Genomic DNA, 56161 nt, shown 5'->3' with positions numbered 1-56161 from the left:
GGGTCCCGTGACGGCCGCCTTTCCCATCGGGATCACCGTGCTGACCTTCGCGACCGCCTGCTTCCTCTGGCAGCTCGCGCTCGCCCCAACCGACGCCGAGGCCGTCGGCTGGGCCCTGCTCTCCGCGATCGCCGGGCTTGCCATGATCGAACACTGGCTGATGCTCGTCCCACTCGCCGAAGCGAAACTCTGGCGCTGGATGCTGCCTGCGCCGCTTACCAATTCCGCCACTGAAGAAAGACCAGGACAATGAATTACGACGCCCTGTTTCAGAACCAGCTCGACGCCCTGAAGGCGGAGGGGAACTATCGCTACTTCGCGGATCTGGAGCGCGCTTGCGGAAAGTTCCCGCGGGCAGCGAACCACCATTCCGATGGAGTCCGGGAAGTGACTGTCTGGTGTTCGAACGATTACCTTGGGATGGGTCAGCACCCCTCGGTGATCGCGGCGATGTGCGAGGCGGTGCAGCGGTGTGGGACGGGCGCGGGCGGAACGCGCAATATCTCGGGCACGAACCACGATCACCTCCTGCTTGAGGCGGAACTGGCGGATCTGCACCGGAAGGAAGCGGCGCTTCTTTTCACCTCGGGGTACGTCTCAAACTGGGCCGCGCTCTCGACGCTCGGCAGCCGGCTGAAGGATTGCGTGATCCTGAGCGATGCGGGCAACCACGCCTCGATGATCGAGGGGATCCGACATTCGCGGGCCGCCAAGGTCATCTGGAAGCACAACGATGTGGAGGACCTAGAGCGGAACCTGCGGATGCTGCCCGCGGATGTGCCAAAGATCGTCGCGTTCGAAAGCGTCTACTCGATGGACGGTGATATCGCGCCCATTGCGGAGATCGTTGAGGTGGCCGAGCGTTATGGCGCGATGACCTATCTGGACGAAGTCCACGCCGTCGGTCTCTACGGTCCGCGCGGGGGCGGCATCTCGGAACAGGAGGGGCTCGCCGATCGGATCACGCTGATCGAAGGGACACTGGGCAAGGCATTCGGCGTGGTCGGCGGTTACATTACCGGCTCTGCCGCGCTTTGCGATTTCATCCGCAGCTTTGCGAGCGGCTTCATCTTCACGACTGCGCTGCCGCCCGCCGTGGCTGCGGCCGCCAGGACCTCCATCGCGCATCTCAAGGTCAGCCATTCGGAACGGGCAAGGCAACGCCGACAGGTGGCGAGACTTCGCGCGGCGCTTGATGCCCAGGGCATCCCCCATCTGCAGAACGACAGCCACATCGTACCAGTGATGATCAAGGACCCGGTGAAGTGCCGCATGATCTCGGATTTCCTGATGGATCAATGGGGTATCTATGTGCAGCCCATCAATTATCCTACCGTGCCGAAGGGAACGGAGAGGTTGCGTTTCACGCCTTCGCCGCTCCATTCCGACGCGGATATCGACCATCTTGTCACCGCTCTATCCGAGCTTTGGAAGCAGTGCGCTCTGTCACATGCGGTTGCTTGATATTGCATGACAATCTGACAGAAGATTGCACTGGACCGCACCCTAAGCGGGACTACGTGCGCAAAAAGACGTGGCTGACCTAGCCGCAGAAAAAGCAAGGGAGAGACCATGAAACACTTTGCGATTGCCGCTGCAGCGGCCCTTTTCGCTGGGCCTGCTTTCGCCCAAGGTGATGTCGACCTATCCGGCCTCCAGGGTGATCCGGCAGCCGGAGAAGAGCAGTTCAACCGCCAATGTGTCGCGTGCCACGTGATCGTGGACGAAGAGGGCGAGACTATCGCCGGGCGCAATGCCCGCACCGGCCCGAACCAGTACGGCGTTGCTTACGAGCTGATCGGACAGGAAGAGGATTTCCGCTACTCCGATGGTCTTCTCGCGCTGAACGAGCAAGGCACGCGCTGGACCGAAGAGGCGTTCGTCGCCTACGTCCAGGATCCGACCGGCTGGATTCGGGAGGCGCTGGACGACCGTCGTGCCCGTGGCAAGATGAGCTACCGCGTACGGGACGAGCAGGAGGCCTATGACCTCTTTGCCTACCTTGTGTCCGTCGGCCCCGCGATGGAAGGCGAGAAGCTGGAAGCGTTTGAGGCGGATGCCGCCGGCGACGGCAGCTGAACTTTCCAAAAGAGCTATAAGGAAAGCCGCCCGTCGGGCGGCTTTTTCGTTTTTACAGAACGCTGCTCTGCCGCATTGCGATGATGAAGGCCGGGTGCTAGGGCAGGCCCGACCCCAGACCGGAGGACGCCATGCCCAAGGACTTTATCGTCAAGGATCTTTCGCTTGCCGCCTATGGCCGCAAGGAACTCGACATCGCCGAGACCGAAATGCCAGGCCTGATGGCGCTGCGCGAAGAGTATGGCGAGAGCAAGCCATTGAAAGGTGCTCGGATCGCCGGATCTCTGCACATGACGGTGCAGACCGCGGTGCTGATAGAGACATTGACAGCCCTCGGCGCCGATGTCCGCTGGGCATCCTGCAACATCTTCTCCACCCAGGATCATGCTGCCGCCGCGATTGCCGAGGCGGGCGTGCCGGTCTTCGCGATCAAGGGCGAGACGTTGGAGGAATACTGGGACTACGCCGACAAGATCTTCGATTTCGGCGATGAACCGGCGAACATGATCCTCGACGACGGGGGCGATGCGACGCTCTACATCCTGCTTGGCGCGCGGGTAGAGGCGGGCGAGGAGGACCTGATCGCCGTTCCAAAATCCGAGGAGGAAGAGGCGCTTTTTGCCCAGATCCGGAAGCGCTTGGCATCCTCTCCTGGCTGGTTCACCCGCCAGCGCGACGCGATCCAAGGGGTCACGGAGGAGACGACCACCGGGGTCAACCGCTTGTATCAGTTGAAAAAAGACGGCGGGCTGCCCTTCCCGGCGATCAACGTGAACGACAGCGTCACGAAGTCGAAATTCGACAACAAGTATGGCTGCCGCGAAAGCCTTGTCGACGGGATCCGCCGCGCGACCGACACAATGATGGCCGGCAAGGTTGCCGTGGTCTGCGGTTATGGCGACGTGGGCAAGGGCTCTGCCGCGAGCCTGCGTGGGGCGGGGGCGCGGGTGAAGGTGACCGAGGTCGATCCGATCTGTGCGCTGCAGGCGGCGATGGACGGGTTCGAGGTGGTTCTGCTTGAGGATGTCGTTGATACGGCTGACATTTTCATCACCACGACCGGCAACAAGGACGTGATCCGCATCGAGCACATGCGTGAGATGAAGGACATGGCGATTGTCGGAAACATTGGTCATTTCGACAACGAGATCCAGGTCGCGAACCTCAAGAACCACAAGTGGACCAACATCAAGGATCAGGTGGATATGATCGAGATGCCTTCGGGCAACCGGATCATCCTGCTGTCCGAAGGGCGCCTTCTGAACCTCGGCAACGCGACCGGGCATCCGTCCTTTGTGATGTCCGCGAGTTTTACAAATCAGGTACTTGCGCAGATCGAGCTCTGGTCCAAGGGAGACGAGTATGACAACGACGTCTACATCCTTCCCAAGCATCTCGACGAAAAGGTTGCGCGCCTGCATCTCGACCGGATCGGTGTCAAGCTGACGCCGCTCGACCCCGACCAGGCGGCCTATATCGGGGTGAAGCCCGAGGGACCGTTCAAGCCCGAGCACTACCGCTACTAGGGCGATGCGCCATTTCCGTGTGATCGTCCTCGCGACGGTCTGCCTGCTTCTGCTGGTGGTGGGGGTGGAGCGGGTGTTGCACCATCCCGCAACGCCGCTGCCGCCTGCCTGGAACCCGGCGGCGCCGCTTGATGTGCAGGATCCCGTGACCGCCGCGACCCGCTGGAAACTTCAGCGCACCATCCGGGACCGGGAGGCCTGCCTCACTGCGCTTGCCACGAGCGGCGCCGCGTTCGAGCCCCTTCCCGATGTCGAAGCCTATCAGGAAGGCTGCGGCATCCCCAACAACGTGCGCCTGCAGAGCATCGGCGCGCGTCTCAGCCAACCTCTTGATACGCAATGCGAAACTGCGCTGCGCCTCGCGATGTGGGTCCAGCACGGCCTGCCGGACGCCACCTATATCGAACATGTCGGCAGCTATTCCTGCCGCGCCATCCGCACGTCGACCGGCACCGGAAACCGCATGTCGACCCATGCCACAGCGGCCGCCGTGGACGTCCGGAGCATCGGTTTCGCGGATGGCCGCATCTATCGCCTGCCCGGCGACTGGGGACCGGAACTCGCCGCTGCGGGGGAGGCCGCCTGCCGCTGGTTCGGCACTGTTCTGGGGCCCGATTACAACGCGCTTCACGCCGATCACTTCCATCTCCAGAACCGGGGATGGGGGCTATGTCGTTGAGATCGTTTCCTTTGACGCGATGCCGTAAACCGCTTTAGAGTTCCGGCGGGCACCGCCTGAGCGGGCCTGATCTAATGGGGCAACGTCCCCGAACAGGGACCAGACAGGTGGGAGACACCAATGAGCAAGCGTGACGAGCTGATCGAGAAATACGCCGCGGATCTGCGTGAGAAATGTGGCGTGGAACCGGATATGGACCTTCTGACAAAGGTCACGATCGGCGCCGGCCCCTCCATCTATAACGCCGACAGTTCTACCGTCGCTTCCAGCAGCACGGACGAACTGAACACGGTCAAAGAGAATTTCCTGAAGAAAAAGCTGGGCTTACCCGAAAGCGACAGTCTGATGGGCGGGATCCAGAAGGTGATGGACACCTACGGCCATTCCAACCGCAACAAGTACCGCGTGGTGGTCTATTACCTGCTGGTCAAGCACTTCGGCAAGGAAGGCGTCTACGCCTGACCCGGACATATTAGGCCCGGCTTATCCGGGCCTTCTTCGACATCCGGGCGAATCGGCCTTAACCTCCTGATTTCCCGAAAAAACGCCATGTCGGCATTCGGTCGGCTTTTCGTCGGACTCCCCCGGGGCGAAATGCCCCCATTAACCCTCCGTACGCGCAACGCCCCAAGACAATTCCTGGCCGAACCGCAGCTACTGTCTTCAGATCATAGACGATGCCTCCTCCTCACCTTGCCGAAAATACTTCGGGGGATCCAAGGGGGCAGCGCCCCCTTGGGCCTGCGTGGCGAACGCAAGATGTCGCATGCGCCGCAGGCGCGCCGTTTAGACAAAGCGTCCAGACATGAGGACGGCACCGCGAGGTTCGACGATCGCGGTGCCGTCCATTTCCGTCTCCCTCCCCGGAGACGGAAAGCCGTCTAACGAAGGCTGGTGCGGGTATCGGGTAGCCGCAGCCAAAGCTCGACCCGGCGATTGCGGGCGCGGCCTGCATCATCGCCATTGCACGAGAGGGGCAGAAGCTCCCCATAACTGACGGGAACCAGATCGATGCTGCGCAGCGCCCGGCTTGACAGGTTGCGGGCCAGAATCTCGCGCACTGCAAGCGCGCGGTTCATCGCCAGCTGCGTGTTCCGGGCCTGATCGCCGATCGAGTCGGCAAAGCCCACGAGCATCAATTCGAACCCTTCGAACTCTCCCGCTTCGATCCGGTCGCCGATCTCCTGGATATTGCGGATCGATTCCACGTCGAGCACGCTGGAGCCGGAATTGAACCGGAACGACACGCTCAGCCGGTCGGCCCCGCGCAGCTGCTGCATCATGTTGGAATACTGGGCGCCGTTGAAATCGGGTTCTACCGCAGCGGTATGGACCAGCATCATGCCCATATCCTCAAGCCGCATCCGTTCGAGTTCGCGGTCGATGAAGTGTGCTTCCTTGATATAGGGCTGCGCCTCTTTGGTCAGCGTCCAGTCGAGGAAGGCGCGCGCCTCGGGGTGCATCAGGCCCGGGCGGGTATAGGCATAGAGCCGCCGCGACAGGGAATAGCCTTCGATCTTCATGCGGAAGTCGGTGGGTGGGGACAGCAGCCCGCACTCTTCCCGCACGTCGAGCAGGTTCACATCGTTGGTGCGCGCGAGCCACCGGCCCACATAGCCGATGCCACCGCGGTCGGCCATGACGGCATCGACGAGGTCCTGATAGGCGCTCCACCGGATGACGTCCTGCTTTTCGTCGCGGCCCGTGGGCCGCACCAGCGCGTCGAGCAGCACGGCCCGGTCGCCTGAGCCTTCGCCAAAGGAATTGACGGTGATCGGGTAATTGCCGCCGCCGAGTTCCAGCCAGTTGGTGATCTCGCCCGAGAAGATCCTGGCGACCTCGTCCGACGACAGGTTGCGGACGGGATTGTCGGGATGGGTGATCAGCACGATGCCGTCGACGCCCAGGACGGTCTCGCCGCGGGTGTCGCGCAGGTCGGGAATGCCCGCGGCGGCGATCTTGGCGACGTCGCTGTCCTTCATCCGCCGGTCGGCGACGCCGATCGCGGCGACCCCTTCGGCGAGCGCCGGGAAGGCACTGCCCGAGCCGCGGGTCTGCAGGTCGATCTGCGCGCGGAGCGATCCGTCGGGGTTCGTCAGGCGCACCACACGCTCTGCCGGTTCTTCGGTCGGGATGATCTCATAGCTGGCGCCGACGCTCTTGGCGTAGCCGCGCAGCAGGTTCGGGATCAGCGTCGTGCCGACGGTACGCGAGCCGTAGATGCCGAAATTCGGATCGTTGGTCGGGAAGGCGGCGGGGCACAGCACGCCGATGCAGTCGACGCTGCGGGAATCAAGACGCAGCATACCGAGATTGGACCGGACGACATAATAGCCGTCTGCGAATTCCATCAGCTCTCCAGTGACGCTGATAGTGCCATCGGGCGTGCGCAATTCGATCGTCGGCTTGTCCTGGGCGTTTGCTGGAATTGCCGCGCCTGCGGCGACCGCCGTGGCCATGGCCAGCGCGCGGAGGGATGTGTCGAGCCTTTTGGACAGCATACTCGTTACCTCTTTCACTCACGAAAGACCAAGCAACACACGCCGGTCTTGATGTTCAGACTATGCCGAGGAATCGGGCGAAAGGTTGGCGAGAGGTGGTGGTTGAAAAATAATTCTTATTAATCCCTGATCCGGGGTTGATAGGCTGCAGTTGCCGGCAACCATTGTTAGAGTCTTTCAGGCCTTTCGGTCCCTCAAACCTCTCGGCTAAGCTTGCGGCGGGAGGACAGCATGCGGGTTCAGGTCGTGATCATTGGCGGCGGGCCGTCGGGGCTTTTGCTGGGGCAGCTTTTGCATCGCCACGGAATCGAGGCCGTCGTGCTGGAGCGGAAGACGCGGGACTATGTTCTGGGCCGGATCCGGGCCGGGGTGCTGGAACAGGGCTTCGTCCGGCTGATGGAGGAGGCCGGCGTGGCCGACCGCCTGCACCGGGAGGGGATCGTCCATGACGGCACGCTGATCGCCCATGACGGTGGCATGTTCCGCGTGGATTTCACGGAGCATACCGGCGTGCCGGTCGTCGTCTACGGCCAGACCGAGGTGACGCGGGATCTGTATGACGCGCGCGAGGCGGCGGGGGCCGAGACGATTTTCGAGGTCGAAGGGGTCGAGCTGTGCGATCTGGAGGGGGAGCGGCCTTACGTGACCTTTACCGCCCAGGGCGAGGCGCGGCGGATCGACTGCGATTTCGTCGCCGGGTGCGATGGCTTCCACGGGGTCAGCCGCAAGACCATCCCCGAGGATGTGCGGACGGAATACGAGAAGGTCTATCCCTATGGCTGGCTCGGCGTGCTGTCCGAGACGCCGCCGGTGGATGACGAGCTGATCTATGCGAATTCCGCCCGCGGCTTCGCGCTGTGTTCCATGCGCAATCCAGGGCTGAGCCGGTATTACATCCAGTGTTCCCTGTCGGATCATCCCGGCGATTGGTCAGACGATGATTTCTGGACGGAGCTCAAGCGGCGCATTCCGGAGGAGGCGGCGGACAAGCTGGTGACGGGGCCGTCGATCGAGAAGTCGATCGCGCCGCTCCGGTCCTTCGTGACAGAGCCGATGCGGTGGGGGCGGCTGTTCCTCTGCGGGGATGCCGCCCATGTGGTGCCGCCGACCGGGGCCAAGGGGCTGAATACGGCGGCATCGGATGTGCATTACCTCTATCATGCGCTCAGGCAGTTCTATGAGGAGGGCGATGCGGAGGGGATCGATCTTTATTCCGAGCGGGCCCTGGCGCGGGTCTGGAAGGTGGAGCGGTTTTCGTGGTGGTTCAGCGCGCTGATGCACCGGACGGCGGATCAGAGCGCGTTCGATCTGCGGATGCAGCGGGCAGAGCTGGAGTTTCTGGCGGATAGCAAGTCCGCCCAGGCGGCGATGGCGATCAATTATGTGGGGCTTCCCTATTGAGTGAGCGATACGACACGGGCCGCAAGGTGCGGCGGGAGGTTCTGGGGGATGCCCATGTGGACCGGGCCGACGCGGCGCGGACGGAGTTCGATGCGGCGTTTCAGGAGATGATCACCGAGGGCGCCTGGGGCACGCTTTGGGCGCGGGATGCCATCCCGCGGCGGGAGCGGTCGATGCTGACGCTGGCGCTGCTGGCGGCATTGGGGAATTGGGAGGAGCTGGAATTGCATCTTCGCGCGACGGCGCAGACGGGGGCCAGCCGGGAGGATGTGCTGGAGGTGTTCCTGCATGTCGCCGTTTATGCGGGCGTGCCGCGGGCCAACAGCGCGATCCGGATCGCGAAAGAGGTCTTTGCGGAGATGGATCGATGAGCGGGTTTGTCGCGCGGGATCGCTTGTGGCATCCGCCTGCCCTGGCGCATGCCTATCGGTCGAGCCTCGCCCGGTCGCCCCGGGCGGCGCCGGTATCGTTTCCGACGACCCTGTCTGAAGAGACGGGGCCGGTGTTCGGGGACGGGGTTCTGGGCGAGCTCGACAACGATCTGATCCACAATTTCGCGGCGGAGGGGAAATCGGCGATTGGGCCGCGGATCCTTGTGCAGGGGCGGGTGACGGATGAGTTCGGGCGGCCTCAGCCCGGCGTGCTGGTGGAGGTCTGGCAGGCCAATGCGGGCGGGCGCTACCGGCACAAGCGGGAGGGATATCTGGCGCCGCTGGATCCGAATTTCGGCGGCTGCGGGCGGTGCGTGACCGATGCGGAGGGCTTCTATGAGTTCCGGACGGTGCAGCCGGGGCCCTATCCCTGGCCCAACGGCGGGAACGATTGGCGGCCGGCGCATATTCATTTCTCGCTGCTCGGGGGCGCCTTTGCGCAAAGGCTGATCACGCAGATGTATTTCGAGGGGGATCCGCTGATCTGGCGCTGTCCGATCGTGGGCGCGATCCCGTCGACGGAGGCGATCCAGCGGCTGATCGCGCCGTTGGACATGGAGGCAGCCGTGCCCTTCGACGCGCGGGCCTATCGGTTCGACATCGTGTTGCGGGGGCGGCGGCAGACGGTTTTCGAGAACCGGAGGGACGGCTTGTGAAGGAGACGCCATCGCAGACGGCCGGACCGTACGTGCATATCGGGCTGACGCCGAACCTGTCGGGCGTTGGCGGGGTCTATGACGCTGATCTGGGCGCCGAGATGACAACCGGGCCGGTGCGCGGGGAAGAGATCGTGCTGCACGGGGTGATCCGCGACGGGATGGGGGCGATCATCAAGGACGCGGTCGTCGAGGTCTGGCAGGCGGATGCGGATGGGTTGTTCGGGGCGGACGGAGATCCGAACTTCACCGGCTGGGGGCGCTGCGCCTGCGATATGGAGACAGGCGAGTACCGGTTCGAGACGGTGAAGCCGGGGCCCGTGCCCTATCCGGACGGGCGGATGCAGGCGCCGCATGTCACGGTCTGGATCGTGGCGCGGGGGATCAATCTGGGGCTTCAGACGCGGGCCTATTTCGAGGACGAGGAGAACGGGGAGGATCCGGTGCTGAAGCGGATCGAACATCGGGACCGGGTGGAGACTCTGATTGCCCGGCGCGAGGCCGACGGGGTCTATCGCTTCGACATCGTGCTGCAGGGGGATGGAGAGACGGTGTTCTTCGATGTCTAAGCCTTGCATCATCTGCGTGGCTATCACCGGGTCGGTGGCGCGGAAAGAGAACAACCCGGCGGTGCCGATCACCGTCGCCGAGCAGGTCGAGAGCGTGCACGAGGCGTTCGAGGCCGGGGCAACGATCGCTCATTGCCACGTGCGGAACGACGACCAGACGCCGACGAGCGACCCGGAGAAGTTCGGGCGGTTGCTGGAAGGGCTGCGCAAGCATTGCCCTGGAATGATCGTGCAGTTTTCGACCGGGGGGCGGTCCGGCGCCGGGCGCGAGCGTGGGGGGATGCTGCCCTTGCGGCCCGATATGGCGTCGCTGTCGACGGGGTCGGTGAACTTCCCGGCACGGGTTTACGAGAACACGCCGGAGCTGGTGGACTGGCTGGCGTCCGAGATGCGGGACTACGGTGTGATGCCCGAGATCGAGGCGTTCGACCTGAGCCATATCCATACGGCTGTTGCGATGCATCGGGACGGGCGGATTCCCGGCAAGCTGTATGTGCAGTTCGTCTTTGGGGTGAAGAACGCGATGCCCTCCGACCCGGCCGTGTTCGACTATTACGTGAAAACGGTCGAACGGCTGGCGCCCGAGGCCGAGTGGTGCGCGGCGGGGATCGGCCCGGCGCAGCTGACGGTCAACGAGTGGTGCATCGCGGCGGGCGGGCATACACGGACCGGGTTGGAGGACAATGTCCGGCTGAATCGGGACACCTTGGCGCCGTCGAACGCGGCGCTGGTCGAACGGGCGGTTGAGTTGTGCCAGAAATACGAGCGGCCGGTGGCGGATTGGCGGCAGGCGCGGGAGATCTTGGGGTTACCGAGCGCAGCCTAGCGACTGCGAGGTTTGGAGAAGCGCGTCTCCCCGTCGGCCAGTCCCGCCCGGCGATAACGCCGGGCATCGCCACGTCCGGCACGCTGCGCGTTCGCCCCCCAGGTCGGGCGATGCCCTCGTCCCTTAATCGGTCAACTATAAGACGCCTTAGCTGTCCGTATGTTAGGCCCGGCGGCACCGCCGGGCCGCGCCCGACCGTCCCCGCGGGAGGGCGCTTGGCAGTGTTGTTAGAAGCATAACCGACACAGATGCTTTGAAGTGTCCGAGCTGATCCTATCTCTCGAGCGCCCACCCAGGGTCGGGCGCGCCCCTCGTCAAGCAAGATGGCTGTCAGGCCCGGCCCGCGTCGCTTGAGAGGGTCAGCGCGCTGATGCCAAGCGTTTCGAGGGCCGCCTGCCACTTCTCGTCATTGGGCAGGTCGAAGACGAGGCGGGGGCTCGCTTCGCAGGTGAGCCAGTCGTTGCGCGCGATCTCGGCCTCGAGCTGGCCGGGCGCCCATCCCGCGTAGCCGAGTGCGAGCAGCGCTTTGGCCGGGCCGCTCTGCCCCGAGATCGCGGTGAGGATGCCGGTCGAGGACGTCATGGCGAGCGGGCCGCCTTCGTGTAGCGTTGCCCCTTCGTCGCTGTAGTCGCAGGAATGGAGGACGAAACCGCGCGCCATCTCGACCGGGCCGCCGAAATGGATGGGCACGGTGCCGCCGCGATCCTCGATCTTGGTCGCCTCGAGCACGTCGCGGAAGCTGACCTCGTCGGAGGGCTTGTTGATGATGAGCCCCAGCGCACCGCTGTCGGAATGGGCGCAGAGATAGATCACCGAGCGGGCGAAGCGCGGATCGGCCAAGGCGGGCATGGCGATCAGGAGATGTCCGGTCAGGTCGGTGGGCTCTGACATGGTCCGAAGATGGCGGTGTGAGGCGGCGCTTGCAAGGCGGGGCCATCGCCCGATCGTGACTTTGCAGAAATGGTTCGGCATGGCATGGCGGGCAAATGGATGCGCGATGGATTCTTGTGGCCGCCTGTGGCCTTGGGGCGCCTGCGGCGGCGGAGCCTCTGGGCGAGGTGGCGACGCTGGAGGTGCTGGAGGGCTGGCGGATGCCGTCGGGCCAGCACATGGCGGCGGTGCGGGTGCGGCTGGCGCCCGGCTGGAAGACCTATTGGCGCAGCCCCGGCGATGCAGGGATCCCGCCCTATTTCGATTTCCACGCGGCCGAGAATATGGCGGCCGTCGCCTGGCACTGGCCGGTGCCCAAGGTGTTCCACGCCAACGGGATGCGATCAGTCGGCTATTCGGGAGAGCTGGTGCTGCCGGTCGAGGTGACGCCGCGCGGGACCGGAGAGGTGCGCTTCGCCGGGACGGTGCAGATCGGCGTCTGCGAAGAGATCTGCATCCCGGCGATGTTCGAGTTCGATGCGCTGCTGCCCGCGAGTGGGGCGCGCGATCCGGCGATCGTGGCGGCGCTGGTCGACCGGCCGATGACGGCCGAGGAGGCGGGCGTGGGCCGGGTGGCCTGCCGGGTGATGCCGCTCGCCGACGGGCTGCGGCTGTCGGCAGAGATCGAGGTGGGCCGGCTGGGCGCGTCTGAGGCGGCGGTGATCGAGGCGGGGCCGGGCATCTGGGTCTCGGACCCGGAGGTCGAGCGGGCCGGAGACCGATTGGTCGTCACGGCGGACTTGGCAGCGCAGGAGGGGCCGGTGGCGCTCGACCGGAGTGCCGTGCGGGTGACGGTGCTGGCCGAGGGCAAAGGCGTGGATATCCGGGGGTGCCCGGCGGGGTAGGGCGTGTTGCCGAGATAAGGGAACGGCATGGGATGCTTTCGATCCGTTATTGCCTCCAGGTTCGCTTGAGAACACCCACCCAGTTTTTGTAGCAGATCTTTTCGATCAGCTTGGTCCCGAAGCCTGCGTCGGTCATTGCCTGCCGCAGCGCCCCAAGCCCGCTCGCATCACCGATGGGTTTCGGCACGGTCGCGCCGTCGAAGTCAGACCCCAAAGCAACCCCGTCTTCGCCGACGATGCGCACCATGTGCTCCAGGTGCCGGACCATCATGGAAACGGGAACGTCATCCACCATGCGCCCGTCTTCCCGTAAGAGCGCCGTGGCAAAATTCAGTCCGACCACGCCACCGGTTTCGGCAATCGCAGCTAGCTGCTTGTCGGTCAGGTTGCGCGAATGCGGGCAAATGGCATGGACGTTGGAATGGGTGGCGACGATAGGCGCGTCCGTGATCGCGGCGATGTCCCAGAACCCGGTTTCGGAGATATGGGACGTATCGACCAGGATACCCATCCGGTTGCACTTTCGAACCAGGCTTTTGCCGATATCGGTCAGTCCGCCACCTATGTCGGGATTGGACGGAAACCTGAAAGGGACGCCGTCGCCGTAAGGTGTCGGTCTGCTCCATACAGGGCCGAGGGATCGCAACCCTGCCTCGTAAAGCCGGTCCAGCGTTTCGAACCCTGGATCGATGGCCTCGGCCCCTTCCATGTGAAGGACGGCTGCGATTTCCCCCGATGAGATGCAGTGCAGGATGGCGTCTGTATCGGTGCAGATCGTCAGTCCGCCGTCCTTCTCGAGTTGCCTGAGGGTTTCGACCTGTTTCCAAGCGATCTTCTGTGCTTCGGCAAGCGGAACTTCGGGTGGCAATGGAAGGTCGTATTCCGGCGCCTGCATCCTTTCCAGATACCCTGAAAACTCTCCACGGGACGGGACGAATACGGCGAAGAAGCCGCCTGCGAAACCTCCGAGACGGGATTTCGGAACGTCGATATGGCCGTCGTCGCCGGTCAGAAATCCCCGGATGCCGCCGGAGGTCCCTCGTTTATACAATCTGCTCAGGACATCGTTGTGACCGTCAAAGACGGGAGGTGTCTTCATGGCAGCCTGTCCCCTTGTCCTACCTGAGCGCCGGATATGCGCTGTAACGCCCGTCGGGCCAAGACGCCAAGAATATGTCAGCCACACCGAAAAGCCTGAAGGTTCTTCGCATCGACGATAGCTGAAATCGAGCGGCGCTTGCTCCTCAGGTGCCGGGCTGGGATTGTTTCGTGGCGGGCGGTCTTTCCGCCGCCGTTCCGGCGAATACACGATCGCTCTGCGCCGAAATACGTCGCTTTTGGGCCTCGCGTCGGGTTGGGATTTCTGGTTGGGTCAAGGCAATGACACAGCCTGCGCTTGACCTGTCTCCGCCTGTCTCGGACGAGATCCGCAAGACGACCTGCTACATGTGCGCCTGCCGGTGCGGGATCAATGTCCATATCAAGGACGGAAAGGTCGCCTATATCGAGGGGAACCGGGATCATCCGGTGAACCGCGGGGTGCTCTGCGCCAAGGGGGCGGCGGGGATCATGCAGCACAACTCTCCCGCCCGGCTCAGGGCGCCGATGCGGCGGACGGGGCCGCGGGGGTCGGGGGAGTTCGAGGAGATCAGCTGGGAGGAGGCGCTGGAGACGGCGGTGTCCTGGCTGGCTCCGGTGCGTGAGGAGAACCCGGAGAAGCTGGCGTTTTTCACGGGGCGGGATCAGTCGCAGAGTTTCACCAGCTTCTGGGCGCAGGCCTTTGGCACGCCGAATTATGCGGCCCATGGGGGGTTCTGTTCGGTCAACATGGCGGCGGCCGGGATCACGACCATGGGCGGCGCGTTTTGGGAATTCGGGCAGCCCGATTGGGAGCGGACGAAGCTGTTCCTGATCTTTGGGGTGGCCGAGGATCACGACAGCAACCCGATCAAGATGGGGATCGGCCAGCTGAAGGGCCGGGGGGCGCGGGTGATCGGGGTGAACCCGATCCGGACGGGGTACAATGCCGTCGCCGATGACTGGTTCGGGATCACGCCGGGGACGGATGGCCTGCTGATCAACGCGCTGATCCACGAGCTGCTGAAGGCGGGGCGGATCGATCTGGACTATCTCGCCCGGTTCACCAATGCGCCCTGCCTTGTCGATGCGCGGGAGGGGGAGACGCAGGGGCTTCTCCTGAAGGACGGTGAAGGGCGGCCGCTGGTCGTCGACCGGCGGACGGGGAGCCTGAAGCCTTGGAACGCAGAGGGGGTGGAACCCGATCTGTCGGCCGGCCAGACGTTGAAGGGCACGGCGCACCGGACCGTGCTGGATCATCTGGTGAGCCATTTCCTGGACCCGTCCCATGCGGCGGAAAACGTGGCCGAGCGCACCGGGATCCCGGCGGAGCGGATCCGGGGGCTGGCGGCGCTGCTGGCCAAGACGGCGTTCGAGGAGGAGATCGTGCTGGACCGGCCGTGGACGGATTTCCGCGGGCACCGGCATGAGCGGATGGTTGGGCGGCCCGTCGCGATGCACGCGATGCGCGGGATTTCGGCCCATTCGAACGGGTTCCAGACCTGCCGGTCGCTGCATATCCTGCAGATCCTGCTTGGGACGGTGGAGGTGCCCGGTGGATTCCGCTTCAAGCCGCCCTATCCCAAGCCGATGTCGGCGCATCCGAAGCCGCATTATCGCGCGAAGGCGGGCGAGCCTTTGGACGGGCCGCATCTGGGCTTCCCCCACGGGCCCGATGATCTGGCGCTGAAGGAGGACGGCAGCCCGGCGCGGATCGACAAGGCGTTCACCTGGGAGAACCCGCTGTCGGCCCATGGGATGATGCATATGGTGATCGCCAATGCCCATGCGGGCGATCCGTATGAGGTCGACACCCTGTTCCTCTACATGGCGAACATGGCCTGGAATTCGTCCATGAACACGCGGTCCGTGATGGACATGCTGTCGGATCAGGACGAGGCCGGGGCGTACAAGATCCCGCGGATCATCTATTCAGACGCCTATTCGTCCGAGATGGTGGCCTATGCCGACCTGATCCTGCCGGACACGACGTATCTGGAGCGGCACGACTGCATCTCTCTGCTCGACCGGCCGATTTGCGAGGCGGATGCGGCGGCAGATGCGATCCGCTGGCCGGTGGTGGAGCCGGATCGGGATGTGCGGGGGTTCCAGTCGGTGCTCGTCGATCTGGGGGCGCGGTTGGGGCTGCCCGGGTTCGTCGAGGAGGACGGAAGCGCAAAATACGCCGATTATGCCGATTATATCGTCAACCATATCCGCCGCCCGGGGATCGGGCCCTTGGCGGGGTGGCGGAGCGAGGGGACGGGCCGCGGGGAGGCGAGCCCCGATCAGCTGGACCGGTATATCGAGAATGGCGGGTTCTGGATCTCGCACGTCCCGGAGGAGGCCGCGTTCTACAAGCCGTGGAATGCCGCCTATCAGGAGTGGGCGGTCGAGACGGGGTTCTATGACAGCCCGCAGCCGTATCTGTTCAGCCTGTATCTTGAACCGCTGCGGCGGTTCCAGCTGGCCGCCGAAGGCTATGGCTCACGGCAGCCGCCGGAGCATCTGCGGGAGCGGATCAAGTCGACCTTGACGCCTTTACCGCATTGGCACGCGCCGCTCGTCGATGCGCTGGAGGATCCGGCGGAATACCCGATCCATGCGCTGACCCAGCGGCCGATGGCGATGTATCATTCCTGGGGGAGCCAGAATGCGTGGCTGCGCCAGATCCACGGGCGCAATCCGCTTTACGTGCCGACCGCGCTGATGGAGGCGCATGGGCTGGCGGACGGGGATTGGGTGAACCTGATCTCGCCCCACGGGCAGATCACGGTGCCCGTCGCCCATATGGCGGCGCTGAACCCGAATACCGTCTGGACGTGGAACGCGATCGGTAAGCGGAAGGGGGCCTGGGCACTGGACCCGAAGGCGCCGGAGGCGACGAAGGGGTTCCTGCTGAACCACCTGATCCACGAGCTTTTGCCGCCGCGGGGGGATGGCTTGCGCTGGTCGAACTCGGATCCCGTGACGGGGCAGGCCGCGTGGTTTGACCTGCGGGTGAAGATGGAGAAGACGAGAGCTCCGGCAGAAGTGTTGCCGCAGACAGGGGCACAGACCTCGCCCGTGCCGGAGGCACCGGAGACGCTGGCGTGGAGCGTGAGATGACCCGGAAGGAGCGGCCATGAATATCGACCTTCTCAAGCGGCTTTGCGAGACGCCCGGCGTGCCGGGCCATGAGGCCCGGATCCGGGATCTGATCAAGGGCGAGATCGAGGGGCTCTTCGATCATGTGGAGACCGATCCGATGGGGTCGCTGCTCTGCCGCCGGGAGGCGGCCGCGGGGACCGAGGCGCCGGTGCGGATCATGCTGCTGTGTCATATGGACGAGATCGGCTTTCTGGTGAGCCACATCACCGAGAAGGGCTTTGTCCATGTCCTTCCGGTCGGTGGGTTCGACCCGCGCAACCTGTTCTCGCGCCGGGTGCTGATTGCGGCGAAGGGTGGGGATATCAAAGGGGTGATGAACCCCGGCGGGCCGCCGGTCCATATCGCCTCGAAAGATGATGTGAAGAAGGTGCCCGATCCGCATGAGTTCTACATTGATACCGGGCTTGGCGAGGCGTCGAAGGATAAGGTGCGCGTCGGTGACATGGTGGTGATGGACGAGCCGCTGATCGAGATGGGCGAGCGGATCGTGTCGAAGGCGCTCGACAACCGGATCGCGTGCTGGCTGGGGATCGAGGCGATCCGGGGGCTGGGCGATCATCGCGGCGCGGCGGAGATCCATGTGGTGTTTACCTCGCAGGAGGAGGTCGGGCTGAGGGGCGCGCGGACGTCGTCCTATGCGGTGAAGCCAGAGATCGGGATCGGGATCGACGTAACTTTGGCTTGCGACACTCCGGGTGTGCCGGAGCACGACCGGACGAGCGAGCTGGGCAAGGGGTTCGGGCTGCATCTGCGGGACGGGAGCTTCATCGCCGATACCGCGCTGGTGGACGAGATCGAGGCGCTGGCGACCCGCGAGGAGATCCCGTTCCAGCGGACGATGCTGCGCTCCGGCGGGCAGGACGGGGCTGCCGCCCAACAGGCTGCCGCCGGGGCGCGGGCGGTGGGGATCGTCGTCGGCACCCGCTACATCCACACGGTGACGGAGATGATCGACCGCAATGACCTGCAGGCGGCGCGGGATATCCTAGTGGCCTACCTTAAAGAGACCTGATGACCCAGTTGCCGCCCCCCTCGGAGGTCAAGCTTGGCCTTGTGATCGACCTGGATACCTGTGTCGGCTGTCATGCCTGTGTGACGGCGTGCAAGGGCTGGAATACGGAAAATTACGGGGCGCCGTTGGCGGATACCGATCCCTATGGGGCGGAGCCGTCGGGGACGTTTCTGAACCGCATCCACTCCTACGAGGTGCAGCCGGAGGACGGGGTGGCGCAGCTGGTGCATTTCCCGAAGAGTTGCCTGCATTGCGAGGACGCGCCGTGCGTGACCGTGTGCCCGACCGGGGCGAGCTACAAGCGGGCCGAGGACGGGATCGTTCTGGTGAACGAAACGGCCTGCATCGGCTGCGGCCTGTGCGCCTGGGCCTGTCCCTATGGGGCACGGGAGAAGGATCCGGTGGAGGGGGTGATCAAGAAGTGCACCCTGTGCGTCGACCGGGTCTATAACGAGAACCTGCCGGAGGAGGATCGGGTGCCGGCCTGCGTGCGGACCTGCCCGGCGGGGGCGCGGCATTTCGGGGATTTGGGCGATCCGGACAGCGCGGTGTCCCGGCTGGTGGCCGAGCGGGGCGGGATCGACCTGATGCCCGAGCAGGGGACCAAGCCGGTGAACCAGTATCTGCCGCCGCGGCCGAAGGACGAGCCGCTGGATGTTCTGGCGCCGCTGCTGGAACCGGTGGCCGAGACGCCGGACGGGTTTCTTGGGTGGCTCGACAAGGCGCTGTCGCGGTTGCCGGGAGGGCCGTCGTGAGTTTGTTTTTGAAGACGCGCGGCTGAGCGGATGCATCCGGCCTTTTCCGTCATCCTGTTTTCGACGCTCTCCGGGGCGGGGTTTGGGTTGCTGGCCTTCCTTGGGGTCGGGTGGCCGGCGCCGGAGGGCCTCGCTGCGTTCGTCTTCTATGCGATCGGGTTTGCGTTGGCCGTGAGCGGGCTGATCGCGTCGACGTTCCACCTGGGGCGGCCTGAGCGGGCGTTGCGGGCGTTTACGCAATGGCGGTCGTCGTGGTTGTCGAGGGAGGCGTGTCTGGCGGTGGCGGCGTTGGTGCTGGCCGGATTGACCGCGCTGGCGCAGATCTTCGGGTCCGGTCATGTGCTGGTTCTGGGCTGGCTGGCGGCTGCGTTTTGCATCGCAACCGTACTCTCGACCTCGATGATCTATGCCAGCCTGAAGACGGTGCCGCGGTGGAACGATTTGACCACGCCTGCCCTGTTCCTTGGCTGGGCGCTGGCGGGTGGGGCGTTGCTGGCGGCGCATGTGATGCTGGCGGCGGTGCTGTTCCTTGTGGCCTCGGCGATCCAGCTTGCGCATTGGATCCGGGGCGACAGCGCGCTGCGGAGGTCGGGGACGACTTTGGCGACGGCGACGGGGCTTGAAGGAGGCCGGGTGCGGAGCTTTGAGCCTCCGCATACGGGCGGGAATTACCTGACGCGGGAGATGGTGTTTCAGGTCGCGCGGAAGCATGCGCTTCGGCTGCGGGTGATCGGGCTGGCTTTGGCCGGCGTCGTTCCGGCGGTTCTGCTTCTGATCGCGCCGGCAAGCCATGTGACGGCGGGGCTGGCGCTGCTGTGTCATTTCCAGGGGCTGCTCGTGACGCGCTGGCTGTTCTTTGCGGAGGCCGAACATGTGGTGGGCCTGTATTACGGGGCGCATACCGCCCGGACGGCCTGAGCGTGGAGGGGTTCGATCCGAAGTGGCGGGATCAGGCGGATTATGTCCTCGGGATCACCAAAGCGATCTGGGAGGATCGGGGGATCCGGTCGCTGGAGGGGTTTTACGGGGAGGATCTGATCGTCCGGTCTCCATCCTCGGTCATCAAGGGAAATGGCGGGATCGTCGCGGCAACGCTGGCGACACTGGCGGAGTTTCCGGACCGGGAGCTGCTGGGCGAGGACGTGATCTGGACGCTGACCGGGGAGGACAGTTTCCTGTCGTCGCATCGGCTTTACTGCACGGCGACCCATAGCGGGGCGGGCATGTATGGCCCGCCGACGGGGCGGCAGCTGGCCTATCGGATCTTGGCCGATTGCTGGTGCCGGGGGAACGCGGTGCAGGACGAGTGGCTGGTGCGTGATCAGGGGGCGATCGTTCTGCAGATGGGAGAGGATATCCCCGGCTGGACCCGGCGGCTGATCGCGCGGGAAGGCGGGCCGGAGGCGTGCGTTGCGCCCTACCGGCCGGAGATCGATATTGCCGGGCCTTATGATGGCGTGGGGGATGGTGCGGCGCCAAGTGATGCGCTGGGGGCGCTGCTGGGCGATGCGATGGCGGGGGACTTTTCGGCCTTCGCCAAGGGCTATGATCGGGCGGCGCGGCTGGCTTATCCGTGCCATGAGGCCGGGCGGGGTCCGGAGGATGCGGTGCGGTTCTGGATGTCTCTGCGCAATGCTTTGCCCTCGGCGGAGTTCGTAATCCACCATGCGATCGGGCGCCTAGACGACCCGGACATGCCGCCGCGGGCTGCGATCCGGTGGTCAATGGACGGGCGGCATGATGGGTATGGGCGGTTCGGGCCGCCGACCGGTGCGACGCTGCATGTCATGGGCATCACGCACGCGGAATTCGGGCCGCGGGGGCTTGCGCGGGAATGGACTCTGATCGACGATACCGCGGTTTGGAAGCAAATCCTTCTTTCCACAGGGGACGTGTGAGAGATGCTTGATCTACAGACGGGGCAGGCCGACCTGCGCAGGCAGGTGCGGGCGGGGCTGGACCGGCTTTTCAAGGATCCGGCAGAGGACGGGATCCTTGCCGATGATGCGGTGTTCGATTGCGCCTGGCCCGTGGGGCGCCTGGAGGGACGGGCGGCGATCGCGCATGGGTTCCTGCGCCCGCTGGTCAACGCGCTGTCGGGCCTTTACCGGCGGGATCTGCTGTTCATCGGAGGCGATAACATTCGGGAGGAAGGCGGGTTCTGGTGTGCTGCCGTCACCCATTACGTGGGCAATTTCGACGGGACGCTCTTCGGGCTGAATCCGTCGGGGCATCTGGCATTTCTGCGGGCGGGGGAGTTCTTTCGGATCGAGGACGGGAAGATCACGCTGGCGCGGATCATCTTCGACCTGCCTGATCTGATGCGGCAGGCGGGTCGGATGCCGATCCCGTCGATCGGGACCGAGACGACCTTTCCGGCGCCCGCGACTCAGGACGGACTTTGCCCCGATCCAGCGGGTGGCGCTGCGTCGCTTGATGTTGTCGAGCGGATGCTGACGAGCCTTCATGCCTATGATCCGCGCACCATGACCTCGGCCGGGCAGACCGGGGAGGGCGGCACCTGGGCTGATGACATGATGTGGTACGGGCCCGGCGGGATCGGGTCGAACTATCGCTGGGACGGATTCGTGAAGGATCACCGCGCGTCGTTCCTGACGGCATTTCCAGACCGTAAGGGCGGCAACCATTATTGCCGGATCGGGGATGGAAACTATGCCGCGGTGTCTGGCTGGCCGTCGATGACGATGACGCACAAGGGCGATTATCTGGGCGTTCCGGCTTCGGGCAAGGCGCTGATGCTGCGGGTCATGGATTTTTACCGGACCTCGAGCGACCGTATTGCCGAGAACTGGGTGCTTCTCGACTACGGCGATCTGTTCGATCAGCTCGGCATCGACCTGATCGCCCGGTCAAATACGCTCGAGCCGGTCGTCTTCTGATTTCTCGACGCCGGCCTCGTCGGTAGATGTCTCCCTGGCCGGAGTGAGTTCCTTGCGGGCTATAAACAGGCCCGCAGCGCCCACCCCGAGGCTGCCCAGAAGGACATATCCCAGAAGGATCGCCCAGAAGGACGCTCCGAAAACCATCCAGGCGCCAACCGCGCCGACAAGGCCTGCACCAAGGCCACATAAGATAAGTAAAGGCATCTGCTCTCCCCGCGCCGTGCCCCCCACGCCTCAGGTACCTTGCGCGACCTTAGCAGGTTTGGAGCGCTTGTGCAGATTTTCCTTATCGGAGGCGCTGGCCCGACGCGGCGTCGAAGAAATAGAGGTAGGCGGGATCGGGTCTGATCGCGACGGTGTCGCCTTCTTTCGAGCGGTAATCGCCGCGTTCCTCGACCACGATCTTGTCGTTTCCGCCAAGCAGATGGACGTAGGACACGCCGCCGAGGCTCTCGGAGAGGTCGACCCGGTGGGTGTCGCCCGCGGGGTCGATGGTGATGTGTTCGGGCCGCATGCCGACGACGACTTCGCGCCCCGCATCGAGGCCCGCGGCGGGCACTGTGCCGATGCCCGGGACATCGACCTGTCCGCCATCCGTGACCGTTCCGCGGACGAAGTTCATCGAGGGCGAGCCGATGAAGCCCGCAACGAACTGGTTGTCCGGGTCGCGGTAGAGGTCCATCGGGGCGCCGACCTGTTCGATTCGGCCCGCGCGCAGAACCACGATCTTGTCGGCGAGCGTCATCGCCTCGACCTGGTCGTGGGTGACGTAGATCATCGTGGCGCCGATATCCTTGTGCAGCCGCGCGATCTCCACCCGCATTTCGACCCGCAATTCCGCATCGAGGTTCGAAAGCGGTTCGTCGAACAGGAAGACCTCTGGCCCGCGGACGATGGCCCGCCCGATCGAGACGCGCTGGCGCTGGCCGCCGGAGAGGGCGGCGGGCTTGCGCTTGAGATAATCGTCGAGCTGCAGGATGCGGCTGGCTTCGGCCACCTTCGTCTGGATTTCGCGCTTGGCGTGGCCGTTCATCTTGAGGCCGAAACCCATGTTTTCCTCGACCGTCATATGGGGGTAGAGCGCGTAGGTCTGGAACACCATCGCCACTCCGCGTTCGGCCGGATCCATCCGCGTCACGTCGCGCTGGCCGATCCGGATCGCCCCGTCGGTCGTTTCTTCCAGACCCGCGACCATCCGCAGAAGCGTGGACTTGCCGCAGCCGGAGGGGCCGACGAAGACGCAGAACTCCCCGTTTTCGATCTGCAGATCGATCCCGTGGATCACCTGCGTTTCACCGTATTTCTTGATTACATCGTTCAGAACGACACCCGACATCTAGCGCTCCTCCTCCGCTTCCACCGGGCGGTCCGGAAACCGCCAATGCTGTGCTTCTTCTGCAATCGCCTGCGCCGCCGCCTTGATGCGGGGCACGAGCCGTTCCAATTCGGCCAGGTTGGTCCGCGTGGTCGTCCCGGTGACCGACAGCGCGCCGAGGCAACGCCCCCGCCCGCTGAGGATCGGGACGGCGACGCAGATGATCCCCGGTTCGTGCTCCTCCCGGTCGAAGCCGTAGCCGTGTTCGCGGATCTCGGCCAGCTCGGCCCGGAGCGCCGCCTCATCCGGCAGGGTTGCCGGTGTGAAACGATGAAAGCTTTGCTGCTTCAGCACGCGGGTCAGATCGTCCGCCGGCAGATGGGCCAGCATCGCCTTGCCGACGCCCGTGCAATAGGCGGGGCCAACCTTGCCCGATTGCGAATACATCTCGACCGGGTCTGCCGCATTGCGCTTGTCGACATAAAGGACGTGACCCCCGTCGAGCTGGGCAAGGTGCACTGTTTCGCCCGCCTCGCGGCTGAGCCTGTCGAGATAGGGGCGCGCGACCTCGGCCAGCGACGATTGCGCCCAGGCCGCATGGGCCAGCCGCACCAGCCGCATACCGGGACTGTAGACGCCGCGCTCGGGATCGTAGGCGACCATCCCTTGATTGGTCAGCGTCTGCAGCAACCGGTAGAGCGTTGCCTTCGGCAGGTCGCTCTGCTCCAGCAGCTCGGAAAACCGCACCGGCCGCCCGAAGCCAGCGACCTGGTCGAGAACGCCCAGCGCCTTTCCGACGGTGCCGTCGCCGCTGCCTGACATTTATCCTCCCTGTCCGGGCCCGTGATGCCCGAAACTGTTGACAAGCATCCCTGAGTCGGGGTGTCATTTCAATATCCAAAACCGAGTTCCAAATAATGGAACTTAAAATTGGTCAAGGGAGGACCAAATGACAGTCACCTTCAAGGGCGCGGCCACCGCCGCCCTCCTGTCGCTGATGGGCGGCACCGCGTTCGCCGCGGGCCATGGCGAACCGCTGACCGGCGACCTCAAGATTTTCCTCGACACCTCGAACCCGGCGCCGCGCGCGACGATGGAAGAGGTGATTTCGCGCTTTCAGGAGCAGCACCCGGACCTGAACATCGAGACGACGATCATCGACCGGGAGGCCTACAAGACCCAGATCCGGAACTTCCTGACCGCGAATTCGCCCGACGTGGCGACGTGGTACGCGGCGAACCGGATGCGGCCCTACGTAGAGGCGGGTCTGTTCGAGGATGTCTCAGACCTGTGGGCCGAGCCCGAGATCGCTGAAAACCTCGCTTCGACCAAGGGCGCGATGACCATCGATGATGCGCAGTGGGGCGTGCCCTACACCTACTACCAGTGGGGCGTCTATTATCGGAAGGACATCTTCGACGAGCTTGGCCTGTCGGAGCCGACCACCTGGGAAGAGGAGAAGGCGAACTGCCAGGCAATCCTCGATTCAGGGCGCAAGTGCTACACGATCGGGTCCAAGTTCCTTTGGACCGCGGGCGGCTGGTTCGACTATATGAACCTGCGCACCAACGGGTTCGACTTCCACATGCAGCTGGCGAACGGCGAGGTGGCTTGGACCGACGACCGCGTTCGCCAGACCTTCGCCAATTGGCGCGAGCTGATCGACATGGGCGCCTTCATCGACAACCACCAGACCTATAGCTGGCAGGAGGCGCTGCCCTTCATGGTGAATGGAGAGGCGACGGCCTATCTGATGGGCAACTTCGCCGTCCCGCCGCTGCGTGAGGCCGGGCTGAGCGACGACCAGCTGGACTTCTACCAGTTCCCGGCGATCAACCCGGAGGTGGAGATGGCCGAGGATGCGCCGACCGACACGTTCCACATCCCGTCCAATGCGGAAAACAAGGATAACGCGCGCGCCTTCCTGCGCTTCGTCGTGTCGCCGGAGATCCAGACCTACATCAACGGGCCCGACGGGTTGCAGCAGCTTCCGATCAATGCGGCAGCAAGTGTGCCGGACGACAAGTTCCTGCAGGAAGGCTTCACGATGCTGTCCGAGAACTCGACCGGCGGCGTCGCCCAGTTCTTCGACCGGGACGTCCCGGCCGAGATGGCGGCGACCGCGATGGAGGGCCTTCAGGAATTCATGGTCTTCCCCGACAATCTCGACGACATCCTGAACCGCCTCGAACAGGCGCGTCAGCGGATCTACTGAGACCATCGGGCGTGGCGGAGCCTGCCGCGCCCGTCAAAATCTTCTAGAAGATTTTGCCTGTGCAGAATTTTCTAGAAAATTCTGTTCCGGAGCCGCCCGATGACCGACGTCGTTGCCCCGCCCGCCCAGACCCGCACCAAGCAGCCGCGCGGCTGGTACAAGCGCAACGAGATCGCGCTGACGCCGTGGCTGTTCCTGGCGCCCGGCATCCTCTTCTTCTCGGTCTACGTCGTCATCCCGATCTTCCAGAGCTTCAACCTGTCGCTCTACGCCTGGGACGGGCTGGGGGAGGCGGAATTCATCGGTCTTGCCAACTACCAGGAACTGATGACCGACCGCGCCTTCGAGGTGTCGCTGTGGAACAACCTCAAATGGCTGCTGCTTTATTTGCTCGCCATTCCCGCGGGCCTGTTCATCGCGCTGTTTCTGAACCAGACGGTCACAGGGATCCGGCTCTACAAGTCTCTTTTCTTTTTCCCCTTCGTGCTGTCTCAGGTCGTCGTCGGCCTCGTCTTCTCGTGGTTCTACCTGCCGAACGAGGGGCTTCTGAACGCTATCGCCGCGTGGGTCGGTGCGGGCCCGTTCAACATCCTCGGCGATCCGACGACTGCGACCTACGGGATCATCGCCGCGGGGCTCTGGCCGCAGACGGCCTATTGCATGATCCTCTACCTCACGGGCCTCAATGCCGTGGACCCCGAACAGGTGGAGGCCGCCCGGCTTGACGGCGCGAAGGGGTGGAAGATGCTCTGGTACGTGATCCTGCCGCAGCTCAAGCCCGCCACGTTCATCGCCTTCGTCGTGACGATCATCGGCGCGCTCAGGAGCTTCGACCTGATCTCGATCATGACGAATGGGGGGCCCTTCGGGTCGACCCGGGTCCTGTCCTTCTACATGTTCGAAAAGGCGCTGGCCGAGTTCGGGTTCCGCATGGGCTACGGCGCGGCGATCGCCGTCGTTCTCTTCCTCATCATGATGCTTTTCATCGCGTATTTCCTCTGGTCGATGTGGAACGAAGAACGGAGCGCGCGCCGATGACCCGGGCCGAGTTCGATGCGCTCTGCGCCGCCCATCCCGGTGCCATGCTCTCCGGCGCTGGAGAACTTGATGCCTGGAAGGTCGGTGGCAAGATGTTCGCCTGTTTCGGCCATGAGGAGACGCGCGCCGCGAATACCGAAACCGCAGCCGTCAAATGCCCGGATGTGGAAACCGCGACGATGCTGATCGATGCGGGCGCGGCGTCGAAAGCGCCTTACTTCCACCGCTCCTGGGTCCAGCTCGACCTCGCTGCGCTGGATGCGGACGAGGCGCGTCACCGTATCGCGGTCAGCTACGACACGATCGCGAAGGGGTTGCCCAAGAAGGTTCGCGCAGCCCTCAGCGAGGGGGAGGCGTCCTCATGAGTGGCAGGCACGACCTGGACACGAGTATTTACAGCCAGATGAAGATTGAGCCCGCCCATCTTCATCTGGCCAAAAATACTCACGATCCTGACCTTACCAGGGGAGGCGAGGCCTGACATGTTTCCCACTCCGATCGAAAAGACATCCCGCACCTGGCAACTGACCTACCAGGGCCTGCTGCCGCTGGCGCTGATCATGTGGCTGCTGCCGCTGATCGCGGTCGCCCTGTTCTCGATCAAGCCGGGCGCGGATTTCACGACCGGGAACTATTGGGGGCTGCCGTCGGCCTTTGCGGGCTTCGAGAATTACGGGCGGGTGTTCCTCGACTCGGACATGCCGCGCTATCTGCTGAACTCTGTCTTCATCACCGTACCGACGGTGATCGGCGCCGTGGCGCTCTCGGCGATGACAGGCTTTGCGCTGGGGATCTATCGGTTCAAGGGCAACCTTCTGATCTTCTTCATGTTCATCGCCGGCAATTTCGTGCCGTTCCAGATTCTGATGGTGCCGGTGCGCGACCTGACGCTGAATATGGGACTTTACGATACCAAGCTGGGCCTCGTCCTCTTCCACATCGCGTTCCAGACGGGCTTCTGCACGCTCTTCATGCGCAACTTCATCCGCGCGTTGCCCTACGAGTTGATCGAGGCGGCGCGGGTCGAAGGCGTCGCCGAATGGCGCATCTTCTGGTATGTCGTGCTGCCCCTGATGAAGCCCGCCATCGCCGCGCTGGCCGTGCTGATCTTCACCTTCATCTGGAACGATTACTTCTGGGCCATCGTCCTGACGCAGGGCCCGGACAGCCAGCCGGTCACCGCCGGGATCACCTCGTTCAATGCCCAGTATCGCGCTGCCTACCACCTGATGAGCGCTGGTTCGATCGTTGCCGCCCTTCCGCCCGTGCTGATGTTCTTCCTCATGCAACGGCACTTCATCGCGGGCCTCACGCTTGGAGCCGTCAAGTAATGACAAAAATCGCCTTTATCGGCGCCGGATCCACGATCTTCATGAAGAACATCGTGGGCGACTGCCTTCATTTCGAAGCGCTTGAGGATGCGCATTTCGCGCTGATGGATATCGACCGCCAGCGGCTTGAGGAAAGCGAACTGGTGGCGAAGAAGCTGATCGAGGCGAGGGCCGCGCCCGCGACGGTGTCGGCCACGACCAGGCAGGCCGAGGCGCTGGAGGGGGCGGATTTCGTCGTGACCGCTTTTCAGATCGGGGGATACAAGCCCTCGACCGTGATCGATTTCGAGATCCCCAAACAATACGGCCTGCGCCAGACGATCGGCGACACGATGGGTGTCGGTGGCATCATGCGCGGGCTGCGGACGGTGCCGCACCTGTGGTCTGTGGCCGAAGATATGGCGCGGCTCTGCCCCGGGGCGCTGATGCTGCAATACGTGAACCCGATGGCGATCAACACCTGGGCGCTGGCCGAGCGGTATCCGCAGGTAAAGGCCGTGGGGCTGTGCCATTCCGTGCAGAACACGGTGGAGGAGATCGCCCACGACCTGGACCTGCCGAAGGAGGAGATCCGGCATCGCGTGGCGGGGATCAATCACGTCGCCTTTTTCCTGAAGTTGGAACATGAGGGCCAGTCGCTCTACCCTCGTTTGCGCGACGGGTATCGCGCGGGGCGGCTGCCGAAGCCGCCGCTTCTGATGCCGCGGTGCCAGAACAAGGTGCGCTACGAGGTGATGGAGCATCTGGGCTATTTCTGCACCGAAAGTTCGGAGCATTTCGCGGAATATGTGCCGTGGTTCATCAAGGAGGGGCGGGACGATCTGATCGAGGCGTTCGGCATTCCGCTGGACGAGTACCCGAAACGCTGCGTCGAGCAGGCCGAGGGATGGACGAGCCAGGCGGCGGATTTCCGGACGCCGGAGAAGATCGAGGTGAAGAAGTCCCACGAATTCGCGGCCGAGATCATGAACGCGGTCGCGACCGACCAGGCCACGACGATCATCGGCAACCTGCCGAACCGGGGGCAGCTGCCGCAGCTTCCCGCGGGCGCTGTCGTCGAGACGCCGACGCTGATCGACGCCAATGGCTGTCAGCCGACGGTGATCGACGATATCCCGCCGCAGCTGGTGGCCCTGATGCGCACGCAGATCAACGTGCAGGAGTTGACGGTGCGCGCACTGGTCGAGGAGAACCCGAAGCATCTGTATCACGCGGCCTACATGGATCCGCATACGGCGGCAGAGCTGGACCTGCGTCAGATCCGCAGCCTGATGGATGACCTTCTGGCCGCCCATGGTGACTGGATCCCCGCCTGGGCGCGGGTGAGGAAGGCCGCATGAGCGCGACCTTCCCGGACCTCGACGGCGCGTCGGTCTACATCACCGGCGGCGGCTCCGGCATCGGGGCGGCCTTGACCGAAGGCTTTTTGCGGCAGGGGGCCAAGGTCGCCTTCGTGGGTCGGTCGGACGCGACCGAGTTCTGCGACGAGATGGAGCGGGAGACCGGCAATCGCCCGCATTTCATGCCATGCGACATCACCGATACGGGGGCGCTGAGGGAGACGCTGGAACAGGCTGGCGACCTGCATGGGCCGATCACGACTTTGGTAAATAACGCCGCCAATGATCAGCGGCATACGCTCGCCGGGGCGGACGAGGCGTTCTGGGACTGGATGATCGCGATCAACCTCAAGGCCTATTTCTTTGCCTGCCAAACGGTTGCTCCGATGATGAAGGAAGCAGGCGGCGGGTCGATCATCAACTTCAGCTCAATCAGCTACATGATGGGGAATGCGGGCTATCCGATCTACACGACGGCCAATTCCGGCATCAACGGCATGACGCGGTCGCTTGCGCGGGAGTTGGGGCCGGACCGGATCCGCGTCAATGCGCTGGCGCCGGGCTGGGTGCTGACGCAGAAGCAGAAGGATATGTGGGTGACGGAGGAGGGGCTGAAGGCGCATCTGGAGCGCCAGTGCCTGAAGGACCCGCTGGAACCCGACGATATCGTCGGTGGATGCCTGTTTCTTGCGTCCAATATCTCCAAGGCCATGACCGGACAGGCGTTGGTGATCGATGGCGGCGTGGTCGTGACCGGATGAGCGTTGCGCCGGATTGGATCGCGGTCGATTGGGGCACGTCGAACGTGCGCGCCTGGGCGATGTCGGCCTCTGGCACAGTGCTGGCGGAGGCCCATTCGGCGGACGGGATGGGGACGCTTGCGCGAGATCAGTTCGAGGGGGCCTTTCGTCGGTTGACGGACGGTTGGGTGGCGGCCCCCGCGATTGCCTGCGGCATGGTCGGGGCCCGGCAGGGCTGGGCGGAGGCGCCTTATCGGCAGATCCCGTGTGTGCCTTTGGGGGAGGAGGCTGCCAGGCCGGAGAGCGATCTGGATGTTCGCATCATTCCGGGCCTCAAGCAGCGGACGCCCCCCGATGTAATGCGCGGGGAAGAGACGCAGATCGCGGGATTCCAGGCGCTCAACCCGAATTGGGACGGGGTGATCTGCCTGCCGGGGACGCACACGAAGTGGGTTCAGGTGAGCGCGGGAGAGGTCGTGTCGTTCCAGACCTTCCTGACCGGAGACCTGTTCGCGGCGCTGACGGAACATACGGTTCTGAAGCATTCGACGGCGGGAGAGATGAGCGATGAGGAGAGCTTTCGCGCTGCGGTCCACGATGCGCTGGCCAAGCCCGAACGGCTGGCGGCGCGGCTGTTCGGGATTCGGGCGGATCATCTGCTGAACGACATTCCACAGGACAGCCTGCGCGCACGCCTGTCCGGCCTGCTGATCGGGGCGGAGCTTGCGGCGGCCCGGCCGTATTGGCTGGGGCAGCAGATTGCGGTGATCGGGGCGCCGGGGCTTGCGAAGCTCTATATGATGGCGCTTGCTGCGCAGGGCGTTCCCGCCATCGAGGCAAATGCCGAGCGGATGACGCTCGCCGGGCTGAAGAGGGCACGCGAATGCATGAAGTTACCAACGTAGAGCGGCCCATCATCGCGATCCTGCGGGGGCTGACGCCAGACGAGGCGGAAGATCATGCGGAGGCGCTGGTCTCTCACGGGATCACCCGGATCGAGGTGCCGTTAAACTCGCCGGAGCCGCTGGACTCGATCCGGCAGATTGCGCGGAAGTATCCGCATCTGCCGATTGGGGCGGGGACTGTCCTGACGCCGGAGGAGGTGCGGCAGGTCAACCTTGCCGGGGGGCGCATGATCGTCTCGCCCAACTGCGCGACGCCGGTGATCGACGAGGCGGTGCGGCTGGGGCTGGCTGCCTATCCTGGCGTGATGACGCCGACGGAGGCGTTTACCGCCTTGCGGCACAAGGCTGCGGGGCTGAAGCTGTTCCCGGCAAGCCTGATCGGGCCTGCCGGCCTGAAGGCGATGAAGGCGGTGCTGCCTGCGGAGGCCGAGACCTATGCGGTGGGCGGCGCCGGGCCGGACAACTTTGCGGAGTGGATCGCGGCGGGTGTCACCGGGTTCGGGATTGGCACCGCGCTTTACCAGCCGGGGCAGAGCGTGTCGGAAACGGCTGAGAAGTCCGGGGCTATTGTCGCGGCCTATGACGAGGCGGCGGGATGAGCGCGGTCCATGATCCGACGGTGTGTACGCTGGGCGAGGGGCCTCTATGGCATCCTGAGCGAGGACAGCTTTACTGGTTCGACATCCTGAACCACACGCTTTTGACCCGTGAGGGGGGCGAGACCCGCCGGACGGAGTTCGACACGTATGTCTCCGCCGCCGGGTGGGTCGATCGGGACCGTTTGCTGGTCGCGTCGGCCAAGGCGTTGCTTCTGCATGATCTGGCTGCAGGGACGACCGAGGAGGTTGCGGCGCTGGAAGCGGACAATCCCGTCACCCGGTCCAACGATGGCCGGGCCGATCCTTGGGGCGGGTTCTGGATCGGGACGATGGGGATCGATGCCGAGGAGGGCGCGGGGGGGATCTATCGCTATTACCGCGGCGAGCTTCGGAAGCTCTATGCGCCGATCACCATCTCGAACGCGATCTGTTTCTCGCCCGACCGCCGGTTCGCCTATTTCACCGATACGCCGACGCAGGTGATCCAGCGGGTGGCGCTATCGGAGAAAGACGGCTGGCCTTCCGGCGATCCCGAGCCGTGGTTGGATCTGTCGCAGGACAACTGGCGGCCCGATGGCGCAGTTTGCGATGCGCAGGGGAACCTGTGGAACGCCCAGTGGGGCGGATTTCGGGTGGCGTGCTATAGTTCGGAGGGGTCCTTCATACGTGCGGTGAAGTTCCCCGCCGCCCAGACGACATGCCCGGCCTTCGGCGGCACGACGCTTTACTGTACGTCGGCGGCCGAGGGCCTTTCGGACGTCCACAAGGAGCAGCATCCGCTGTCGGGCCAGACCTTTGTGGCGACGGACATTGCCGAGGGGCAGCCGGAACACCAAGTCATCCTCTGACCATCGGGGAGCCTTCAGATGACCGACCTCAAACGCGCCCTTGGCGTCTGCTATTATCCCGAGCACTGGCCGGAAGAGCGCTGGGCGGAGGATGCCCGGATGATGCGCGAGACGGGGCTGGTCTGGGTCCGGATCGGGGAGTTCGCGTGGTCTCGGCTGGAGCCGATTCCAGGGGATTTCCATTGGGATTGGCTGGATCGGGCGATCGGGGTGCTGGCGGGTGAGGGGCTGAAGGTGGTGCTCGGGACGCCGACGGCGACGCCGCCACGCTGGATGCTGGACCGGCATCCCGACATGCTGGCCGTCGATGCGGAGGGGCGAAAGCGGGGGTTCGGGTCGCGGCGGCATTACTGCTTTTCCCATGACGGGTATCGCGAGGAGTCGGTGCGGATCGCGCGCCTGATGGGGGAGCGGTATGGGCGTGACGACAGGGTCACGGCGTGGCAGATCGACAACGAGTATGGCTGCCATGACACGGTGGTCAGCTATTCCGAAGCGGCCCGGGACGCGTTCCGGATCTGGCTGGCCGAGCGCTATGGGACCATCGAGGCGCTGAACACAGCCTGGGGCAACGTCTTTTGGTCGATGGAATATGCGAGCTTCGACGATATCGACCCGCCGAACCTGACCGTGACCGAGGCGAACCCGTCGCATCGGCTGGCCTTCGCGCGGTTCTCGTCCGATCAGGTGGTCCGTTACAACCGCGCGCAGGTCGAGGTGCTGCGGCCGCTGACGGATACGCCCTTGATCCATAACTATATGGGCCGCGAGGTGGCGTTCGATCACTGGGCGGTCGGGGCGGATCTGGATATCGCGAGCTGGGACAGCTATCCGATCGGGTTCCTGTCGGACCGGCTCGACCGAACGGAGGCACAGAGGCAGCGGTTTCTGCGGCAGGGCGATCCGGACAATCAGGCGTTTCACCACGACCTTTATCGGTCGGTCGGCAAGGGGCGCTGGTGGATCATGGAGCAGCAGCCGGGCCCGGTGAACTGGGCGCCGCACAACCCCGCGCCGCTGCCCGGGATGGCGCGGCTTTGGGCGTGGGAGGCGTTTGCCCATGGGGCCGAGGCGGTCTGCTATTTCCGCTGGCGGCAGGCGCCGTTCGCGCAGGAGCAGAACCATGCGGGGCTGTTGCGCCCCGATGCTGCGCCGGCCCCGGCGCTCGCCGAAGCCGCACAGGTGGCGCGGGAACTGGCGGAGGCGCCTGAGGCCGGTACGGGCAAGGCGCAGGCGGCGCTGATCTTTGATTACGAGGGCTGCTGGGCCTGGGATATCCAGCCGCAGGGGGCGGAGTTCAACGGGTTCGATCTGGCCCTGTCGGCGTATCGGGCGCTGAGGCGGTGCGGGTTCGACATCGATATCCTGCCGCCGGATGCGGAAGATCTGGGGGAGTATGCTCTGGTTCTGGCGCCGGGGCTTCTGACGCTGCCGAAAGCGCTGCATACGGCGCAGGGGCAGATCCTGTTCGGGCCGCGGACGGGGACGAAGACGGAGGAGTTCGCGATCCCGACGCCTCTGGGGCCCGGCATCCCGGGGCTGGATGTTGCGATCACGCTGACCGAGAGCCTGCCCCCGTCTGAGCGGATCGCTTTGGATGGCGGGGGCCATATCCACCGCTGGTTCGAGCATATCGACGGGACCGCCGATGCCGGGTGGGTGACGGTGGCGGGCCAGCCGGTTCTGGCGAGCACGGGGCACCGTCATTACCTTGCCGGGTGGCCGGATGAGGAGACGTTCTATCGCATGGTCGCCGAGCTGGCGGAGAGTGCGGGGCTGGAGCCGATGGATCTGCCCGACGGGCTGCGGGTGCGGCGGACGGACACGCATCTGTTCGTTTTCAACTACGCGCCGGATGCTCTGGACTGGCAGGGGACGGTCATTCCGCCTGCAGGCGTGCATCGGGAAGAGCTATGATCGAGGTGGGGCAAACCCCTGATGGGGAAGCGATTTATCAGGTCGTGCTGTCTGGCGGTGCCCTGACGGCGAAGGTGCTGAGTTGGGGCGCGATCCTGCAGGATGTGCGGCTTGAGGGTGTGTCGCATGCGCTTACGGTGGGGACACGGACGGTCGAGCCGTACCTGACCCGGATGGCGAGTTTCGGGGGCCTTGTGGGGCCGGTGGTCAATCGGATCTCTGGCGCGCGGGCGGTGATCGACGGGGCGGAATACCGGTTCGAAGCGAACCATGAGGGGCGCAACACGCTGCACTCGGCGAGTGCGGGGACGCATCGGAAGCTGTGGACTGTCGCGGATCATGATGAAGGGTTGGTGCGGTTGGAGATCACGCTGCCGGATGGCGAGGGTGGTTTTCCGGGAAACCGTTCTGTGTCAGTGACTTACGCGGTGGACGACGCCGCGTTGACGCTGACGGTCGAGGCAGAGACGGACGCGCCGACGCTTCTGAACTTCGCCAATCACTCTTACTGGACCCTGGACGGGGCGGAGACCGTCGCGGATCATCGTTTGCAGATCGCGGCGGAGCGCTATCACCTCCATGACGCCACGGGGCTGCCGACCGGGGAGATCGCCGATGTGGATGGGACGCGGTATGACTTCCGGGAGGAGCGGCGGCTGAACCTCGAAAAACCTTATGATAACAATATGATCCTTGCCGACGCGCAGAGGCCTTTGACCCGGGTGGCGGAGCTGACGGCCGGGACCGGGGTCCGGATGGTGCTGGAGACGACCGAGCCGGGGCTGCAGTTGTACGACGCCTACAAGATGACGGATCTGGGCGTGCCGGATCACGAGGGGCGCCCGCTGGGGCCGCATCGGGGGGTGGCGCTGGAGGCGCAGGGGTGGCCGGACGCGCCGAGCTATCCTGACTGGCCGCAGATCATCGCGCGGCCGGGCGAGATGTACCGGCAGGTCACGCGGTGGACATTTTCGAAGGATTAGAAGGGCTTAGGTCTTTCGCAGTCGGATGACGACATCGACTTTCGCGATCTCGGCGCCCTCGGGGACTTCGGGCAGGCGCTTGATCTCAAGCTCTTCGGCGGGGGCGTCCGACAGCTCTGCGCTGTCTTCCCAGAAGAAATGCGGGTGGTCGGTGATGTTGGTGTCGAAGTAGCTTTTCGACCCGTCCACCGTGATTTCCCGCATCAGTCCCGCCTCGCAGAAGGCGCGGAGAGTGTTGTAGACCGTAGCGAGCGACACCTTTTCGCCTGACGTCGATACCGCGTCGAACAGGCTTTCGGCGGTGACGTGGCGATCCTTGCCATCGCCCACCAAGAGCGTTGCAAGCGCAACGCGCTGACGGGTCGGGCGCAGACCGGCCTCGGCCAGCCATCCCCCCGCGCGGTCCTGCGCAACACTGTCTGTCAGTTTCGCTGTCATCACCCCCTTTATATGGGAGAAGGCTTTGATGGTTCAAACTATTTCGGGAAGGACGCAGCGGAGTGTGGCCTCTGCCTTGCCCTTGCGGCGAGCGCGGTGGTAGACCGGCGCGAAGGATCCGGACCATCACCAAGGATGCCGCCGCCCATGGCCGACTACCCGACGCAGTTTGACAAGGAAGCGTTACTAAAGTGTGCCCGCGGCGAACTTTTCGGGCCGGGCAACGCGCAACTGCCTGAACCGCCGATGCTGATGATGGACCGGATCACCGATATCTCGGGCGATGGCGGGGCGCATGGCAAAGGGCATGTTGTCGCAGAGTTCGACATCTCGCCCGATCTCTGGTTCTTTCCGTGCCACTTCCCGGGCAATCCGGTGATGCCGGGATGCCTGATGGTCGACGGGCTGTGGCAGCTGACCGGGTTCAACCTGGGCTGGCGCGGCTGGCAGGGGCAGGGTTTCGCCCTTGGAGCGGGCGAAGTGAAGCTGAGCGGGATGGTGCGGCCGGATCGTACGCTGGTGCGGTACGAGGTTGATTTCACACGGGTTATCGACCGCAAGCTGAAGATGGGTGTCGCCGACGGGAAAGTCTTTGCCGATGGCGAAGAGGTGTGCACCGTGACGGGGATGAAGGTCGGTCTTGCGACCGCCGAAAGCTGACGGGGGTTGCTGATGCGTCGTGTCGTGGTGACCGGATTGGGCGTGATCTCTCCCATCGGGAACAATGCCGCCGAGGTGACCGAGGCGCTGAAGGCGGGCCGGTCGGGGATCGAAGCCTCGCCCGAGATGGCCGAGCGGGGGTTCCGCAGCCAGGTCGCCGGTACGCTGAAGATCGACCCGGCGGAGCATATCGACAAGCGGATCATGCGCTTCATGGGGCCGGGAGCGGCCTATTCCTATCTCGCCATGGAGCAGGCGATTGCCGATGCGGGGCTGACGGCCGACGAGGTGTCGTCGCCGTCGACGGGGCTGATCGCGGGCTCTGGCGGGCCATCCACGAGTGCGATGTTCGAGGCGCATCAGACGGTTCTGGAAAAGGGTGCGCCGAAGCGGATCGGGCCGTTCGCGGTGCCGAAATGCATGTCGTCGACGGTGAGCGCGAACCTGTCGACGGCGTTCAAGATCAAGGGGATCAACTATTCGATCACCTCGGCCTGTTCGACCTCGCTGCATTGCATTGGATCCGCGGCCCAGCAGATCATGCTGGGAAATCAGGACGTTATGTTTGCAGGCGGGGGCGAGGAGCTGGACTGGACGCTGTCGTGCCTGTTCGATGCGATGGGGGCGATGTCGTCGAAGTACAACGACACGCCGGAGAAGGCGTCTCGCGCCTTTGACGCGAACCGGGATGGGTTCGTGATCGCAGGGGGCGGCGGGATCGTCGTTTTGGAGGATCTGGAGCGGGCCGTGGCGCGGGGTGCCAAGATCTATGCCGAGGTCACGGGCTTTGCCGCGACGAGCGACGGGCATGACATGGTTGCCCCCTCCGGCGAAGGGGGCGAGCGGGCGATGCAGCTGGCGCTGAGGACGCTGCCCGAGGGCAGAAACGTCAGCTATATCAATGCACACGGCACCTCGACCGGGGCGGGGGATGTGCCAGAGATAGAGGCGATCCGACGGACCTTCGGCGAGGGGGCGACACCGCCTGTAAGCTCGACCAAGTCGATGACAGGCCACAGCCAGGGCGCGGCGGGGGCGCAGGAGGCGATCTATTGCCTGCTGATGCTGGAGCAGGATTTCATCGCGCCCTCGATCAATGTCGAGACGCTGGATCCGGCGATCCAGGAGCGCGAGATTGCCACGCAACTGGTTGAAAACGCTGGCCTTGATACGGTGATGACGAATTCGTTCGGCTTCGGCGGGACGAATGGGTCGATGCTGCTTTCGAAATATAACGGATAAGAGCGATGGCGGATTTGATGACCGGAAAGCGCGGGCTGATCATGGGGGTCGCGAATGATCGCTCGATCGCCTGGGGCATCGCGAAGGCCATGGCCGAGGAGGGGGCGCAGCTGGCGTTCTCGTACCAGGGAGAGGCGTTCGGGAAGCGGGTGGAGCCCTTGGCCAAGTCCTTGGGATCAGAGCTTCTTTTGGATGTGGACGTGACGGATGACGCGTCGATGGAGGCGTGTTTCGCGAAGCTGAAGGAGGAGTGGGGGACGCTGGATTTCGTTGTCCACGCGATCGCCTATTCCGACAAGTCGGAGCTGACGGGGCGGTTCATCAACACGACGCGGGACAACTTCCGCCATTCGCTGTCGATCTCGTGCTATTCGCTGATCGACGTGGCGCGGCGGGCGTCCGAGCTGATGCCCGAGGGGGGGACGATCCTGACGCTGACCTATCAGGGGTCGACCCGGGTGACGCCCTATTACAACGTGATGGGCGTGGCGAAGGCGGCGTTGGAGGCCGCTGTCCGGTATCTGGCGAATGACCTCGGGCCCCAGAAAATAAGGGTGAACGCGATCTCGCCCGGGCCGATGAAGACGTTGGCGGGGGCGGCCATTGGAGGCGCCCGGAAGACGTTCAAGCATACGGATGCCAATGCGCCGTTGCGGGCGAATGCGACGCTTGAGGCGGTGGGCGGGACGGCGGTTTACCTTGCCTCGGACGCCGGATGCTGCACGACCGGGGAGATCATCCGGGTCGATGGCGGGTATCACGTGCTTGGGATGCCGCAATCGGAAAACCTGTGAGTCGCCACAGATCCTGACTGCTTGTTAATGGCTGGAACGGACAGTTTTGGCGCCACAACGGCGGATTGGCCGCGAATCATCCGTTAAGGCTGCGTGAGTTGGCGATTTGGCGTGTCGGCACCCTGTCGGACTTCCGTCGGTATTTGGTCGGAGGGGACCGGCGGAATTCGCCCGATTAATGGTGCGCACGGAGGGGGTTGGACGCAACGGCCATTTCTGTGTTTCGGATTTTCGAGAAGTGACTTCGAAAATAACGGTATAGTTTCCATTTCGTGTCCAATTCTGGTTCTATCATTTAAAACAAGTGTTTAGCGTACCTCGCTTTGCCCTCCTAATTGGCGATGTCGGAGACCCGTGTTCGGCGGCGATCAGGCCCTCATCCGTTTATGGTCCGGATCGTAGGGTGCAGGGGGAATGACACGTGCCGAGATCGGGTCGCCGAGGATATCGACCGTGACGTCCGAGCCCTCGGGGGCGACAGCCGGATCAACAAACGCATAGGCCAGATTGAGACCCGTCCGGTGGCCCCAGTCGCCGGAGGTGACTGTGCCGACGATGCGCCCGCCGATGCGGACGGAGGCGCCGGGATGGGCGGGGGCGTCCCGCGTGTTGATCGTTAGCGTCACGAGCTTGCGGGTGGGGCCGGCGTCTTGCCGGGTCATCAAAGCCTCCCTGCCGACGAAATCCCCTTTGTCCAGTTTCACGAACCGGTCGAGGCCGGTTTCGAACGGATCGAACTCGGTCAGGATGTCAGCCTTCCAGTGGAGAAATCCCTTCTCCAGCCGCATCGAGTCGACGGCGCGCGATCCGAACAGGCGAAGGCCATGCGCCTCGCCCGCGCGGCGCAGCGCGGCATAGGCGGCGTGGAGGCTTTCGTTGGGGACGTGGATCTCGTAGGCGAGTTCGCCCGAGAAGCTGACGCCCAGAACGGTGGCGGGTGCGATGCCGACATACGCCTCGCGCACCGAGAGCCAGGGAAACGCCGCGCGCGACCAGTCGCCTCGTGAGGCTAACGAGAGCACGTCGCGCGCCTTGGGTCCGGCCAGAACGAGTGTCGTCTGCGCGTTGGTTAAGGAGCGGATCGTCACGTCCTCATCCCCGCGCAGATGGGCGGTCAGCCAGTCCATGTCGTGGTATTCCGACGCCGCGGCGGAGCCGTACCAGATGCGGGCCCCGCCCCTGGGGGACGGAGGGATGTTGGCGATCGTCGCTTCGGCTTTCAGTGTGCCCTGGTGGTTGAGCAGGTAGCACAGCCCGACCCGGCCCGGGCGCCTTGGCACCGTGCCGCAGACAATGCGATCGAGGACGCGGTGCATGTCGGCGCCGGTCAGTTCGACCCGGTTGAAGCCCGAAACCTCGGTCAGGCCGACGGCGGTGGCGACCGCGGTGACCTCTTCCGCCACCACATCGTGCACCTCGTTGAAGCCAAATCCGAGCGTTTCGGTGAAATCGGGTGTTGGCCTGATGTAATCGATCCGCTCCCACCCGTTCACGGTGCCGAAGACGGCGCCTTCGGCGGCCAGGACCGGGGTGAGCGGTGTGGTCTTCATCGGTCGCCCGGCGGGGCGGTGTTCGTGGGGGAAGTGGAAGCGGAATTCGTTCTGGTAGTCTTCGATCGCCTTCAGCGCTGTCAGTTCGACCGTCGCGTGGCCGGCGAAGCGGCGCGGATCGATGACCCAGGTGTCGTATTGCGCCTCGCCATGGACGATCTGCTGGGCGAGCAGCCAGCCGTGGCCGCCGCCTTCGCCGAGCCCGGCCCGCAGCCCGATGATGCAATAGGCGTTGCGCTTTCCGGGGATCGGCCCGACCAGCGGCGCCCCGTCGATCGTGTAGGTGATCGGGCCGTTCACGACCTCGCGGATGCCGGCCTCCATCAGGACGGGCATCCGGGCGAAGGCCCCGTCCAGCACGTCGGTGACGCGGTCCAGATCATCGGGGCAGAGGTCATTGGAGAATTTGGGATCGATGCCGTCCATCCCCCAGCTGCGGCAGTCCTGTTCGTAGAAGCCGAGGAGCAGGCCGCCCTTCTCCTGCCGGCAGTAATAGTCGCTGATCGGACAGCGCAGCAGCGGCATGCGGTGCCCGGCTTCGGCGATCGCCGGGATATCCTCGGTCAGGAAGTACTGATGCTCCATCGAGGCGACGGGGTGGCTGACGCCCATCATCGCGCCGATCTCGTTACAGCGGTAGCCGCCTGCATTGACCACGATCTCGGCCCGCACGTCGCCCTTTTCGGTGTGGACGGTCCAGCTGTGGTCCGGGTGCTGGGTCAGGCCGGTGACGGGGGTGTGGCGGTTCACCTCGGCGCCTGCGAGGCGGGCGCGCCGGGCCAGCGCCTGGCAGAGCTGTGCGGGATCTATATGGCCATCGGTCGGGTCCCAGAGGCCGCCCAGCAGGTTCTCGGTGGTGATGAGCGGGTGGCGGCGGGCGCATTCCCTGGCATCGATCACCTCGAACGTGACGCCCATCCCGGCGGCCATCGAGGCGAAGTGGCGGTAGCCGTCCATCTGCGCTTCGGTATTGGCCAGCCGGATGCCGCCGTCGCCGTAATTGTAGCCGACCGGGTAATCGGGGTCGTCCCGCAGTTCCTGATAGAGCGCGATGGAGCGGCTTTTCAGGCCGACCATTGTCTGGGTCATGCCGAAATTGGTGACCTGGGCGGCGGAATGCCATGTGGTGCCGGAGGTCAGCTCGTCCCGCTCGATCAGCATGACGTCTGTCCACCCCTCCTGCGTCAGGTGGTAGAGCGTCGCGCAGCCCGCGATCCCGCCGCCGATCACCACGACCCTTGCCTGATCCCGCATCGCAACCGTCCTTTTCTGACCTGGCCTTCTGATGCATGGCGCCGTCGTGAGTGCGGGAGTCAACAGAAACCCGGGCGTGCCGGAAGATCCGAACCTGTCTTTGGGTGGGCGGGAGAATGGCTCGCCGCTCCGGCCGCCGAAGCGAACCCGGGGGTGTCGCCGGGCCTTGCGGGCGGCAAAACGGGGGCCTAGGATGACGCTGCTTTGGGGAAGCGTCCAGGTCCGCGGAAAGCCGTCATCGGCACCTCAGCCCATAAGACGACAGCCTTACCTCGGTATGTCTCATGCTCGAACCCAGCGGACCGTCGAGCCAGAAGTGAGAACACCGATGACAAAATCCCTGGAACAATTGCGCCGTGACGCCAAGGCGCTTCGCAAAGCGTATGAGGCGGGCGAGCTGCGTGCCCGCCAGCGCATCGCAAACTATCCGCCCCGGCCCGAGGGGGCCGCTTTCAAACATGCGGATTATCTGCATGTGATCGCGCGGGAGAACAGCTTTCCCTCCTGGCCCGCGCTCAAGCTGGCCGCCGATCTGCTTGGCATGGACAAGGCGGCCAAGCGTCAGCGCCTGAAGGTGGCCGTCTATCACGGTCAGTTCAGTGTCGCGGATCAGTTGCTGGGTGATGCGCCAGACCTTGCCGACGGCGATTTCGGGCTGTGTCTGGGCCTTTATCGAAAGGCGCGGGTGATGGAGTTCCTGGGCGAGCACCCGGACCTGGCGACGCGACGGATCGGCGATGTGGCGCCGCCTTTGACGATCCTGGCACGGTCGAAATGGATCCATCATGCGCCGGACCTGGCGGATGACATGCTGGATATCGCGCGCGACCTTCTGGCCGGTGGTGCCGACCTGGATCTTGGCGCGCCGATCTATGACGGCGATGACTACACGCTTTCACCGCTCTATTTCGCGATCGGGCACGCGAACAACATGACGCTTGGTCGATGGTTGCTTGAGAACGGCGCGAACCCGAATGACGGGGAGAGCCTCTATCACGCGACAGAGCTTGGCCATCACGAGGGTCTGCGGATGCTGCTGGCCCACGGGGCCGAGCCGAGGGGGACGAATGCGCTGTTGCGCGCGATGGATTTCCACGACACGGCAGCGGTCCGGATGCTGCTGGATCATGGCGCGCAGGTGGACGAGTTCGACGGCACGCATGTGGGGGGCGAAGCGCCCTGGGTCGTGCCGGCCCTGCATCAGGCGGCGCGGCGGATGGCCAGACCGGACATGGTCGACCTGATCCTGGAGAGCGGAGCGGATCTGAACCGCCGCTTCGAGGGCACGACGCCCTATGCCTATGCACGCGTCTTCGGGAATGCCGGACTGGCCCGCCGGCTTGAGGAACGCGGCGCCGACACGACGCTGAGCGAGGTCGAGGCCCTTCTGGCGGCTGCCGCGGATGGCGCGCCGGTGACCCGCTTTGTGGATCCGGACAGGATTCCGGAGGCCTACCGCAATATCATCCGGATGATCCTGCACATTCCGGGCAAGCTGGAGCATGTCCGACGGCTTGTCGCCATTGGTGTCGAGTATGACCGCCCGGATACGGAGGGGCTTACCCCGGTTCAGGTCGCCGGATGGGAGGGGCTTCCGGAGGTGATGGCGTACTTCCTGTCGTTGAAGCCGGATCTGGCCCATGTGAACGGCTATGGCGGCACGCTTTTGTCCACGATCCTTCACGGGTCGGAAAACTGCCCGCACCGGGAGGAGCGCGATTACATCGGTTGCCTTCGCCTGGCGCTGCATGAAGGCGTGGCCCTGCCCCGTCGGGCGATCGAACTGGCTGGCGCAGACGATATCTCGGAGTTCCTGTCGGACTGGGCCGAGCAGCATCCGGGGCAGGTCGTCGATGGCGGTGTCGCATGAGGGGCGGCGGGGCAACGTCCCCGCTTGGGGGTGGCGCTACCGGCCCCGGCCGAAAAGGCTGTGAAAGCGGCTTTGGTGGACGAACGGATCCGTCGGCGCAGGCGCGCTGAGCGAGGCCGAGACGCGCAGGACCAGGAGGTAGGCCAATCCGGCGAACACAACACCGCCGATGGCCTGCCCGATCAAGACGCCCGAAGCCCCCCAGAGGCTGGCCCCCGCAATGACGAACGGCCATGTTCCGAGGGTGTGGCGGCCCCAGTTGATCCAGGTCGAATAGATCGGGTGACCGAGGTTGTTGAAGCTGGCATTGGCCACGAAGATCACACCGTTGAAGAACGACGCGAGTGCAAGCGGGCCACAGAACAGATAGATCAGCGTGCGGGTCTCACCGGTCGCGCTGAAGAGATCCGCAATCGGGGCGCGCAGGAGAAACAGGATCATCGCCGCGGCGAGAACATAGAGTGCGGTGAACAGGATGCCTGCGTTGAACGCCCCGCGCACCCGGTCGAAGCGGCCCGCGCCGAAGTTCTGGCCGACAATCGGCCCGATGGCACCTGACAGCGCAAAGATCACCGCAAAGGCCAGCGGCATGAGACGCCCGATCACGGCCATCCCGGCCACCGCCTCGGTCCCGAAGCGCGCGATCTCGCGCGTGACGATGGCGTTGCCGACCGGCGTGGCGATGCTGGTGAGAACGGCCGGCCCGGCGATCGCGGCCACCGCCACCAGATTGGCCCGAAAGCTCGCATAGTCGGGGCGGGCGAAGCCGTCGTGAAACCGCAATGCCGGGCCCAGCGCGGCGACGAGGATCGTGACCCGGGCCACGACGCTTGCAAGCGCTGCCCCGTCCAGCCCCAACCCGAAGCCGAAGATGAACAGGGGGTCCAGAACGGCATTCACCGTTCCCCCGATCAGCGTCGCCATCATCGACCGGCGCGCGTCGCCATAGGCGCGCAAGACCGCCATCGCCGTCATCGCCACGCCCATGACAGGCATGGTGGGCAGGATGATCGTCAGATAGCGGGTTGCCAGCCGGGCGACTTCGCCCTCGGCACCCAGAAAGCCGAGCACGGCCGGAAGGAAGTTGAGCAGCAGGAGCGGGACGACGAGGCCCATGGCGACGCCCAGCGTTGCGACGGTCGTGGCTGCGCGACGGGCGGTTTCGGTATCTCCGGCGCCGATCGCCCGGGCGCTGAGCGAGCCTGCCGCGATGGACAGGCCGATATTGATCGAATTGGTGAAGAACAGGATCGTGCCCGCATAGCCGACCGCCGCGGCGAGAGCGTCGTTGCCGAGCATGCCGATGAAGACCATGTCGACGAAATCGACGGCGAACACGGCCATCAGCCCGACGCTTGCCGTGAACGACATCACCGATACGTGGCGCATCAGATTGCCATTGAGGAAGACCGCTTCTGATCCCGCCATGTCAGTTGTGCCTCTTCGCCGATGCGTCTTGATCGCGGATGGTGTCATAGCGCGGGTATTCGGTCTGGAGATCAAGCTGCGCGATCCCGGCGCGGGGCCTCTACCGGTTCACCGGTGCCCCATTGAGACGGGAGCGGTCCCGCTGGAACGGTGGTGCGCTATTTCTGGGCGCATTGCCGGATCTTATGGCCTCCATCCACGTCGCGGCCTGCGATGATCACCGTGGCGCAGAGTTCCGCCGCCAGTGCCGGTAACCAGAACGGGCTTTCCGTCAAGCGCGATCGTGGCCGTCCTTCGGTCTTGGATGCCGCGCAGATAGAACGACGGTAGCCGTCGCTGAAGTCGATAACCCACATCCGGTACCTGACCCTCGCCCATTTGAGTGGTCCTCTGCGATGTTTATGGGACAGGCGGTGTCGGACCTGACGCTGGACAAGCCGATCTGATGAGGAACGCCTGGTCGCCGGGACGATCGAGCTGGCAGGGAAACCGGGACGATACGCTTTCAGCAGGATCGCGGCTTTGTTGAGAGATGCAGGCTGGCAAGTGAACGGCAAGCGCGTTGAGCGACACGGGCGGAGCAGGTCCTGTAGCAACGAGCCTGGAGCGTCGGCCCCTGCTCGGGTCGGGGCCTACAAAGTCGTCGTGACCTTCTGGAGGCGGGTCGGGGCGTCGGGGTCGAGACCTCGGGCCTGTGCGGCGGCCTCCAAGGCGATGTAGACCGGCACAAGGTCGAGGAGCGGATCGATGAGGGGATGCAGCGCCTGGCTGGCAGGGGGATGGAACGTCTGGGAGCCCGGCAGCGGCCCGGCACGCAGCAGGTCGAGAACGGGATATCCGTCGTTCAGCATCTGCATCGGGCCATGGCGCACCTCGGCCCCGCTAAGGGCCAGGGCGGTGATCTGGCACAGCTCCATCGCCTTCAAGGCGATTTCCTGTGCGATGCCCAGGGACGGCCCGCGCCCCAGCACCAGAAGGCGGTCGGTGCGACTGAAGACATCCACCATCTCAGCCGATCTGCTTCCGAGTGCGGCGGATAGGGCATCCGGCCCCCGTGTGGTTGCGTCAAGCAGGTCCTTTGCGTCGTGCCAGAGCGCCATCAGCCTGAGCCCGGCAAAGACCGAGGCGACATAGCTTTTGGTGGCTGCGACGGCGCGTTCCGGACCGGCTGAGACGTCGATGGTCAGGTCGGAGAGGTCCGCGAGGGGATTGTTGGCGGCATTGGTCAGGACCACCAGGGCAGCGCCGCCATCGCGCAGAGCGGTGGCCGCCGCGAGGATATCCGGGCTGCGGCCGGATTGGCTGATGGCCAGTGCGGCCTGTCCCTTTGCCCGCGGGCGCTGCCCATGGAGCGAGGCCAGCGACAGGGGGTATGACGCGGGGACCACGCCGGACAGGATCCCGCAGACATAGGACAGGTAGGTCGCGGCATGGTCCGAACTGCCGCGGCCGACCGTCACCAGCAGGGAGGGGTCGGTGGCGCGCAGTGCCTCGGCAGCCGCGGCGATCGCGTTATGCGCGGGTCCTGAGAGCAGGCGGTCGCAGACCTCGGGGATCTGGGCGATCTCCTGCGCCATCAGGCTTGTCATCGGTGGCGCACCATCGACAGGAAAGCGGCTTCGGTCATGGGGATCGGCGCCCCGGTGTCCCAGTCGTAGAGCGACCGGTCGATCCGCCTGAGCGGGCCGAGGTAGATGTGGAGGCCAAAGCTCGGCGCGCCGTCAAGGGCGATGACGGAGTGGACGTCATCCGGTCCGAAGGCGTGGATCTGGCCAGAGGTGAGGTCGAGCGCGCCGCCCGGGCGGGCGATGCCGTCGACCAAGTGCCAGAGGCGATTGCGTTCGCGCCCTTTGTAGACGCCGAGAAAGGCAGGCATTCCGTGGTTGTGCGGCGGCAGTTCCGCGTCGGGCTCGAAGCGTTCGTGCCAGATGCTGGCGGTGTCGTCCTCGAAAAGGCAGACCTCGCCTTCGGGTTCGGGCAGCGCGGCTGCCAGGGCGTCTGGATCGGCGAAGGTGCGCGCCATCAGCGCCAGGGTCGCCGCCTTGGCATCTGGGGCGGCGGCGGCCGCGCGGGCCTTGGTGACGAAGGTTTCCAGATCCGTCGTCGCGGTCATGCCGGCATCCGGTCCGGCCGCGCCGACAGACCGCCCGGCTGGGTGACGGCCTGCGCCCCGCAGAGCACGCCGTTCTGAAGCGCGGCCTCGACCCCCGCCCCGTCAAGCCAGCGGAGGAGAAATCCGGCGGCGAAGGCGTCGCCCGCGCCGGTGCTGTCGACGACCTGAACCTCGGGGGCTGTCTTTTCCAGCAGGCCGCCGTTCTGCCGCACCTCGGCCCCGAGCGGGCCGCGCTTGACGACGGTGAGCGGGGCCGGACATTGCGGCAGGCCGAGCGTATCGAGCCGCGCGGCCTCGACCTCGTTCGGCATGAAGACGTCCAGCGCGGCGATCAGCGGCGCGCAGCTTGCCTCGAGCGTATCGTCCCATCCGCAATCGGAGGAGAGCGTGGCGCCGGCCTGCCGCGCGAGGTCGATCAGATCGGGGCGGTCGATCAGGGTTCGAAGTTCTCCGATATGCAGATGCGTGACGCCGAAGCGTCTGAGTTCGGTCCCCGTCAGGATCGGGGCTGCGGGGCCGGGCGCGCGGGTGAGGAAGGCCCGATCGTCGTCGCGGACGATGGCGACGGTCAGTTGCGGCTCGGTGCAGCGCGATTTCGCGCAAAGCTCGGTGCCGACGCTGGCGGCGGCGAGGTCGCGCAACACGGGCCCGTCGAACGGAGCGGCGGGCAGGTAGGCCGACAGCTCTGCCCGGCGCCCGAGGGCGGAGAGCCAGCCTGCGGTGATGGCCGCACCGCCGCCGGCGTGAAGGGAGAGGCCCTTGGCAAAGACCTCGCGCCCTGGGACGGGGTCGGAGGGCACGCCGGTGAAGATCAGATCGCAATAGACCCGACCGACGCAAAGGACCGCCCCTTGCGGCTGGACGACGGTCGCGTCCTTCATGCCGGGGCCCCTGAAACGGCATTGCCGGACGCCCTGTCGAAGACGTGGAGGTCATCAGGTGCCGCGCCGAGCCGCACGGTCGATCCGACTTCGGGGGGTCTGCGGGCATCGGCTTTGGCCACCATCTCGCCCGCCGCGGTTTCGACGTAGATCAGCGTGTCGGGGCCGAGCGGTTCGCGCACGGTGACGCGCCCTTCGACAAGGGCGGGGCCGTCGACGGGGTGCAGGTCATCGGGGCGGACGCCGAGCAGGACCGGGCCGCGTGTCGCGATCGGCAGAGTGATGTCGGTGCCGCCGGGGAGCTTGGCGGCCATGTCGGACGCCTCGGCCTCGATCATGTTCATCGACGGGGCGCCGATGAACTGCGCGACGAAGGTGTTGGCGGGCTGGCGGTAGACTTCGTCCGGGGTGCCGACCTGCTGGATGTGACCGTCTTTCATGATGACGATGCGGTCGGCCAGCGTCATCGCCTCGACCTGATCGTGGGTGACGAAGACGATGGTGGAGCCGACGCTCTGGTGCAGCTTCTTGATCTCGAGCCGCATCTGGGTGCGGAGCTGCGCATCGAGGTTCGAGAGCGGTTCGTCGAAGAGGAAGACCGCCGGGTCGCGGACCATCGCGCGGCCGATGGCGACCCGCTGCCGCTGGCCGCCCGAGAGCTGGGCGGGCTTGCGGGCAAGGAGCGGGGTCATGTCGAGGATCTCGGCCACCTCGGCGATGCGTTTTTCCTTGTCGGCCTTGGGGAGCTTGGAGGCGCGCAGGCCGAAGCCGATATTCTTGGCGACGGTCATGTGCGGGTAGATCGCGTAGTTCTGGAAGACCATCGCGATGTCGCGGTCCTTGGGTTCGAGATTGTTGACCACGCGCCCGCCGATCGAGACGTCACCGGCGCTGATTTCCTCCAGGCCTGCGATCATGCGGAGCGTGGTGGACTTGCCGCAGCCGGACGGGCCGACGAGGACGACGAATTCGCCGTCGGCGATGTCGAGGTCGATGCCGTGGAGCACCTGTGTTTCGCCGTAGCGCTTGGTCAGGTTTCTGAGGGCGAGATGGGCCATTTATCCTCTCAAGACGTCGAAGGCGGTGGCGCGGGCCTGCGCGGCGGCGGCGTGGCGGCCGGTGCGGGTGGCGGTCCGGGTGCGCAGGGTGGCGAGGTCGGCGGCGTAGGTCTCATAGGCTTCGTCGAGGGCGGCGGGGGCGGGGCCGCCGGGGCGGTCGCGGCGCTTGACGAAGGTCTCGGGCGAGACGGTGTCGGCGAAGGCTTCGGCGTCGAGTTTGGGCGGGCGGCCGGCATGTTTTGTGAACGCTGTGGCGAACGCCTCGAAGCCCTCTCCCAGTGGCACGCCACGGGCGATGACATCGCGCGCGGTCGTGGCGGCGATCTCGTGCGCGGCGCGGAAGGTCAGGCCTTCCTGCCGGACGAGGGTATCGGCCAGTTCCGTGATGGTGACGCAGGCGGCATCGGCGTTGCGGCGGACCTTGGCGGGGTCGATCCGCGCGCCGTCCAGCACGGCGGCCATCAGTGCCAGCATCCGGCCGCCGCTGTCGAAGGCGGCATAACCTGCCTGCTGCACTTCGCCTTCGCTGTCGTTCATGTCGGTGAAGGGGGTGTTGCGCATGGCGTCGACGATGGTGTCGCACCGCCCTGCCGCGACGCTGGCGAGGTGGCGCATATGCTCGATCGGGACCGGGTTGCGCTTTTGCGGCATGATGGAGCTGACCTGGACCAGCGCGTTCGGCAGGCGCAGTTGGCCGACCTCGAAGGCGGACCAGAAGGCCATGTCCTGCACGACGCGGCCAAGGTGGACGAAGACGAGCTTCATGGCCGAGTAGAGCGCGGTGACGTAATCGACCGAGGCGATACAGCCATAGGAATTGAGGAGCGGTCTTTCGAAGCCGAGGAGCTCTGCCACGCGGGCGCGATCGATGGGGAAGCCGGAGGTCGTGATCGCGGCGGCGCCCATGGGGGAGAGTTCGAGGAGGTCGGCGGCTTCGGCCACGCGATTGGTGTCACGCAGCAGGACCTCTAGCGCGGCGGACAGGTAGTGGCCGTATGTCGAGGGCTGCGCAGGCTGGCCGTGGGTGTAGGCGACGATCAGGGTATCGCGCTCGGCCCGGGCCTTGGCGAGCATGGTGTCGGCAAGGTCGTGGATCAGACCTTCGAAGGCGGAGACGCGGTCGCGGAGCGCCATTTTGAAGACCGTGTGATCGATGTCGTTGCGGGAGCGCGCGGTGTGGAGGGCGCCGCCGAGTTCGCCCAGCCGCGCGCGCAGTTCGGCTTCGACGAGAAAGAACCAGTCCTCATGCTCGCCGGTATAGGTGAGCTTCGTCGGGTCCATCTCTGTTCCGATGGCGTGCAGGGCGCCCGCGATCTGGGCGGCATCGTCGCGGGGCAGGATCCCCGTCTCGGCCAGCATGACAAGATGCGCCCGGTCAACGGCGTCCATATGGCTGGCGAAGTTGGCCTTCACCCCTTCGAAAAGCGGGGCGAGCACGGTGTCGCGGTAGACCGGATCGGGAAAGACGGAGCGGTCGGTCATGAGAGTGCCTGAAGCCCTCTGCGCGCCTCATCGGCATCATATGTGACAAGCTCAAGATGGTTGCCTGCGGGGTCGAGGAAGTTGAAGGTGATGGCCTGCCCGTAATCGTGGTGGTGGCCGATGGTAAGCGGCGTGCCATCGCGGGCCTTCAGATCGTCATCGGGAAGCGCACCCGCGAATGTCAGGAAGATCCGGCCAGCGGCGTGGAAGGCGACGGTCCGGTCGCCGCCATCCGGGCGGTCCCCGACGAAGAGGGACACGCAATGCGGGCCGCCCGTCGCGGGGGCGAGGAAGACCGGGTGTTCCGTCGGGACGTCATCGTGCCCTTCGCCATAGACCTTCAGTCCGAGAACCCGCCGGTACCATGCAATGGCGGCAGGACGATCGAGGACATAGAGGTGAACATGATCGAGGCGGTCTGTGGAAATCAGCGGCATGGTCCGTCCAATCGGGGAGAGGGTGGGGCGGGCTTCCTCCCAATCGCGCAGGAAGTCGGTGCGGCAGGGTCTGACCGTCTGATCGTTCATCCCTTGAGCCCTGCCATCACAACCCCGCGGATGATGAAGCGCTGGAAGATCAGGAAGACGATCAGCGTCGGAATGGTCGAGATCGCGGCGCCGGTCATGATCAGCTCCCACGCGACATCCGCTTCGTCACCGAAGCCCGAGAGGCCGACGGGGAGCGTGTAAAGCTCGACCGAGTTGGTCACGATCAGCGGCCAGAGGAAGGCCGTCCAGTTGCCGAGGAAGACGAAGATGGCGAGCGCCGCCAGCGCGGGGCGGACGAGCGGCATGGCGACGGTCCACCAGATCTGGAATTCGTTCAGGCCGTCGATCCGCGCCGCCTCGATAAAATCGTCGGGCACGCTTTCGAAGAACTGCTTCATCAGGAAGACGCCGAAGGCCGTCATCAGGCCGGGGAACATGATGCCCCAGTAGGTGTCGAGCCAGCCGAAGCTCTGGCTCATCAGATACCAGGGGATCACCAGCATCTCGGTCGGGATCATCAGGGTCGAGAGGATCGCGATGAAGACGATCTGGCGGCCGGGGAACCTGAACTTGCAGAGGGTGTAGCCGACGAGGCTGTCGAAGAAGAGGTTCGAGATCGTGGTGATGATCGCGATGATGAGCGAGTTGACGAACCAGCCGTAGAAGCGCCCATCCTCGAGCACGTAGGTGTAGTTTTCGAGCGTCGGTTCTTCGGGGATCAGATTGACGTTGTAGACCTCGTGCGGCCATTTCAGCGAGGTCGAGATCATGTAGACGATGGGCATCACCATCAGGATCCCGCCGAGAAACAGCAGCATCCAGCGGATCACGGCGGCGTTATCGCGCGGGCCGCGGCCGGTTGGCCTGGCGAAGAGGGCGGAAGAGGAGGGCTTGGCCGCCTCGGGGACGTTGGTGAGCGTTGCATCCGCCATCTCAGTCGCTCCTCAGAAGGCGAAGCTGGATGAGGCTGACCACGAGGAGGATGAGGAACAGGACGACCGTTTGCGCGGCCGCGTAGCCCATATCGAAGCTGGAGAATGCCGTCTCGTAGATCATGAGGACCAGCGGTTTCGTCGCATTGAGCGGCCCGCCGGGATTGTTCGTCGTCATGTTGAAGACGTGGTCGAAGATCCTGAGGAAGCCGATGGAGGAGAAGACGACGATGAAGACGATGGTGGGCCTGAGGAGCGGCAGGGTGATCTGGGTCAGCTGGGTCCACCAGCCGACGCCGTCGATCCGCGCGGCCTCGTAGTAGGAGGTCGGGATCGCCCGGAGGCCTGCCATGAAGATAATGACCTGAAAGCCAAGGCCCGCCCACACCGCTGGGGCCAGAACGGCGGGCAGCGCGTTGGTGGTCGAATTCAAGAACTCGATCTGCGGGATGCCGACGCTGGCGAGCAGGTTGTTGAAGAGGCCCGTCGGAACCGGCTGGTAGAACCAGCGCCAGACCCAGGCCATGGCAACCGCGCTGGTCATGAAGGGCAGGAAGTAGAGCATCCTCAGAAAGCCGTGCATCAGCCGCACGCGGTCGAGATGGTAGGCAATGATGAAAGAGATGATGAGGCTGAGCGGGGTCCCGATCAGGAGGTACTGGAAGGTGTTGACGAAGACCTTCCAGAAGACCGGATCGTTCCAGAGCTTCTGGTAGTTCTCGAGGCCGGTCCAGGTGCGGGAGCCGAGCAGGTTCCACTCCTCAAACGAGATCACGAAGGCGTTGCCGGTCGGGTAGAAGCGGATGACGACGTAGAAGAGCACCGGCACCGCCAGAAAGGCCCAGGCCCAGGCGATCTGCTTTTGCCGGATGGTCAGATTCGAAAACATCGGCACGCCTTTCCGGAGGCCATCGGCGGGTGAGGTGGCGCGGCCGGTCGGGGCCGCGCCGAAGGCGTTAGTCGGTGTAGTATTCGTCGAGGATCGCCTGTTCGGCCTCGGCCGCCTGGGTCAGGCTTTCGGTCATGTCCTGCCCTTCGATATCCACGCGTTCGACCATGTCGACCAGCACCTGCCGCTGTGCGCTTTCATCGGCGAACTTGGTCGTATGAGCATAGTCGAGCCCGCGGATGAACGGCCCGAAGACGGGATCGTTCGCGTTCTCCTCGGTCATGCCGACGGAGGGTTTGGCAGGCAGCTCTCCCACCGTGTCGAGCCAGATCTGCATCGCCTCGTCCGACACGAGGTATTCCATGAACTTCACGGCCGCCTCGTAGCGCGCATCCTCGGCCTTGGTGGTGATCGCGTTCACCCAGTAGGAGGAGTAGTTCGAGCGCGTCCCGTTCGGCCCCGCGGGCAGTTCGGCCACGCCGTAGCGCAGACCGCGAATGTCGTTGAGCGCGCCGATGCGGAAGCTGCCGTCGATATGCATCCCTGCCCGCTGGGCTTTGAAGGCGGCCTGCGGTTCGTCCATGAAGTTGGACGCGGTGACGCCGTGTTCCTTTTCGAGCCCGGCATAGAATTCCAGGGCGGCCTTCCCGGCGTCGGAATTCCAGTTCACCGTCTGATAGTCGTCGGTATAGGGCTCGCCGCCGAACTGGCGCACCAGCACCTCGCGAAACCAGTGGTGGTCCTGCGCGGTCATGCCGGTGGTGATCCCGACCTGGGTGATGTTGCCTGCCCCGTCGCGCTTGGTCAGCGCCTTGGCGTGTTCGACCAGTTCGTCCAGCGTCTCTGGCGGGCCATCGAGCCCGGCCTCTTCGAACAGGCGTTCGTTATAGAACAGCGCGAGGCTGCGCACCGCCGTCGGCAGGGCGTAATACTGCCCGTCACGCTTCATCGCGCCGACCATCGGGAAGAATTCGGCATCGATGGTGGCCGCGTCGAAATTCTCTTGCGGCAGGGGCTGGATCAGGTCGGCCTCGATATAGTCGTTGAGCCAGCCGTAGAAGAGCTGGACGACGTCCGGCCCTTCGCCCGCCGGGATCGCGGCGGCGACTTTGGTGCGGTAGTCGGCATAGGGGAAATGGGTCATGGTGACCGTGATGTCGGGGTTCGCCGCCTCGAAATTCTCGATCAGCACCTCCATCGCGTCGACGCGCGCCTCGAAGAAGTACTGCCAGTATTCGATCTCAACCGTTTCCGCTGCCGCGGCACCCGCCATCAGCGACCCTGCCGCCGCGAGGGCAGCCAACCTCATTCTGAGCATCATAGTCTCCCCGTGTTATGCCGCCCCTTGTCGTCTCTGACGGTCCTCGGCAAGCTTAAACTCAATTTTCTTGAGTAATCAAGTTTGTTGAGTTAATGCCGCTTTATGAGCCACCGCCTTCTCCAACGCCCTGCTTTGCGTGGGGCCAACGCGACCCGGTCGCGGGACCACAACAGGCAGATGGTGCTTGGCCAGCTTCATGCGCGCGGCGCGCTTGGACGGGCCGAGATCGCGCGGCGGTCGGGGCTGACGACACAGGCCGTCAGCAACATCATCGCCGAGCTTGAGAAAGACGGACTTTTGCTTGCGGCAGGGGCCGCGAGGGGGCGACGAGGGCTTCCGGCGACGCAATATGTGGTCAATCCGAGTGGCGGTTATGCCCTTGGGATCGAACTGCGCCCGGCCGCGATCCTTGTTGCCTTGCTCGATCTGTCCGGGGAGCTCGTGTGGCAGGAGCGTCAGCCTCTGTCCTGCGCGGACCCGGAAAGCGTCGCGGCGATCCTTCCCGGCTTGCGCGATGCGGCCCTGTCCAAGGTGCCCAAGGCAAAGGATCGGTTGTTGGGTGCGGGTATCGTGATGCCAGGGCCTTTCGGCAAGACAGAGCTGTCCGGGCGGGCCACTGATCTGCCGGGCTGGAAAGAGACGGACCCGGCAACCCTGCTGTCTGACGTGTTGGATCTGCCAGTCATTGTGGAGAATGACGCCAATGCCGCAGCGATGGCCGAGCGGATCGCGCTTGCCGCAGAGGGAATGGACAGCTTCGCCTGCCTCTATTTCGGCACGGGCCTCGGGCTTGGTATCGTTCAGGACGGCCGCATCGTGGCCGGTGCCTATGGCAATGCGGGAGAGATCGGGCAATTGCCGGTGAAGACCGATGGCGGTCTCGCGCCGCTGGAATCGGTCCTTTCGCGCGCCGCGCTGGAACGCCATCTGGCCGGGCATGGGATCGGCGCCTCCGAGATCCAGGAGATTGCGCGCCTGCACGAAAGTGGCGCCCCCGCCCTGCAGACATGGATGGCAGAGGCGGCCTCTGCTCTTTCGCAGGCGCTGGCTGTGATCGAAAACCTCCTCGACCCGCGCGCGACGGTCCTTTGCGGGGCGATGCCGGAGGCACTCTTGCGTGACCTTGTCGTCGCAACGCCGCTGCCGCGCACCGTTTCCCGGCGCGCTGATGGCGCTCAAGCGCCGCTCCGCATCGGGACCTGTTCCCGCATGGCGGCGGCTCGCGGCGGGGCCGCGCTGGTCCTGGCGCAATCCTTCACGCCTGCCCTTGCCGCCTGAGGACCCATGACCCCCGACCAAACCCGGCTGGAAACCGACCGCGCCACACCGCGCATCGTCGCCCTTTGGCAGGCGTTGACGGCCTTGAAGACCCCGGTCCTTTTCCTGCAATCGGGGGCGCACCCCGATGATGAGATCTCCTCTATGCTCGCGGCGCTTCGCTTTCGGGATGGGATCGACATCGCCTATGTCTGCTCCACCCGCGGGGAAGGCGGCCAGAACGATATCGGACGCGAGGCGGGTCCCGCCCTGGGCGCGCTTCGCACGGCCGAGATGGAGCGCGCCGCCGAGCGCCTCGACATGCGGCTCTGGTGGATGGGAACGGGTCCGGAGGATCCGATGGCCGATTTCGGCTTCTCCAAGTCGGGGGAAGAGACGCTGGGCCGCTGGGGGCGGGATCATACCTTGCGGACGTTCGTTCGCGCCGTGAGGCAGGCCCGGCCCGACATCCTGTGCCCAACCTTCCTCGACGTGCCGGGCCAGCACGGGCATCACCGCGCGATGACGCTGATCGCGCACGAGGTGATGGCGCGCGCCGCAGATGCGGCCTTCGAGGTCGAGGGGACGGAGCCTTGGCAGATCGCGAAGCTTTACCTGCCGGCCTGGTCCGGGGCGGGCACGGCCTATGACGATGATTTGCCGCCGCCGCCCGCCACGGTGACCGTTCAGGGCAAAGGCCGCGATCCCGTGACCGGTTGGACCTGGGGGCGCATGGGTCAGCATTCCCGCGCGATGCACCGCACGCAGGGCATGGGACACTGGCCGTCGAAGGAGCGGAACTTTCCTTTGCATCTTGTCGGTGGCGCGGCTGAAGAGACGGTGATGGACGGTCTGCCCTTGGACCTGTCCGATCTGGATCACGCCGCTGCGCAGGCCGCGATCGAGGCGGCCATTGCGGCTTTCCCCGATGGCGCTGCGGTTGCGCGCCATGCTGCCGAAGCTCTGTCCCGGCTGCCTGACGCGCCGGTTGGTCCCGATGCCCACCGGGTGATCCGCAAGCGCGCGCAGTTGGCCCGTGTTCTTTGGCTCGCCTCCGGGGCGGAGGCGCGCGGGGTTGCCGAAGTCGCTTTCGCGAAACCTGGTGAGAGCGCGGGCATTACGCTTGAAACCCATACCGGAGCGGCTGAGGATCTGAAGGTCGGCATTCTGCCGCCCGAGGGGTGGACCGGAGACACCCCGGATGCGGGCCACGTTCCGCCGCCCTATCCGATGAACTACGATCCGCTCGATCCCCCACGCCCGGCCATTGCGGCAAGCGCGCGGATCGCCGACCAGTCCATCGCGGTCCACCTTCCTCTCGATCTGACGCCTGCAATCCTTCCCGCCGGGGTCTTGGTCGAGCCGTCTGCTCAGGTGATCAACCTTGCCGCGCGGGGGCGATCGGCGCCGGTCGCGCTCCGCCCCGATGGCGCGGCACTTGACCTGCCGCCTGGGTGGATCCATTCGGATGGCACTCTGACCCTTCCCGAGGACGCGTCTGTCAGTCGCCACACCCTGTCCGTCACTCTCAATGGCGCGCCTGCCCTGAGCGTGGCGAAGATCGAAGCACCGCATACCGCGCCCCGCACCCTGGCGATGCCCGCAATTCTGCGCTTTGCCGCTCTCGACGTGGCCCTGCCTGAGGCGAGGATCGGCGTGATCGACGCAGGTCACGACCGGATTGCCCATTGGCTGGGTCGTATCGGCGCGGACGTCGCCGAGGTTGATGTCTCTGATATCGATGCCGGCCTGCCTGGGATCGATACCCTTGTCGTCGGCATCTTCGCCTTGCGGTTCCGCCCGGGCCTTGCCGCGCGGATGCCGGCCATCGCCGACTGGGTGCGGCATGGCGGCACGCTTCTGACCCTCTACCATCGTCCGTGGGACAATTGGGATCCGGCGGCCATGCCCGCGCCGATCGAGATCGGGCAGC

Annotated in this window: 53 protein-coding genes and 1 pseudogene (2 of these 54 only partly in view); 36 read left to right on the top strand and 18 right to left on the bottom strand. The window is 65.0% G+C overall.

Going from position 1 to position 56161, the window contains the following annotated elements:
- The 6 genes from puhE to AADZ90_RS01610 all read left to right on the top strand — a co-directional run.
- Window positions 1-253 carry the 3' portion of a putative photosynthetic complex assembly protein PuhE gene (gene puhE, locus AADZ90_RS01635; protein ID WP_367309498.1) on the top strand. It extends 554 nt beyond the left edge of the window, so 253 of the gene's 807 nt are visible here — the last part of the coding sequence; its start codon lies off the left edge, out of view; its stop codon occupies window positions 251-253.
- Window positions 250-1464 carry a 5-aminolevulinate synthase gene (gene hemA, locus AADZ90_RS01630; protein WP_367309499.1) on the top strand — a complete coding sequence of 405 codons (1215 nt, stop codon included), beginning with the start codon at window positions 250-252 and terminating at the stop codon, window positions 1462-1464. Before puhE ends, hemA begins: the two co-directional genes overlap by 4 nt.
- A 108-nt stretch (window positions 1465-1572) precedes the next feature.
- Entirely contained in the window at window positions 1573-2079 is a 507-nt protein-coding gene (locus AADZ90_RS01625) for a c-type cytochrome (protein WP_367309500.1), read from the top strand.
- Window positions 2080-2210: 131 nt separating this feature from the next.
- A complete protein-coding gene (gene ahcY, locus AADZ90_RS01620) occupies window positions 2211-3605 on the top strand; it encodes an adenosylhomocysteinase (RefSeq protein ID WP_367309501.1) in 1395 nt (464 codons plus the stop codon).
- Window positions 3606-3609: 4 nt separating this feature from the next.
- The gene (locus tag AADZ90_RS01615) at window positions 3610-4284 is read left to right on the top strand and encodes an extensin-like domain-containing protein (protein WP_367309502.1); all 675 of its coding nucleotides are present in this window, start codon (window positions 3610-3612) and stop codon (window positions 4282-4284) included.
- A gap of 120 nt (window positions 4285-4404) precedes the next feature.
- Entirely contained in the window at window positions 4405-4746 is a 342-nt protein-coding gene (locus tag AADZ90_RS01610) for a DUF2853 family protein (RefSeq protein WP_367309503.1), read from the top strand.
- A 419-nt stretch (window positions 4747-5165) separates the two neighbouring features.
- On the opposite strand, the gene AADZ90_RS01605 is transcribed toward AADZ90_RS01610, so the two are convergent.
- Entirely contained in the window at window positions 5166-6785 is a 1620-nt protein-coding gene (locus tag AADZ90_RS01605; protein ID WP_367309504.1) for a substrate-binding domain-containing protein, read from the bottom strand.
- Window positions 6786-7016: 231 nt separating this feature from the next.
- Between AADZ90_RS01605 and pobA the strand changes: the two genes are divergently transcribed.
- The 5 genes from pobA to AADZ90_RS01580 are packed head-to-tail and all read left to right on the top strand — an operon-like array spanning window position 7017 to window position 10668.
- Window positions 7017-8186, top strand: a complete 1170-nt coding sequence (gene pobA / locus AADZ90_RS01600; RefSeq protein WP_367309505.1) for a 4-hydroxybenzoate 3-monooxygenase — start codon at window positions 7017-7019, stop codon at window positions 8184-8186.
- Complete coding sequence (gene pcaC / locus AADZ90_RS01595) at window positions 8183-8557, top strand: 4-carboxymuconolactone decarboxylase (RefSeq protein WP_367309506.1); 375 nt, start codon at window positions 8183-8185, stop codon at window positions 8555-8557. Before pobA ends, pcaC begins: the two co-directional genes overlap by 4 nt.
- Window positions 8554-9273: a protocatechuate 3,4-dioxygenase subunit beta gene (pcaH, locus tag AADZ90_RS01590; protein WP_367309507.1), complete on the top strand. Its 720-nt coding sequence runs from the start codon at window positions 8554-8556 to the stop codon at window positions 9271-9273. The genes pcaC and pcaH overlap by 4 nt, the downstream gene beginning before the upstream one ends.
- The gene (gene pcaG, locus AADZ90_RS01585; protein ID WP_367309508.1) at window positions 9270-9842 is read left to right on the top strand and encodes a protocatechuate 3,4-dioxygenase subunit alpha; all 573 of its coding nucleotides are present in this window, start codon (window positions 9270-9272) and stop codon (window positions 9840-9842) included. Before pcaH ends, pcaG begins: the two co-directional genes overlap by 4 nt.
- A complete protein-coding gene (locus tag AADZ90_RS01580) occupies window positions 9835-10668 on the top strand; it encodes a 3-oxoadipate:acetyl-CoA acetyltransferase (RefSeq protein ID WP_367309509.1) in 834 nt (277 codons plus the stop codon). The genes pcaG and AADZ90_RS01580 overlap by 8 nt, the downstream gene beginning before the upstream one ends.
- Before the next feature lie 330 nt (window positions 10669-10998).
- Here AADZ90_RS01580 and AADZ90_RS01575 read toward each other — a convergent pair whose 3' ends face one another.
- The gene (locus tag AADZ90_RS01575) at window positions 10999-11559 is read right to left on the bottom strand and encodes a YqgE/AlgH family protein (protein WP_367309510.1); all 561 of its coding nucleotides are present in this window, start codon (window positions 11557-11559) and stop codon (window positions 10999-11001) included.
- 95 nt (window positions 11560-11654) lie between these two features.
- Here AADZ90_RS01575 and AADZ90_RS01570 point away from each other — a divergent pair, with 95 nt between their 5' ends.
- Window positions 11655-12443, top strand: a complete 789-nt coding sequence (locus tag AADZ90_RS01570; RefSeq protein WP_367309511.1) for a protein-disulfide reductase DsbD domain-containing protein — start codon at window positions 11655-11657, stop codon at window positions 12441-12443.
- A 46-nt stretch (window positions 12444-12489) separates the two neighbouring features.
- Here the strand turns inward: AADZ90_RS01570 and AADZ90_RS01565 are convergent, their stop codons facing one another.
- The gene (locus AADZ90_RS01565) at window positions 12490-13542 is read right to left on the bottom strand and encodes a dipeptidase (protein ID WP_367309512.1); all 1053 of its coding nucleotides are present in this window, start codon (window positions 13540-13542) and stop codon (window positions 12490-12492) included.
- Between the two features lie 281 nt (window positions 13543-13823).
- Between AADZ90_RS01565 and AADZ90_RS01560 the strand changes: the two genes are divergently transcribed.
- From AADZ90_RS01560 to AADZ90_RS01535, 6 genes are read left to right on the top strand one after another with little or no spacing between them, the layout of a single operon-like run.
- Window positions 13824-16628 carry a molybdopterin oxidoreductase family protein gene (locus AADZ90_RS01560; protein ID WP_367309513.1) on the top strand — a complete coding sequence of 935 codons (2805 nt, stop codon included), beginning with the start codon at window positions 13824-13826 and terminating at the stop codon, window positions 16626-16628.
- 16 nt (window positions 16629-16644) lie between these two features.
- A complete protein-coding gene (locus tag AADZ90_RS01555) occupies window positions 16645-17682 on the top strand; it encodes a M42 family metallopeptidase (RefSeq protein ID WP_367309514.1) in 1038 nt (345 codons plus the stop codon).
- On the top strand, window positions 17682-18437 hold the full coding sequence (locus AADZ90_RS01550) for a 4Fe-4S dicluster domain-containing protein (protein WP_367309515.1): 756 nt from the start codon (window positions 17682-17684) through the stop codon (window positions 18435-18437). Before AADZ90_RS01555 ends, AADZ90_RS01550 begins: the two co-directional genes overlap by 1 nt.
- 30 nt (window positions 18438-18467) lie before the next feature.
- Window positions 18468-19355, top strand: coding sequence for a dimethyl sulfoxide reductase anchor subunit family protein (locus AADZ90_RS01545; RefSeq protein ID WP_367309516.1), 888 nt, complete (start codon window positions 18468-18470; stop codon window positions 19353-19355).
- A gap of 2 nt (window positions 19356-19357) precedes the next feature.
- Window positions 19358-20335, top strand: coding sequence for a nuclear transport factor 2 family protein (locus AADZ90_RS01540; protein WP_367309517.1), 978 nt, complete (start codon window positions 19358-19360; stop codon window positions 20333-20335).
- 3 nt (window positions 20336-20338) lie between these two features.
- A complete protein-coding gene (locus AADZ90_RS01535) occupies window positions 20339-21337 on the top strand; it encodes a nuclear transport factor 2 family protein (protein ID WP_367309518.1) in 999 nt (332 codons plus the stop codon).
- Here AADZ90_RS01535 and AADZ90_RS01530 read toward each other — a convergent pair.
- The 3 genes from AADZ90_RS01530 to AADZ90_RS01520 all read right to left on the bottom strand — a co-directional run bounded on the left by AADZ90_RS01530 (window position 21308) and on the right by AADZ90_RS01520 (window position 23477).
- Window positions 21308-21544 carry a hypothetical protein gene (locus AADZ90_RS01530; RefSeq protein ID WP_367309519.1) on the bottom strand — a complete coding sequence of 79 codons (237 nt, stop codon included), beginning with the start codon at window positions 21542-21544 and terminating at the stop codon, window positions 21308-21310. The two genes, AADZ90_RS01535 and AADZ90_RS01530, sit on opposite strands and share 30 nt — an antisense overlap.
- Window positions 21545-21626: 82 nt before the next feature.
- Window positions 21627-22676 (bottom strand): ABC transporter ATP-binding protein, encoded by a 1050-nt coding sequence (locus tag AADZ90_RS01525; RefSeq protein WP_367309520.1) that lies wholly within the window; start codon window positions 22674-22676, stop codon window positions 21627-21629.
- Complete coding sequence (locus AADZ90_RS01520) at window positions 22677-23477, bottom strand: IclR family transcriptional regulator (RefSeq protein WP_367309521.1); 801 nt, start codon at window positions 23475-23477, stop codon at window positions 22677-22679.
- A gap of 127 nt (window positions 23478-23604) precedes the next feature.
- Here AADZ90_RS01520 and AADZ90_RS01515 point away from each other — a divergent pair, with 127 nt between their 5' ends.
- The 11 genes from AADZ90_RS01515 to AADZ90_RS01465 all read left to right on the top strand — a co-directional run bounded on the left by AADZ90_RS01515 (window position 23605) and on the right by AADZ90_RS01465 (window position 34571).
- Window positions 23605-24870 carry an ABC transporter substrate-binding protein gene (locus AADZ90_RS01515; protein WP_411996917.1) on the top strand — a complete coding sequence of 422 codons (1266 nt, stop codon included), beginning with the start codon at window positions 23605-23607 and terminating at the stop codon, window positions 24868-24870.
- Window positions 24871-24969: 99 nt separating this feature from the next.
- Entirely contained in the window at window positions 24970-25908 is a 939-nt protein-coding gene (locus tag AADZ90_RS01510; RefSeq protein ID WP_367309522.1) for a carbohydrate ABC transporter permease, read from the top strand.
- Window positions 25905-26273: an MmcQ/YjbR family DNA-binding protein gene (locus tag AADZ90_RS01505; protein WP_367309523.1), complete on the top strand. Its 369-nt coding sequence runs from the start codon at window positions 25905-25907 to the stop codon at window positions 26271-26273. The genes AADZ90_RS01510 and AADZ90_RS01505 overlap by 4 nt, the downstream gene beginning before the upstream one ends.
- Window positions 26274-26390: 117 nt before the next feature.
- A complete protein-coding gene (locus tag AADZ90_RS01500; RefSeq protein ID WP_367309524.1) occupies window positions 26391-27239 on the top strand; it encodes a carbohydrate ABC transporter permease in 849 nt (282 codons plus the stop codon).
- Window positions 27239-28579: an alpha-glucosidase/alpha-galactosidase gene (locus AADZ90_RS01495; protein ID WP_367309525.1), complete on the top strand. Its 1341-nt coding sequence runs from the start codon at window positions 27239-27241 to the stop codon at window positions 28577-28579. Before AADZ90_RS01500 ends, AADZ90_RS01495 begins: the two co-directional genes overlap by 1 nt.
- The gene (locus tag AADZ90_RS01490) at window positions 28576-29340 is read left to right on the top strand and encodes an SDR family NAD(P)-dependent oxidoreductase (protein ID WP_367309526.1); all 765 of its coding nucleotides are present in this window, start codon (window positions 28576-28578) and stop codon (window positions 29338-29340) included. Before AADZ90_RS01495 ends, AADZ90_RS01490 begins: the two co-directional genes overlap by 4 nt.
- Window positions 29337-30224, top strand: a complete 888-nt coding sequence (locus AADZ90_RS01485; protein ID WP_367309527.1) for a 2-dehydro-3-deoxygalactonokinase — start codon at window positions 29337-29339, stop codon at window positions 30222-30224. Before AADZ90_RS01490 ends, AADZ90_RS01485 begins: the two co-directional genes overlap by 4 nt.
- Window positions 30203-30823, top strand: coding sequence for a 2-dehydro-3-deoxy-6-phosphogalactonate aldolase (locus tag AADZ90_RS01480; RefSeq protein ID WP_367309528.1), 621 nt, complete (start codon window positions 30203-30205; stop codon window positions 30821-30823). The genes AADZ90_RS01485 and AADZ90_RS01480 overlap by 22 nt, the downstream gene beginning before the upstream one ends.
- A complete protein-coding gene (locus AADZ90_RS01475; protein ID WP_367309529.1) occupies window positions 30820-31671 on the top strand; it encodes an SMP-30/gluconolactonase/LRE family protein in 852 nt (283 codons plus the stop codon). The genes AADZ90_RS01480 and AADZ90_RS01475 overlap by 4 nt, the downstream gene beginning before the upstream one ends.
- A gap of 18 nt (window positions 31672-31689) precedes the next feature.
- Window positions 31690-33588 (top strand): beta-galactosidase, encoded by a 1899-nt coding sequence (locus AADZ90_RS01470; RefSeq protein WP_367309530.1) that lies wholly within the window; start codon window positions 31690-31692, stop codon window positions 33586-33588.
- Window positions 33585-34571: an aldose epimerase family protein gene (locus tag AADZ90_RS01465; protein WP_367309531.1), complete on the top strand. Its 987-nt coding sequence runs from the start codon at window positions 33585-33587 to the stop codon at window positions 34569-34571. The genes AADZ90_RS01470 and AADZ90_RS01465 overlap by 4 nt, the downstream gene beginning before the upstream one ends.
- A 6-nt stretch (window positions 34572-34577) precedes the next feature.
- On the opposite strand, the gene irrA is transcribed toward AADZ90_RS01465, so the two are convergent.
- Window positions 34578-35009: an iron response transcriptional regulator IrrA gene (irrA, locus tag AADZ90_RS01460; protein WP_367309532.1), complete on the bottom strand. Its 432-nt coding sequence runs from the start codon at window positions 35007-35009 to the stop codon at window positions 34578-34580.
- A 147-nt stretch (window positions 35010-35156) separates the two neighbouring features.
- Here irrA and fabA point away from each other — a divergent pair, with 147 nt between their 5' ends.
- From fabA to AADZ90_RS01445, 3 genes are read left to right on the top strand one after another with little or no spacing between them, the layout of a single operon-like run.
- Complete coding sequence (gene fabA, locus AADZ90_RS01455) at window positions 35157-35669, top strand: bifunctional 3-hydroxydecanoyl-ACP dehydratase/trans-2-decenoyl-ACP isomerase (protein WP_367309533.1); 513 nt, start codon at window positions 35157-35159, stop codon at window positions 35667-35669.
- Window positions 35670-35681: 12 nt separating this feature from the next.
- Window positions 35682-36911, top strand: coding sequence for a beta-ketoacyl-ACP synthase I (gene fabB / locus AADZ90_RS01450; RefSeq protein WP_367309534.1), 1230 nt, complete (start codon window positions 35682-35684; stop codon window positions 36909-36911).
- Window positions 36912-36916: 5 nt separating this feature from the next.
- Entirely contained in the window at window positions 36917-37705 is a 789-nt protein-coding gene (locus tag AADZ90_RS01445; protein ID WP_367309535.1) for an enoyl-ACP reductase FabI, read from the top strand.
- Window positions 37706-38073: 368 nt separating this feature from the next.
- Here the strand turns inward: AADZ90_RS01445 and AADZ90_RS01440 are convergent, their stop codons facing one another.
- Window positions 38074-40509 (bottom strand): GcvT family protein, encoded by a 2436-nt coding sequence (locus AADZ90_RS01440; RefSeq protein WP_367309536.1) that lies wholly within the window; start codon window positions 40507-40509, stop codon window positions 38074-38076.
- A gap of 328 nt (window positions 40510-40837) precedes the next feature.
- Here AADZ90_RS01440 and AADZ90_RS01435 point away from each other — a divergent pair, with 328 nt between their 5' ends.
- The gene (locus tag AADZ90_RS01435; RefSeq protein WP_367309537.1) at window positions 40838-42379 is read left to right on the top strand and encodes an ankyrin repeat domain-containing protein; all 1542 of its coding nucleotides are present in this window, start codon (window positions 40838-40840) and stop codon (window positions 42377-42379) included.
- A gap of 36 nt (window positions 42380-42415) precedes the next feature.
- On the opposite strand, the gene AADZ90_RS01430 is transcribed toward AADZ90_RS01435, so the two are convergent.
- The gene (locus AADZ90_RS01430; protein ID WP_367309538.1) at window positions 42416-43807 is read right to left on the bottom strand and encodes an MATE family efflux transporter; all 1392 of its coding nucleotides are present in this window, start codon (window positions 43805-43807) and stop codon (window positions 42416-42418) included.
- A 438-nt stretch (window positions 43808-44245) separates the two neighbouring features.
- Between AADZ90_RS01430 and AADZ90_RS01425 the strand changes: the two are divergent.
- Window positions 44246-44377: pseudogene (locus AADZ90_RS01425) on the top strand (IS3 family transposase); the annotation flags it as partial.
- A gap of 62 nt (window positions 44378-44439) precedes the next feature.
- Here AADZ90_RS01425 and AADZ90_RS01420 read toward each other — a convergent pair.
- The 9 genes from AADZ90_RS01420 to AADZ90_RS01380 all read right to left on the bottom strand — a co-directional run bounded on the left by AADZ90_RS01420 (window position 44440) and on the right by AADZ90_RS01380 (window position 52959).
- Window positions 44440-45396 carry an SIS domain-containing protein gene (locus AADZ90_RS01420; RefSeq protein ID WP_367309540.1) on the bottom strand — a complete coding sequence of 319 codons (957 nt, stop codon included), beginning with the start codon at window positions 45394-45396 and terminating at the stop codon, window positions 44440-44442.
- Entirely contained in the window at window positions 45393-45920 is a 528-nt protein-coding gene (locus tag AADZ90_RS01415) for a hypothetical protein (RefSeq protein WP_367309541.1), read from the bottom strand. The genes AADZ90_RS01420 and AADZ90_RS01415 overlap by 4 nt, the downstream gene beginning before the upstream one ends.
- Entirely contained in the window at window positions 45917-46801 is an 885-nt protein-coding gene (locus AADZ90_RS01410) for a carbohydrate kinase family protein (protein ID WP_367309542.1), read from the bottom strand. Before AADZ90_RS01410 ends, AADZ90_RS01415 begins: the two co-directional genes overlap by 4 nt.
- Window positions 46798-47859 carry an ABC transporter ATP-binding protein gene (locus tag AADZ90_RS01405; protein ID WP_367309543.1) on the bottom strand — a complete coding sequence of 354 codons (1062 nt, stop codon included), beginning with the start codon at window positions 47857-47859 and terminating at the stop codon, window positions 46798-46800. The genes AADZ90_RS01410 and AADZ90_RS01405 overlap by 4 nt, the downstream gene beginning before the upstream one ends.
- Window positions 47860-49341 (bottom strand): argininosuccinate lyase, encoded by a 1482-nt coding sequence (gene argH / locus AADZ90_RS01400; RefSeq protein ID WP_367309544.1) that lies wholly within the window; start codon window positions 49339-49341, stop codon window positions 47860-47862. It lies immediately after the preceding gene.
- Window positions 49338-49868 (bottom strand): VOC family protein, encoded by a 531-nt coding sequence (locus AADZ90_RS01395; protein WP_367309545.1) that lies wholly within the window; start codon window positions 49866-49868, stop codon window positions 49338-49340. The genes argH and AADZ90_RS01395 overlap by 4 nt, the downstream gene beginning before the upstream one ends.
- On the bottom strand, window positions 49865-50647 hold the full coding sequence (locus tag AADZ90_RS01390; protein WP_367309580.1) for a carbohydrate ABC transporter permease: 783 nt from the start codon (window positions 50645-50647) through the stop codon (window positions 49865-49867). The genes AADZ90_RS01395 and AADZ90_RS01390 overlap by 4 nt, the downstream gene beginning before the upstream one ends.
- A gap of 115 nt (window positions 50648-50762) precedes the next feature.
- Window positions 50763-51650, bottom strand: coding sequence for a carbohydrate ABC transporter permease (locus AADZ90_RS01385; RefSeq protein ID WP_367309546.1), 888 nt, complete (start codon window positions 51648-51650; stop codon window positions 50763-50765).
- A gap of 67 nt (window positions 51651-51717) precedes the next feature.
- Complete coding sequence (locus tag AADZ90_RS01380) at window positions 51718-52959, bottom strand: sugar ABC transporter substrate-binding protein (RefSeq protein ID WP_367309547.1); 1242 nt, start codon at window positions 52957-52959, stop codon at window positions 51718-51720.
- A 114-nt stretch (window positions 52960-53073) separates the two neighbouring features.
- On the opposite strand from AADZ90_RS01380, the gene AADZ90_RS01375 reads away from it, so the two are divergent.
- Together AADZ90_RS01375 and AADZ90_RS01370 are read left to right on the top strand one after the other, a co-directional pair.
- Window positions 53074-54249 carry an ROK family transcriptional regulator gene (locus AADZ90_RS01375; protein WP_367309548.1) on the top strand — a complete coding sequence of 392 codons (1176 nt, stop codon included), beginning with the start codon at window positions 53074-53076 and terminating at the stop codon, window positions 54247-54249.
- Between the two features lie 6 nt (window positions 54250-54255).
- Window positions 54256-56161 carry the 5' portion of a PIG-L family deacetylase gene (locus AADZ90_RS01370; protein ID WP_367309549.1) on the top strand. 338 nt of this gene lie beyond the right edge of the window, so 1906 of the gene's 2244 nt are visible here — the first part of the coding sequence; the start codon lies at window positions 54256-54258; its stop codon lies beyond the right edge, outside the window.

This window comes from Aestuariibius violaceus (assembly GCF_040779325.2).
Taxonomy (GTDB): Bacteria; Pseudomonadota; Alphaproteobacteria; order Rhodobacterales; family Rhodobacteraceae; genus Aestuariibius; species Aestuariibius violaceus.
Note: the sequence above shows the minus strand (reverse complement) of the source record. Positions and strands in the feature narration are given on the sequence as shown.

Coding starts and splice junctions, on each gene's coding strand:
- hemA (WP_367309499.1), top strand. CDS start 250: ATGAATTACGACGCCCTGTTTCAGAACCAGCTCGACGCCCTGAAGGCG.
- AADZ90_RS01625 (WP_367309500.1), top strand. CDS start 1,573: ATGAAACACTTTGCGATTGCCGCTGCAGCGGCCCTTTTCGCTGGGCCT.
- ahcY (WP_367309501.1), top strand. CDS start 2,211: ATGCCCAAGGACTTTATCGTCAAGGATCTTTCGCTTGCCGCCTATGGC.
- AADZ90_RS01615 (WP_367309502.1), top strand. CDS start 3,610: ATGCGCCATTTCCGTGTGATCGTCCTCGCGACGGTCTGCCTGCTTCTG.
- AADZ90_RS01610 (WP_367309503.1), top strand. CDS start 4,405: ATGAGCAAGCGTGACGAGCTGATCGAGAAATACGCCGCGGATCTGCGT.
- AADZ90_RS01605 (WP_367309504.1), bottom strand. CDS start 6,785: ATGCTGTCCAAAAGGCTCGACACATCCCTCCGCGCGCTGGCCATGGCC.
- pobA (WP_367309505.1), top strand. CDS start 7,017: ATGCGGGTTCAGGTCGTGATCATTGGCGGCGGGCCGTCGGGGCTTTTG.
- pcaH (WP_367309507.1), top strand. CDS start 8,554: ATGAGCGGGTTTGTCGCGCGGGATCGCTTGTGGCATCCGCCTGCCCTG.
- AADZ90_RS01580 (WP_367309509.1), top strand. CDS start 9,835: ATGTCTAAGCCTTGCATCATCTGCGTGGCTATCACCGGGTCGGTGGCG.
- AADZ90_RS01575 (WP_367309510.1), bottom strand. CDS start 11,559: ATGTCAGAGCCCACCGACCTGACCGGACATCTCCTGATCGCCATGCCC.
- AADZ90_RS01570 (WP_367309511.1), top strand. CDS start 11,655: ATGGATGCGCGATGGATTCTTGTGGCCGCCTGTGGCCTTGGGGCGCCT.
- AADZ90_RS01565 (WP_367309512.1), bottom strand. CDS start 13,542: ATGAAGACACCTCCCGTCTTTGACGGTCACAACGATGTCCTGAGCAGA.
- AADZ90_RS01560 (WP_367309513.1), top strand. CDS start 13,824: ATGACACAGCCTGCGCTTGACCTGTCTCCGCCTGTCTCGGACGAGATC.
- AADZ90_RS01555 (WP_367309514.1), top strand. CDS start 16,645: ATGAATATCGACCTTCTCAAGCGGCTTTGCGAGACGCCCGGCGTGCCG.
- AADZ90_RS01550 (WP_367309515.1), top strand. CDS start 17,682: ATGACCCAGTTGCCGCCCCCCTCGGAGGTCAAGCTTGGCCTTGTGATC.
- AADZ90_RS01545 (WP_367309516.1), top strand. CDS start 18,468: ATGCATCCGGCCTTTTCCGTCATCCTGTTTTCGACGCTCTCCGGGGCG.
- AADZ90_RS01535 (WP_367309518.1), top strand. CDS start 20,339: ATGCTTGATCTACAGACGGGGCAGGCCGACCTGCGCAGGCAGGTGCGG.
- AADZ90_RS01530 (WP_367309519.1), bottom strand. CDS start 21,544: ATGCCTTTACTTATCTTATGTGGCCTTGGTGCAGGCCTTGTCGGCGCG.
- AADZ90_RS01525 (WP_367309520.1), bottom strand. CDS start 22,676: ATGTCGGGTGTCGTTCTGAACGATGTAATCAAGAAATACGGTGAAACG.
- AADZ90_RS01520 (WP_367309521.1), bottom strand. CDS start 23,477: ATGTCAGGCAGCGGCGACGGCACCGTCGGAAAGGCGCTGGGCGTTCTC.
- AADZ90_RS01515 (WP_411996917.1), top strand. CDS start 23,605: ATGACAGTCACCTTCAAGGGCGCGGCCACCGCCGCCCTCCTGTCGCTG.
- AADZ90_RS01510 (WP_367309522.1), top strand. CDS start 24,970: ATGACCGACGTCGTTGCCCCGCCCGCCCAGACCCGCACCAAGCAGCCG.
- AADZ90_RS01505 (WP_367309523.1), top strand. CDS start 25,905: ATGACCCGGGCCGAGTTCGATGCGCTCTGCGCCGCCCATCCCGGTGCC.
- AADZ90_RS01500 (WP_367309524.1), top strand. CDS start 26,391: ATGTTTCCCACTCCGATCGAAAAGACATCCCGCACCTGGCAACTGACC.
- AADZ90_RS01495 (WP_367309525.1), top strand. CDS start 27,239: ATGACAAAAATCGCCTTTATCGGCGCCGGATCCACGATCTTCATGAAG.
- AADZ90_RS01490 (WP_367309526.1), top strand. CDS start 28,576: ATGAGCGCGACCTTCCCGGACCTCGACGGCGCGTCGGTCTACATCACC.
- AADZ90_RS01485 (WP_367309527.1), top strand. CDS start 29,337: ATGAGCGTTGCGCCGGATTGGATCGCGGTCGATTGGGGCACGTCGAAC.
- AADZ90_RS01480 (WP_367309528.1), top strand. CDS start 30,203: ATGCATGAAGTTACCAACGTAGAGCGGCCCATCATCGCGATCCTGCGG.
- AADZ90_RS01475 (WP_367309529.1), top strand. CDS start 30,820: ATGAGCGCGGTCCATGATCCGACGGTGTGTACGCTGGGCGAGGGGCCT.
- AADZ90_RS01470 (WP_367309530.1), top strand. CDS start 31,690: ATGACCGACCTCAAACGCGCCCTTGGCGTCTGCTATTATCCCGAGCAC.
- AADZ90_RS01465 (WP_367309531.1), top strand. CDS start 33,585: ATGATCGAGGTGGGGCAAACCCCTGATGGGGAAGCGATTTATCAGGTC.
- irrA (WP_367309532.1), bottom strand. CDS start 35,009: ATGACAGCGAAACTGACAGACAGTGTTGCGCAGGACCGCGCGGGGGGA.
- fabA (WP_367309533.1), top strand. CDS start 35,157: ATGGCCGACTACCCGACGCAGTTTGACAAGGAAGCGTTACTAAAGTGT.
- fabB (WP_367309534.1), top strand. CDS start 35,682: ATGCGTCGTGTCGTGGTGACCGGATTGGGCGTGATCTCTCCCATCGGG.
- AADZ90_RS01445 (WP_367309535.1), top strand. CDS start 36,917: ATGGCGGATTTGATGACCGGAAAGCGCGGGCTGATCATGGGGGTCGCG.
- AADZ90_RS01440 (WP_367309536.1), bottom strand. CDS start 40,509: ATGCGGGATCAGGCAAGGGTCGTGGTGATCGGCGGCGGGATCGCGGGC.
- AADZ90_RS01435 (WP_367309537.1), top strand. CDS start 40,838: ATGACAAAATCCCTGGAACAATTGCGCCGTGACGCCAAGGCGCTTCGC.
- AADZ90_RS01430 (WP_367309538.1), bottom strand. CDS start 43,807: ATGGCGGGATCAGAAGCGGTCTTCCTCAATGGCAATCTGATGCGCCAC.
- AADZ90_RS01420 (WP_367309540.1), bottom strand. CDS start 45,396: ATGACAAGCCTGATGGCGCAGGAGATCGCCCAGATCCCCGAGGTCTGC.
- AADZ90_RS01415 (WP_367309541.1), bottom strand. CDS start 45,920: ATGACCGCGACGACGGATCTGGAAACCTTCGTCACCAAGGCCCGCGCG.
- AADZ90_RS01410 (WP_367309542.1), bottom strand. CDS start 46,801: ATGAAGGACGCGACCGTCGTCCAGCCGCAAGGGGCGGTCCTTTGCGTC.
- AADZ90_RS01405 (WP_367309543.1), bottom strand. CDS start 47,859: ATGGCCCATCTCGCCCTCAGAAACCTGACCAAGCGCTACGGCGAAACA.
- argH (WP_367309544.1), bottom strand. CDS start 49,341: ATGACCGACCGCTCCGTCTTTCCCGATCCGGTCTACCGCGACACCGTG.
- AADZ90_RS01395 (WP_367309545.1), bottom strand. CDS start 49,868: ATGAACGATCAGACGGTCAGACCCTGCCGCACCGACTTCCTGCGCGAT.
- AADZ90_RS01390 (WP_367309580.1), bottom strand. CDS start 50,647: ATGCTGCTGTTTCTCGGCGGGATCCTGATGGTGATGCCCATCGTCTAC.
- AADZ90_RS01385 (WP_367309546.1), bottom strand. CDS start 51,650: ATGTTTTCGAATCTGACCATCCGGCAAAAGCAGATCGCCTGGGCCTGG.
- AADZ90_RS01380 (WP_367309547.1), bottom strand. CDS start 52,959: ATGAGGTTGGCTGCCCTCGCGGCGGCAGGGTCGCTGATGGCGGGTGCC.
- AADZ90_RS01375 (WP_367309548.1), top strand. CDS start 53,074: ATGAGCCACCGCCTTCTCCAACGCCCTGCTTTGCGTGGGGCCAACGCG.